Annotated in this window: 58 protein-coding genes (1 of these 58 only partly in view); 37 read left to right on the forward strand and 21 right to left on the reverse strand. The window is 57.7% G+C overall.

Going from position 1 to position 55,749, the window contains the following annotated elements:
- The first annotated feature begins 144 nt into the window (after positions 1–144).
- The 18 genes from ACESMK_RS13940 to brnA all read left to right on the forward strand — a co-directional run bounded on the left by ACESMK_RS13940 (position 145) and on the right by brnA (position 11,249).
- On the forward strand, positions 145–693 hold the full coding sequence (locus ACESMK_RS13940; RefSeq protein ID WP_372999877.1) for a T6SS immunity protein Tdi1 domain-containing protein: 549 nt from the start codon (positions 145–147) through the stop codon (positions 691–693).
- Positions 694–815: 122 nt separating this feature from the next.
- A complete protein-coding gene (locus tag ACESMK_RS13945; RefSeq protein ID WP_272992979.1) occupies positions 816–1,211 on the forward strand; it encodes a DUF2750 domain-containing protein in 396 nt (131 codons plus the stop codon).
- 104 nt (positions 1,212–1,315) lie between these two features.
- Complete coding sequence (locus ACESMK_RS13950; RefSeq protein ID WP_372999881.1) at positions 1,316–2,218, forward strand: hypothetical protein; 903 nt, start codon at positions 1,316–1,318, stop codon at positions 2,216–2,218.
- A gap of 458 nt (positions 2,219–2,676) precedes the next feature.
- Positions 2,677–3,015 (forward strand): hypothetical protein, encoded by a 339-nt coding sequence (locus ACESMK_RS13955; protein ID WP_372999883.1) that lies wholly within the window; start codon positions 2,677–2,679, stop codon positions 3,013–3,015.
- Positions 3,016–3,105: 90 nt separating this feature from the next.
- A complete protein-coding gene (locus ACESMK_RS13960; RefSeq protein WP_372999886.1) occupies positions 3,106–3,522 on the forward strand; it encodes a VOC family protein in 417 nt (138 codons plus the stop codon).
- A 101-nt stretch (positions 3,523–3,623) separates the two neighbouring features.
- Positions 3,624–3,935 carry a type II toxin-antitoxin system RelE/ParE family toxin gene (locus tag ACESMK_RS13965; protein WP_012137896.1) on the forward strand — a complete coding sequence of 104 codons (312 nt, stop codon included), beginning with the start codon at positions 3,624–3,626 and terminating at the stop codon, positions 3,933–3,935.
- Positions 3,928–4,215, forward strand: coding sequence for a helix-turn-helix domain-containing protein (locus ACESMK_RS13970; protein ID WP_372999889.1), 288 nt, complete (start codon positions 3,928–3,930; stop codon positions 4,213–4,215). The genes ACESMK_RS13965 and ACESMK_RS13970 overlap by 8 nt, the downstream gene beginning before the upstream one ends.
- Before the next feature lie 177 nt (positions 4,216–4,392).
- A complete protein-coding gene (locus ACESMK_RS13975) occupies positions 4,393–5,997 on the forward strand; it encodes a phospholipase effector Tle1 domain-containing protein (protein ID WP_372999891.1) in 1,605 nt (534 codons plus the stop codon).
- A complete protein-coding gene (locus tag ACESMK_RS13980; RefSeq protein WP_372999894.1) occupies positions 5,994–6,275 on the forward strand; it encodes a hypothetical protein in 282 nt (93 codons plus the stop codon). The genes ACESMK_RS13975 and ACESMK_RS13980 overlap by 4 nt, the downstream gene beginning before the upstream one ends.
- 12 nt (positions 6,276–6,287) lie before the next feature.
- Positions 6,288–6,905, forward strand: coding sequence for a DUF2931 family protein (locus ACESMK_RS13985; RefSeq protein WP_372999897.1), 618 nt, complete (start codon positions 6,288–6,290; stop codon positions 6,903–6,905).
- An 874-nt stretch (positions 6,906–7,779) separates the two neighbouring features.
- Positions 7,780–8,658 (forward strand): alpha/beta fold hydrolase, encoded by an 879-nt coding sequence (locus ACESMK_RS13990; RefSeq protein ID WP_372999900.1) that lies wholly within the window; start codon positions 7,780–7,782, stop codon positions 8,656–8,658.
- 62 nt (positions 8,659–8,720) lie between these two features.
- Positions 8,721–9,131 carry a VOC family protein gene (locus ACESMK_RS13995; RefSeq protein ID WP_372999903.1) on the forward strand — a complete coding sequence of 137 codons (411 nt, stop codon included), beginning with the start codon at positions 8,721–8,723 and terminating at the stop codon, positions 9,129–9,131.
- Between the two features lie 280 nt (positions 9,132–9,411).
- Positions 9,412–9,654 carry a type II toxin-antitoxin system Phd/YefM family antitoxin gene (locus ACESMK_RS14000; RefSeq protein WP_058092928.1) on the forward strand — a complete coding sequence of 81 codons (243 nt, stop codon included), beginning with the start codon at positions 9,412–9,414 and terminating at the stop codon, positions 9,652–9,654.
- Positions 9,651–9,914 (forward strand): Txe/YoeB family addiction module toxin, encoded by a 264-nt coding sequence (locus ACESMK_RS14005; protein WP_072822502.1) that lies wholly within the window; start codon positions 9,651–9,653, stop codon positions 9,912–9,914. The genes ACESMK_RS14000 and ACESMK_RS14005 overlap by 4 nt, the downstream gene beginning before the upstream one ends.
- Before the next feature lie 118 nt (positions 9,915–10,032).
- The gene (locus ACESMK_RS14010; protein ID WP_372999906.1) at positions 10,033–10,311 is read left to right on the forward strand and encodes a type II toxin-antitoxin system RelE/ParE family toxin; all 279 of its coding nucleotides are present in this window, start codon (positions 10,033–10,035) and stop codon (positions 10,309–10,311) included.
- Positions 10,311–10,604, forward strand: coding sequence for a HigA family addiction module antitoxin (locus ACESMK_RS14015; protein WP_068436756.1), 294 nt, complete (start codon positions 10,311–10,313; stop codon positions 10,602–10,604). The genes ACESMK_RS14010 and ACESMK_RS14015 overlap by 1 nt, the downstream gene beginning before the upstream one ends.
- Before the next feature lie 164 nt (positions 10,605–10,768).
- The gene (locus ACESMK_RS14020) at positions 10,769–10,990 is read left to right on the forward strand and encodes a BrnT family toxin (RefSeq protein WP_373000199.1); all 222 of its coding nucleotides are present in this window, start codon (positions 10,769–10,771) and stop codon (positions 10,988–10,990) included.
- A complete protein-coding gene (brnA, locus tag ACESMK_RS14025) occupies positions 10,980–11,249 on the forward strand; it encodes a type II toxin-antitoxin system BrnA family antitoxin (RefSeq protein ID WP_372999909.1) in 270 nt (89 codons plus the stop codon). The genes ACESMK_RS14020 and brnA overlap by 11 nt, the downstream gene beginning before the upstream one ends.
- A gap of 7 nt (positions 11,250–11,256) precedes the next feature.
- Here brnA and ACESMK_RS14030 read toward each other — a convergent pair whose 3' ends face one another.
- Positions 11,257–11,574: a CcdB family protein gene (locus ACESMK_RS14030; RefSeq protein WP_372999911.1), complete on the reverse strand. Its 318-nt coding sequence runs from the start codon at positions 11,572–11,574 to the stop codon at positions 11,257–11,259.
- The gene (locus ACESMK_RS14035; RefSeq protein ID WP_091853970.1) at positions 11,574–11,819 is read right to left on the reverse strand and encodes a type II toxin-antitoxin system CcdA family antitoxin; all 246 of its coding nucleotides are present in this window, start codon (positions 11,817–11,819) and stop codon (positions 11,574–11,576) included. The genes ACESMK_RS14030 and ACESMK_RS14035 overlap by 1 nt, the downstream gene beginning before the upstream one ends.
- Positions 11,820–12,152: 333 nt before the next feature.
- Here ACESMK_RS14035 and ACESMK_RS14040 point away from each other — a divergent pair, with 333 nt between their 5' ends.
- The 3 genes from ACESMK_RS14040 to ACESMK_RS14050 are packed head-to-tail and all read left to right on the forward strand — an operon-like array spanning position 12,153 to position 14,739.
- Positions 12,153–12,554: a GFA family protein gene (locus ACESMK_RS14040; protein WP_372999914.1), complete on the forward strand. Its 402-nt coding sequence runs from the start codon at positions 12,153–12,155 to the stop codon at positions 12,552–12,554.
- A gap of 44 nt (positions 12,555–12,598) precedes the next feature.
- Positions 12,599–13,813, forward strand: coding sequence for a serine hydrolase domain-containing protein (locus tag ACESMK_RS14045; RefSeq protein WP_372999917.1), 1,215 nt, complete (start codon positions 12,599–12,601; stop codon positions 13,811–13,813).
- Positions 13,810–14,739 (forward strand): M14 family metallocarboxypeptidase, encoded by a 930-nt coding sequence (locus ACESMK_RS14050; RefSeq protein WP_372999920.1) that lies wholly within the window; start codon positions 13,810–13,812, stop codon positions 14,737–14,739. The genes ACESMK_RS14045 and ACESMK_RS14050 overlap by 4 nt, the downstream gene beginning before the upstream one ends.
- On the opposite strand, the gene ACESMK_RS14055 is transcribed toward ACESMK_RS14050, so the two are convergent.
- Positions 14,736–15,812, reverse strand: coding sequence for a TauD/TfdA dioxygenase family protein (locus tag ACESMK_RS14055; RefSeq protein WP_372999923.1), 1,077 nt, complete (start codon positions 15,810–15,812; stop codon positions 14,736–14,738). The two genes, ACESMK_RS14050 and ACESMK_RS14055, sit on opposite strands and share 4 nt — an antisense overlap.
- A gap of 179 nt (positions 15,813–15,991) precedes the next feature.
- On the opposite strand from ACESMK_RS14055, the gene ACESMK_RS14060 reads away from it, so the two are divergent.
- Positions 15,992–17,263 carry an MFS transporter gene (locus tag ACESMK_RS14060; RefSeq protein WP_372999926.1) on the forward strand — a complete coding sequence of 424 codons (1,272 nt, stop codon included), beginning with the start codon at positions 15,992–15,994 and terminating at the stop codon, positions 17,261–17,263.
- A gap of 18 nt (positions 17,264–17,281) precedes the next feature.
- Here ACESMK_RS14060 and ACESMK_RS14065 read toward each other — a convergent pair whose 3' ends face one another.
- From ACESMK_RS14065 to ACESMK_RS14085, 5 genes are all read right to left on the reverse strand, one after another.
- Positions 17,282–19,267, reverse strand: a complete 1,986-nt coding sequence (locus ACESMK_RS14065) for a hypothetical protein (RefSeq protein WP_372999929.1) — start codon at positions 19,265–19,267, stop codon at positions 17,282–17,284.
- Positions 19,268–19,287: 20 nt separating this feature from the next.
- A complete protein-coding gene (locus ACESMK_RS14070; protein WP_372999932.1) occupies positions 19,288–19,905 on the reverse strand; it encodes a TPM domain-containing protein in 618 nt (205 codons plus the stop codon).
- Between the two features lie 60 nt (positions 19,906–19,965).
- Positions 19,966–20,724, reverse strand: a complete 759-nt coding sequence (locus tag ACESMK_RS14075; protein WP_372999935.1) for a TPM domain-containing protein — start codon at positions 20,722–20,724, stop codon at positions 19,966–19,968.
- Entirely contained in the window at positions 20,724–21,284 is a 561-nt protein-coding gene (locus ACESMK_RS14080) for a LemA family protein (RefSeq protein ID WP_373000202.1), read from the reverse strand. The genes ACESMK_RS14075 and ACESMK_RS14080 overlap by 1 nt, the downstream gene beginning before the upstream one ends.
- Positions 21,285–21,455: 171 nt before the next feature.
- Positions 21,456–22,493, reverse strand: a complete 1,038-nt coding sequence (locus ACESMK_RS14085) for a fatty acid desaturase family protein (RefSeq protein WP_372999938.1) — start codon at positions 22,491–22,493, stop codon at positions 21,456–21,458.
- A gap of 816 nt (positions 22,494–23,309) precedes the next feature.
- Between ACESMK_RS14085 and ACESMK_RS14090 the strand changes: the two genes are divergently transcribed.
- From ACESMK_RS14090 to ACESMK_RS14105, 4 genes are all read left to right on the forward strand, one after another.
- Positions 23,310–23,444: a hypothetical protein gene (locus ACESMK_RS14090; protein ID WP_372999941.1), complete on the forward strand. Its 135-nt coding sequence runs from the start codon at positions 23,310–23,312 to the stop codon at positions 23,442–23,444.
- A gap of 122 nt (positions 23,445–23,566) precedes the next feature.
- Complete coding sequence (locus ACESMK_RS14095; protein WP_372999944.1) at positions 23,567–24,397, forward strand: ion transporter; 831 nt, start codon at positions 23,567–23,569, stop codon at positions 24,395–24,397.
- An 87-nt stretch (positions 24,398–24,484) separates the two neighbouring features.
- A complete protein-coding gene (locus ACESMK_RS14100; protein WP_372999947.1) occupies positions 24,485–25,042 on the forward strand; it encodes a DUF305 domain-containing protein in 558 nt (185 codons plus the stop codon).
- On the forward strand, positions 25,043–25,438 hold the full coding sequence (locus tag ACESMK_RS14105) for a hypothetical protein (protein ID WP_372999950.1): 396 nt from the start codon (positions 25,043–25,045) through the stop codon (positions 25,436–25,438).
- Between the two features lie 71 nt (positions 25,439–25,509).
- Here the strand turns inward: ACESMK_RS14105 and ACESMK_RS14110 are convergent, their stop codons facing one another.
- From ACESMK_RS14110 to ACESMK_RS14145, 8 genes are all read right to left on the reverse strand, one after another.
- A complete protein-coding gene (locus tag ACESMK_RS14110; RefSeq protein WP_372999953.1) occupies positions 25,510–27,198 on the reverse strand; it encodes an AMP-binding protein in 1,689 nt (562 codons plus the stop codon).
- A 52-nt stretch (positions 27,199–27,250) separates the two neighbouring features.
- Complete coding sequence (locus ACESMK_RS14115; RefSeq protein WP_372999956.1) at positions 27,251–27,826, reverse strand: peroxidase-related enzyme; 576 nt, start codon at positions 27,824–27,826, stop codon at positions 27,251–27,253.
- Positions 27,827–27,840: 14 nt separating this feature from the next.
- The gene (locus ACESMK_RS14120; protein ID WP_372999959.1) at positions 27,841–28,746 is read right to left on the reverse strand and encodes a hydroxymethylglutaryl-CoA lyase; all 906 of its coding nucleotides are present in this window, start codon (positions 28,744–28,746) and stop codon (positions 27,841–27,843) included.
- Positions 28,746–30,749, reverse strand: coding sequence for an acetyl/propionyl/methylcrotonyl-CoA carboxylase subunit alpha (locus ACESMK_RS14125; protein WP_372999962.1), 2,004 nt, complete (start codon positions 30,747–30,749; stop codon positions 28,746–28,748). The genes ACESMK_RS14120 and ACESMK_RS14125 overlap by 1 nt, the downstream gene beginning before the upstream one ends.
- Positions 30,750–30,754: 5 nt before the next feature.
- Complete coding sequence (locus ACESMK_RS14130; RefSeq protein ID WP_372999965.1) at positions 30,755–31,558, reverse strand: enoyl-CoA hydratase-related protein; 804 nt, start codon at positions 31,556–31,558, stop codon at positions 30,755–30,757.
- A gap of 14 nt (positions 31,559–31,572) precedes the next feature.
- Complete coding sequence (locus ACESMK_RS14135; RefSeq protein ID WP_372999968.1) at positions 31,573–33,180, reverse strand: carboxyl transferase domain-containing protein; 1,608 nt, start codon at positions 33,178–33,180, stop codon at positions 31,573–31,575.
- A 207-nt stretch (positions 33,181–33,387) separates the two neighbouring features.
- Entirely contained in the window at positions 33,388–34,557 is a 1,170-nt protein-coding gene (locus ACESMK_RS14140; RefSeq protein WP_372999972.1) for an isovaleryl-CoA dehydrogenase, read from the reverse strand.
- Between the two features lie 23 nt (positions 34,558–34,580).
- Entirely contained in the window at positions 34,581–35,027 is a 447-nt protein-coding gene (locus ACESMK_RS14145; RefSeq protein WP_372999975.1) for a MerR family transcriptional regulator, read from the reverse strand.
- Between the two features lie 104 nt (positions 35,028–35,131).
- Between ACESMK_RS14145 and ACESMK_RS14150 the strand changes: the two genes are divergently transcribed.
- From ACESMK_RS14150 to ACESMK_RS14165, 4 genes are all read left to right on the forward strand, one after another.
- Complete coding sequence (locus ACESMK_RS14150) at positions 35,132–35,893, forward strand: 3-hydroxyacyl-CoA dehydrogenase (RefSeq protein ID WP_372999978.1); 762 nt, start codon at positions 35,132–35,134, stop codon at positions 35,891–35,893.
- Positions 35,894–35,917: 24 nt separating this feature from the next.
- Positions 35,918–37,069 carry an acyl-CoA dehydrogenase family protein gene (locus ACESMK_RS14155; RefSeq protein WP_372999981.1) on the forward strand — a complete coding sequence of 384 codons (1,152 nt, stop codon included), beginning with the start codon at positions 35,918–35,920 and terminating at the stop codon, positions 37,067–37,069.
- 16 nt (positions 37,070–37,085) lie between these two features.
- Positions 37,086–38,267, forward strand: coding sequence for a thiolase family protein (locus ACESMK_RS14160; RefSeq protein ID WP_372999984.1), 1,182 nt, complete (start codon positions 37,086–37,088; stop codon positions 38,265–38,267).
- 215 nt (positions 38,268–38,482) lie between these two features.
- Positions 38,483–39,820 carry a sodium-dependent transporter gene (locus tag ACESMK_RS14165; protein WP_372999987.1) on the forward strand — a complete coding sequence of 446 codons (1,338 nt, stop codon included), beginning with the start codon at positions 38,483–38,485 and terminating at the stop codon, positions 39,818–39,820.
- On the opposite strand, the gene ACESMK_RS14170 is transcribed toward ACESMK_RS14165, so the two are convergent.
- On the reverse strand, positions 39,807–41,723 hold the full coding sequence (locus ACESMK_RS14170) for a sigma 54-interacting transcriptional regulator (protein WP_372999990.1): 1,917 nt from the start codon (positions 41,721–41,723) through the stop codon (positions 39,807–39,809). The two genes, ACESMK_RS14165 and ACESMK_RS14170, sit on opposite strands and share 14 nt — an antisense overlap.
- A 313-nt stretch (positions 41,724–42,036) precedes the next feature.
- On the opposite strand from ACESMK_RS14170, the gene ACESMK_RS14175 reads away from it, so the two are divergent.
- From ACESMK_RS14175 to cynS, 4 genes are read left to right on the forward strand one after another with little or no spacing between them, the layout of a single operon-like run.
- Positions 42,037–43,458 (forward strand): ABC transporter substrate-binding protein, encoded by a 1,422-nt coding sequence (locus ACESMK_RS14175; protein WP_372999993.1) that lies wholly within the window; start codon positions 42,037–42,039, stop codon positions 43,456–43,458.
- 2 nt (positions 43,459–43,460) lie between these two features.
- Positions 43,461–44,288 (forward strand): nitrate ABC transporter permease, encoded by an 828-nt coding sequence (ntrB, locus tag ACESMK_RS14180; RefSeq protein WP_372999996.1) that lies wholly within the window; start codon positions 43,461–43,463, stop codon positions 44,286–44,288.
- A 55-nt stretch (positions 44,289–44,343) separates the two neighbouring features.
- Entirely contained in the window at positions 44,344–45,258 is a 915-nt protein-coding gene (locus ACESMK_RS14185) for an ABC transporter ATP-binding protein (protein WP_372999999.1), read from the forward strand.
- A gap of 27 nt (positions 45,259–45,285) precedes the next feature.
- A complete protein-coding gene (gene cynS / locus ACESMK_RS14190) occupies positions 45,286–45,729 on the forward strand; it encodes a cyanase (protein WP_239039185.1) in 444 nt (147 codons plus the stop codon).
- Positions 45,730–46,154: 425 nt separating this feature from the next.
- Here the strand turns inward: cynS and ACESMK_RS14195 are convergent, their stop codons facing one another.
- Complete coding sequence (locus ACESMK_RS14195; protein WP_373000003.1) at positions 46,155–46,433, reverse strand: ACT domain-containing protein; 279 nt, start codon at positions 46,431–46,433, stop codon at positions 46,155–46,157.
- Complete coding sequence (ilvG, locus tag ACESMK_RS14200) at positions 46,430–48,130, reverse strand: acetolactate synthase 2 catalytic subunit (protein WP_373000006.1); 1,701 nt, start codon at positions 48,128–48,130, stop codon at positions 46,430–46,432. The genes ACESMK_RS14195 and ilvG overlap by 4 nt, the downstream gene beginning before the upstream one ends.
- Positions 48,131–48,441: 311 nt before the next feature.
- Between ilvG and ACESMK_RS14205 the strand changes: the two genes are divergently transcribed.
- Together ACESMK_RS14205 and ACESMK_RS14210 are read left to right on the forward strand one after the other, a co-directional pair.
- Positions 48,442–49,524 (forward strand): efflux RND transporter periplasmic adaptor subunit, encoded by a 1,083-nt coding sequence (locus ACESMK_RS14205; protein ID WP_373000009.1) that lies wholly within the window; start codon positions 48,442–48,444, stop codon positions 49,522–49,524.
- A gap of 5 nt (positions 49,525–49,529) precedes the next feature.
- Positions 49,530–52,613, forward strand: coding sequence for an efflux RND transporter permease subunit (locus tag ACESMK_RS14210; protein WP_373000011.1), 3,084 nt, complete (start codon positions 49,530–49,532; stop codon positions 52,611–52,613).
- Here the strand turns inward: ACESMK_RS14210 and ACESMK_RS14215 are convergent.
- A complete protein-coding gene (locus tag ACESMK_RS14215; RefSeq protein ID WP_373000014.1) occupies positions 52,610–54,235 on the reverse strand; it encodes a methyl-accepting chemotaxis protein in 1,626 nt (541 codons plus the stop codon). The genes ACESMK_RS14210 and ACESMK_RS14215 overlap by 4 nt on opposite strands.
- Before the next feature lie 155 nt (positions 54,236–54,390).
- Here ACESMK_RS14215 and ACESMK_RS14220 point away from each other — a divergent pair, with 155 nt between their 5' ends.
- Positions 54,391–55,134, forward strand: coding sequence for a pseudouridine synthase (locus ACESMK_RS14220; protein WP_373000017.1), 744 nt, complete (start codon positions 54,391–54,393; stop codon positions 55,132–55,134).
- On the opposite strand, the gene ACESMK_RS14225 is transcribed toward ACESMK_RS14220, so the two are convergent.
- On the reverse strand, positions 55,119–55,749 hold the 3' portion of the coding sequence (locus tag ACESMK_RS14225; RefSeq protein ID WP_373000020.1) for a putative bifunctional diguanylate cyclase/phosphodiesterase. It continues 1,226 nt past the right edge of the window; only the last 631 of its 1,857 coding nucleotides appear in the window; the start codon falls outside the window, past its right edge; its stop codon occupies positions 55,119–55,121. The two genes, ACESMK_RS14220 and ACESMK_RS14225, sit on opposite strands and share 16 nt — an antisense overlap.

Consider the following 55,749-nt stretch of genomic DNA (forward strand, 5'->3'; position numbering starts at 1 on the left):
ACGGGTTGAATCAAGTCACTGAATCGCCGTGGTACGTGATCCGTATGCCCGGTGATGTGGGAGGAGGGGCATCGTGAGGTGCCTCCCTATCCCGATTATTGCGCATGAGACTTTTCTTCGGAGCTGTTTTCTAAAGGAGTAAGAATGAAATTCGAGGAGAAATACAAGCTCACAGATCAGCCCGAATTCTCAGAAGCGGCGTTTGCTAAATTTTCCAAAGATTCTCGCTGGAAAGAACTTGTCGCCGGTGTGTATGACAGCGGTATCTTCACCCTATGCGATGCAAGCTTTGACACCTCATCGTTAGCCAGTTGGGATTGGCTTATCGGTGAAAGAACGATCTTGATAGGCTATCTCGCCTGGGGCGACTTCATCTATATATCGATAGAGCAGCGAGAGATTTTCTTGGTGATTGTCCAAGAGGGGGGAAAGGTCTCTTTGGGGGATAATCTCGAATCGGTTTTCGACTATAACTTGGCCGCAGAACGATTCTACTCAAAGATGATGTTGCCAGATAAGTTCACGAGCATAGAAGCTCGTCTGGGTGCCCTGTCATACGGCCAATGCTTCATACACAGCCCTTGGCCAATGCTCGGTAACCCCGAGAGAGACGAAAATTATAGTAAAGGTAATTTTACTGAGTACGTTGATTTGGTTGGTCAAACTTGGTCTCAGCTCCGTTCTCAAAATTAGGCTTTAGGGCGTATGCGCAATAACCAGTCGGTCAACCGGACGCCAAAAGCGTACCGCTTTTCGTTCCCTCCGCTGGCGCTCCGGCGCCGGTTACCTCAGCGTTATGCTCAAAAAGAAATCACATGCCTTATCGAATGAATCCCCAACAATATGAGTCTGTTTTAGCACTTAGCAGTGCTGATCGAAGCACTCATTTTGTCGGTAAGGTGGCTGATTGGCAGCAGCTATGGGGTGTGAAAAAGGAAGACGGTTGGCTGGTTCCAATTACCCCCGATGATTTGGAATATTTCCCTGTCTGGCCGCATCCGGAATATGCTCAAAAAATCGTAGATGAGCACTTCCCTGGCCACCATGCGGTTGAAATCACGCTAGATGAATTCCTGACTCATTGGCTTCCAACTTTCGAGAGTGACGGCGTAAAGGTGGCAGTGTTTCCAAACAAAGAGTGGGTTTTCTGGGTGATGGAGCCCAAAGATTTGGAGCAATGCCTGCGAGATGAGCTGGCATTGTATGAATAAAGCATAACCAGTAGGTGAAGCCGACCGGTACTCCGCTGCGCTCCGTCCCAGCGGCTTACCCAAGGCGTTAAATATAAAAGTAATGAACAGAGAGGGATCGTGAGGTGACTTCATCAGTAAGCGACTATGATTACGAACTCTACCTAGATTTTCGCAAATCTGAAGGGGATCCCTCACGAGTCTTTCATGCTATGGGTGGGATGATCGATGCGCTGAATAATTTGGATCGCGATCTAGGAAAGTTGATCAGTCCTTATTATGAGCCCCAAGTCATTCTTGAGGATGTGTACACTGGTTCGTTACGGGCTAAACTCGGCGAAATCCTGAAGGAAATTCCCGATGATGCGCTTAAAGACCTTGAGCTAAAGAAAATCCTTGGGCACTTTTTGCTTAAAGCGAAATACCTAATTGTAAAATGGTGCGAGGCCAAGGAAAGTCTTGAGGATATGAATGATATCAAGGAATTGGAGGATCAGATAGAGGAAGCTGCAGAGTCCACGAAGGTGAAGAGAATACCTGCCTACGGCTCAATCAACCGTAAAGATCTTCTGAATCATATAAAGCAAATTCAAAACGTAATGAGCTCTCTTGAGGAATTTGACTATATTGAGTATCGCTCGGTTGTTGGCGACGCTCGTTTTAACGGACAACTCGCCATTTCGTCCCAAGTGATTTCTGATTGGCTTACAAAAGAGGTTCATACGACTCAAGGCGCTAGAATATTAAAAGTCAAAAAACCTGACTATTTGGGTAAATCAAAATGGGCCTTTAGATATAATGGGCATGCTATTGAGGCAAAAGTTTCGGATATACCATGGTTGGTTAGTTTTCAGGCTGGGGATATTCCTGTAAATCCTGGTGACTCCATTCGAGCTGAGCTGAAAGAGGATATCGCTTTTGGTTACGACGGAGAAATAATTCATGTCTGGTACGATATACTTGAGGTCTATGAAGTCATTCCTGGAATGAGAGCTGTCCAAGGCGGATTATTTGATTCTAAGAAGTGATTTAACAAATGCAGGTTGTCGGACAGTGTACTCCGCTGCGCTCCGTACCTGCCGCAACTGCAAGCGTTATAAGTTGCGAGAAGCTTTTGCAGGACTTCGGAAAGAGAGCAGATATTTGCGATCCGATGCGGATAGAGGACAGGAAATTTGGGTAGTCTGAGTAGGTGGTTCAAGGTTCTACAGCTACTGTTACCGATTATCCTGATCTGCATCGGGGTGCTTCATGCAGTGTCGACTCTGATAGCGGCCGGTTTTGACGCTGCTATCAATCAATTTCTATATCCGTTCATCTTTGTCACAAGCGGGCTCGTTCTCGGTGACTTCAACAGGCGCCGCAAGGATCTAAACTGAGGGTCTATGCCACGACTTATAACAAGGCCAGGCACGGCGACGCCTACTACATTGCGGCTTCGCCTCCATTCCGTAGCCGCGCATGCTGGCTGGCGTTATGCAGGATTATGAACTGGTCCGTTGTTAAAAAGTTCTCAGGTGCGGCACTGTCCTTAATTGGTTTGGCGGTGGTTGCAGACGTTATTATCGTTGCACTCTTTGAGCGCGGCGCGGTGACCGCTGAGTATGCTGGCTGCTATCTTACCGATGCAATGGTGGTCGGTTACGAGTGCCAGGGCTTCTGGCCAGCAGACATCATATCAGCGTGGCTCAATCTGCCGTTGTGGTCGGTCTACGGGCTCCTTTTTGCGCCATATAGCCTTAAAGCAGCGCTTCTTGCGGTCTTGGTTTGGTCACCACTAGTGATATATGTCATGGCGTCTCGCAAGGTGGCCCAGCATGCATAACCAGGCCAGTCACGGCGACGGCTACTACATTGCGGCTGCGCCTCCATTTCGTAGCCGCGCGTGCTGAGCGGCGTTATGCAGGGAGCAATCATGAAACCACGAATTAGCATGATCACTTTAGGTGTAAGTGACCTGCCGCCCTCTGTAGTGTTTTACGAGCAGGGCCTCGGGCTTCCGCGAATGGATTCTCCTCCCGAAGTGGCGTTCTTTACGTTGAATGGTACTTGGCTAGGATTATATGGTCGCGAAGCGCTGGCTGAAGATGCGTCAGTCTCTGGGGAATCAAGCGGATTCTCAGGGTTCAGCCTAGCGCACAATGTGGGGTCCGAGCAGGAGGTTGATCAAGTTATGGCTCAAGCTGCATCAGCCGGCGCCGTTGTGACGAAACCAGCTCAGAAAACAGATTGGGGTGGGTACGCAGGATACTTTGCTGATCCGGACGGTTATCTCTGGGAAATCGCGCACAATCCGCTTTTTTGGGTCGGGCCCTCAGATGAGCCTGCATAACAAACCGCATCAGTACGCGGCCGATGGCCGCCGCTTATTTTTGCGTTACACCCTACTGATCCGGCCTTGACGGCTATACGGCAGAGCCGTATATTTTAGCAGTGCTATTTATCGAAACCTCAACGTTCACCAAGCTATTGCCGAACTACCTCACGGATGAGGAATACCGGGGGCTTCAAACTTACCTTCTACAGAAGCCAGATGCAGGGGATCTGATTAAAGGTTCGGGTGGTGTTCGTAAAGTTCGGTGGGCACCAGCGGGTTCGGGAAAGAGCGGTGGTATCAGAGCCATTTACTACTGGAAGAAATCTGACCACGAGATATGGATGCTCACGCTGTACAGTAAATCAGAGCGCGCCAGTATTCCTGGCCACACGCTCAAGCAGATAGCGGAGGCAATCAAAAATGGGTGACAGAAACCTTGGGGCAGAGATTCTTGACGGTATCAATGAAATCAAGCAATTCAAGAAGGGTAAATTGGCCTTGCGAACGCATGAGCTTGCAGAACCTTCGCCGCCCAAAGTGATCAGGCTGAAATTGCACATGTCGCAGTCAGCATTTGCCGGCCTTATGGGTGTGAGTGTGCGAACCCTTCAGGACTGGGAACAGGGTCGGCGCGAGCCGCAAGGCCCTGCGCTTGCGCTTCTGCGTATTGCTGAGCAACACCCGGAAGTTTTTAGTCAGCTTCACTGACCAAAGTGAGGTGTAACCAAGCCATGCACCGGATGCCAAAACCTCCGCTTCGCTCTGGTTTTGTCACCGGTGATGGCGGGCGTTATGTGGTGCCCGCCATGCTACAAACACGATTTTTGAACAATGTTTAATCACGGGTAGCCAGGACGCTACTCAGAAAAGAAAGGAACTCTGACTATGAGTAATCTGATTGCCGCCTGTGTTGGCGACATGCACGTTTGCCCGATCAAAGGGCATGGCTCTTCCCCCATCCTGCCAAACGGCTCCAGCATCCTTGTTGAAGGTAAACCCATTGCCCGGGTGGGCGATGTCACCGGTTGCGGTGCGGTTATTACCCAAGGCTACCCGCTGGCGTTGGCCGATGGTATGCCAGTGGCCTACCTTGGCAGCCCTACCAGTCATGGCGGATCTATTGTCAGCGGTAATCCACGAGTGATTTTGGGTGTCGCCACTACCACAGCACCCGTAGTGGACTTTGCCATGGCTGGCGCACTGGATGACAAAGGCCAGCTTACCCCTGCGGCCAAAGAGTTGCTGGACAAAGATCCACAAGAGTTTGTGCGCAAAGCTGCGCATAAAGGCGCATTGATTGATGAAGGCTTGCCGGACAAGTCACTGGATGACTCGCCCGAAGAAGATAACCGCCCCAAAGTCCGGGTAGAGGCAGGATTCTTTTTTGATGGCACAGGCAATAACCGTGACAATACCCGTGCCTACCAGCAGGAACTTGATAAATGCCTGACCGCCAATGCCGCCGGAGCCATCTCGGAAGACGAGTGCAGTAATGAGCTGTCGCAGGTGATGGAAGGCAGTTACCTCAATGCCGAAACCAACGTCTCGAAGCTGGAGACGCTTTACTTTAAAGACACCATAGAGCAAGACGGTTCACCAACCCACCGGCTGTCCGTTTATGTTTCAGGTGTTGGCACCAAGTTTGGTGAGCCCGACGATGGTTTGAGCATGGGGCTAGGCTTGGGGGAGCAAGGCATCCTCAGGAAGGTTGAGGAAGGTGCAGAGCAAATCACCTTTGAGATTGCCAACCGAGTCAATGATTCCATTGACGAATTGATCATCGATGTATTCGGATTTAGCCGGGGCGCGGCAACGGCACGACATTTCGTAAGCCGTGAGGTTTATGACACAACGGGCTCTTTATACGGTGAGTACAAAGGGGCATTGGTCAGAGCTTTCGAGCGGGAGGGCATTCCATGGCCTGAGAAAGTGACGGTTCGGTTTCTGGGGCTGTTCGATACCGTTGCAGGAGTCGCCGATGTAGGCAATCTGGATTATTCCGCCCACGATGGAAAAACGGGGCGTGTCAACGTCAACATAAAACCGGGGCAGGTCCAGCGGGCCGTCCAATTCGTTGCGAGGGATGAGCGGCGTCACAACTTTTCGTTAAACAGCCTTCGAAGTGATTCGGGTGACCTGCCTGAGAATTTCAGCGAGTGGGTGCTGCCCGGAGTACATTCGGATATTGGCGGCGGGTATCCAGAGCGGTTTCATGAGCGAATTGAAGTTCGCCCTCCAGAAGTCATCACGGGTAAAGACCGACGGAACCCCGAGGCCAGTTTCGAGTTTTCCCGCATGCTGCAGGAGCGAGCCCTGATCAAGGCCGAGGGCTGGATCGGATCGCACAATCCGTTGGCGACCCTCGAGATTGAACAGAAGCGCTTGCCCATGCTGCCCACTCAGCCGAGCCTGAGTGGCAATAATGTCGCTTTCACCTTTGGCTGGACCGGGAGGTTCGCGGCGAATACTCCAGAATTCCCCTGTACTTGATTCACAAACTGGCTGTCGATGCCGGTGTGCCTTTCCAGTCCATCAACCCCGATGTGAAAGGCTTTTCAATACCGCAAGAGCTTGTAGCAGTTGCCAGAAACCTTGCAGCCCACGTCTGGCACGGTCAAGATTTGCTGTTGTCACCCGAGTCAAAAGCCCTGCTTAAGCAACGGTACATCCATCATTCCGATCATTATCTGGAAATGGGACCGTTATACCCTTTCAGGCCGGCAAAGGGTGGTCGCCGGGCTATTCACCTCAACATGACCAGTGAATAAACGGAGACTGCTATGAGTATCAAACGCTGGATGACCTGTCTCTGTATCCTGGTGTTGGTAGGGTGTTCGGAACCAACGGAGTCAGAGGGTCCAAGGCACGGTCCTAACAGTACATACCGCAATATCAATGTCGTCGCTCCAAAACACTACGATGTCTGGGTGGATAAGTTCTTTGTTGAGTCCTTGTCAGAGAACATTGGCTGGCGAGCGCCTATTGGCATTGTGTCATGTTGCTGGGAAAAGCCTCACGGCGCTTCGGCGGAATGGCAAACTATGCCCGAAGTCTTCCTCATCCGCTGGTTCTCTTTCGCGGAGCAGCAATCCTATGAAGCCCTGATCCGGCTGGAAAGCCCGGATGAGATTGAGGAAAAGATGAAGGAAGTCGCTGCATTTGAACGCTTTGGCGAGATGGTGGAGCGACCGCGCTACAATCTTGTTCTTGGCTTGGCACCGGGCGGAACAGTGGTTGCGTGGATTATGAACCGGGGTGTGAATGCTATCGAAGTTGGTCGTTTTAAAGCCAAACCCTACGACGACAAAGAATCAGACTACACTCAATGGGTTAATGAGTATCTCGAGAGAGAAGGCGATTACCTCAAAGAGAACGGGGTGAAGCTGGATGGTTGGTAGGGTTATAGGCCTGAAACCGTGGGAGTTAGCCACCACATAACCATGCCATGCACCGGATGCCAAACCCTCCGCTTCGCTACGGTTTTGTCACCGGTGATGGCGGGCGTTATAAGCACGGGGCAATCAGGCTCCGGCATAAGTAGGTGAGAGTTTTTGGGAGAAATACTCTTTGACGGGTTGTTTAGGGGAGGGATTCGGTTCCTCGCAAGGCTTCTCGGTTGTGAGCAAACCTGTGAAGGCGGCGCAGGACTTCTCTTGTTGGTCCTTTTGCTGATCTTGTTCATATGTGTGGTGGTTCTTGTAGTTGGCCACATTCGGAAACCGGCCAAGAAGAAAGGTCGCTGAAGCCGTGCCTGTTATAACAAGTCAATTAAATTCGTTCCGGCCCGATGGGCCTCCACCGGACGCCCTTGTCAGGGCGCCGTTTATTGCTGGCTACAGAATTCCGAGTTACCCACGAACAGTAGACACCTTCTATAGTTAGGTGGACTTACCCCGGTGCGGACGGTGGCATCGCTGGCCGTCAGTTTAGAACAACAACGAGAAAAGGGCAGATGAGCGAGCACGATGCACGGTTTTGGGATCGGTCGGCCAAAAATGCGCAGCTGTTCTGCGTCTCGTGGGCAAGGCCCCGAGCGTCGTGACCACATGCTCCTCGGGTTCGTTGCTACAAGCGATCGGTGAAGCGGGGTTTGAAATACTTGAGAACGAACGACACGGAACGAAGAAAAGTGACTACCGTCCCTTTATTGTCGCTCGGGCGAGCTGACTCTGCCTGAAGTCAGGCATGCGGGAGTGCGCGCTCCCGTGCCGCTCCGGCTTTAAGGGTGTATCCCCGACGCGAAATCAAAAATGTTCATGAACAGGAAAAAACATGAAAAAACAGCTGCTGGTCTTACTGATACCCTTCCTGCTATTGGCAGGATGTGCGAGTAGCCCGTCTGCTCTCAGACATGATGTCGCCGTGTCGTATGACGCCGAGCGTATCGCCTATGATGTGGCCGGAGAGGGCGAAACGGCGCTGATTTTCGTTCACGGCTGGAGCTGTGACGGGCGCTACTGGCAAGAGCAGGTCCCGGTATTCGCGAAAGCCTATCGGGTGATTACGGTCGACTTGGCAGGGCATGGGCATTCCTCATTGGAGCGATCCGATTATTCAATGCTGTCGTTCGCGCAGGATGTGAAAGCCGTTATGGACAGGGAAAACATTGGTCGCGCTGTTCTGATCGGGCACTCAATGGGAGGTGGCGTGATTGCCGAGGCGGCCAGGCTCATGCCGAAGAGGGTTGTGGGCATTGTCGGGGTCGATACCCTGCAAAACGTTGGGGAACGTACACCTGAGAGTGTCATTGAGGAGATGGTAACGCCATTTGAATCTGATTTCAGAACGGCGACGCAGGGTTTTGTTTCACAAATGTTCCCGGCAGGTACCGATCAAGAGCTGATGAACTGGATAAAGGAAGACATGTCATCAGCGCCCAAGGCGCCGGCCATGAGTGCCTTTCGTAACTACCTGGGTCAGTATGTCAGCGGAGATGCCGCCGCTGTCTTCAAGGATGTCAGCGTTCCTGTGGTCTCAATAAATGCACGACTATGGCCGACCGCATTTGAAGAAAACCAAAAGCATATTAAAGACTATCAGCTTCTCTATATTGAGGAATCAGGCCACTTTCCCATGCTGGAAAGGCCTGACGCCTTTAATGCGCTGTTACAACAGACCATTGAAGCAATTGAAACGCGCAATGGCATCTAGCCTTTGCATCACATGCGTGCCGGTGTCTCCGCTGTTCTGAGACACCCATACCGGAGGGGCCGATGGACATCAAATGCGTCTCGGGATTTGCCACGATAACCCAGGACCCTGCTGCAAGTGCCTCGCTGTATGAAGGACTGCTGGGGCTGCCGCTGGAGAAGATGGACGATTATCGCTTCATGGACAAATTCCCCGGGACGAACCATTTTGGTGTCTGGCCGCTTGCCATGGCCGCCCAGTCCTGTTTTGGGCAGGATGAATGGCCTGAGGGGGTTCCTGTGCCGACTGCCACAATTGAATTTGAGCTGGCGGATGCGGCCGCTGTCGAGGCGGCCGTGGACGAGTTGAAAGCGAAAGGACAAGCATTCGTTCATACCGCCCGTACCGAACCCTGGGGGCAGACCGTCGCCCGGTTCATGAGCCCCGAGGGGATATTGGTGGGGCTGAGTTATGCGCCGTGGCTTCATGAGTGAGTGGTAAGGGGGGGGCAGACCCCTTGAATTATTGGCCAGACGGTTTCAGAGAGTACGTGTAATCATGTGGGGGTGGGCTGTTGTTGCGATACTGGCACATCTTTGGAGTAGAAGTGGGCTTTCAATCTAACCAGTGCAGGCACGGCGACGCCCACTACATTGCGCCTTCGGCTCCATTTCGAGGGCGCGCATGCTGCAAGCGTTATGCAAAGCGTTCGTCTTGACGTACGTACCTGTAGGCGTACACTTGATTAGAAGTTAAACACGCAAGAGGTGCGTCATGACCGGAATCACAGCAACTGAGGCGCGCAGCAACCTTTATCGGTTGATTGACGAAACCGCCGAGTCCCACCAACCAATCGTCATCATGGGTAAGCGGAACAAGGCCGTCCTGGTTTCCGAGGAAGACTGGTCTGCAATTCAGGAAACACTTTACCTGCTCTCCGTACCAGGTATGCGGGAGTCTATTCGTGAGGGGATGGATACCCCCGTGGATGAATGCGATGAGGAGCTGGACTGGTGACATGGAAGTTGGTTTACACCAAGCAAGCCCAGAAAGATGCAAAGAAGTTGGCCTCCAGCGGCCTCAAACCAAAAGCCCAGGAACTGTTAGCGCTGATAGCGGAAGATCCATACCGCAAGCCGCCTCCGTTTGAGAAGCTCATTGGTGATCTTGCGGGGGCCTATTCACGCCGCATCAATATTCAGCATCGTCTGGTCTACCAAGTGCTCGAGGACGAGCGAGTGGTGAAAGTTCTCAGACTCTGGAGCCATTACGAATAATGCATAACCAGCCGCTGTTGCCGGACAATTTTTCCACCGCTTCGCGGCTCCAAAATTGCCGCAAAGCTCCGCGTTAAGCTCCATTGTTGCGTGGTGCGCAACATGCTAAAATTCCCTCATGATTAAATCATTCCGTCACAAAGGACTGAAGCGGTTTTACTCGACCGGCCACACGTCTGGCATACAACCCGACCATGCCAAGCAGCTGCGTATGCAGCTGGCTGCTCTGGATACGGCGACTTCAGTGGAAGACATGGATATCCCTGGTTTTCGGCTTCATCCATTGAAGGGTAAAGACAAAGGCCAGTGGTCGATTTGGGTTAACGGAAATTGGCGCATGACGTTCGAGTTTCAGGACGGCAACGCCTACATTCTTGATTATGAGGATTATCACTAATGACTATGCATAATCCGCCGCATCCTGGTGAATTCATTCGGGAGGTGTACCTGGAGCCTTTTGGTATCAGTTCCCGTCAGCTTGCTTCCAGTCTGGGCGTTTCACCTTCCACTTTGTCCCGGTTGCTCAAAGGGGATAGTGGTATTAGCCCGGAAATGTCTCTTAGGCTGTCCAAGGTTCTCGGGCGCACCCCTGAGAGCTGGTTGGCGATGCAGGATATGTACGATCTGTGGGTGGCCCGCAATACGGTCAATCTGGATGGCATTCATCCCCTGGATTTCGAAGCCGCTTAACCAGAGGTTGTTGTCGGACGCGCCTACGCTGGCGCTCCGGCACTCCGCAAAGCCAGGGCGTTAGCAGCTACGGCTTCCTTCCAAATCTTGCGGGTTGAGTAAAAAAGGAATAATTTGTACTCATGGATGAGTTTGAATTCGACGAAGCCAAAAGCTAGGCCAACCTGGACAAGCACGGTATAGATTTCGTGGCTGCCCAAGGGCTTTGGAAAGATCCATACCTGCTGGAGATCCGTGCAAAATCAGAGGATGAGCAGAGGTTTTTGCTGATAGGCAAGATTGGTGAAAAGCACTGGTCGGCTGTCGTCACATACAGGGATGCTCGTATTCGTCTGATTTCAGTCAGACGTTCCCGTAAGAAGGAGGTTGAGCTCTATGAAGGCTAAAGACTTCGACAAGAAATTTGAGGAAGGCCAGGAAGATATTGTTGATGATCTTGACCTGTCTTCTGCTCGTCGTGTTAATCAGGAACAAAAGCGAATCAACGTTGATTTCCCGGCTTGGGTTGTAGAGTCGTTGGATCGCGAGGCGGCGCGCATTGGCGTTACCCGCCAATCAATCATCAAGGTGTGGCTGGTGGAGCGTCTACAGGCAGAGTCTGCTAACAAGCCGCCCAATGGTGACGCCGCAGGCGGCGCACATTAGCGGAGCGTTAAATGCCAGTAATAGCAAGGTCCAGAGCTCCAACAATCTGGTCTCTGAGATGTGAGAGGGAGCCAATAGGGCTCTTGAGGTGTTTTTCGGGCACGGAGGAAATTTGCGGAGTTAACAGCAACAGCTCCTGATCGGCAAAGCTGATTTCGGGAGTGAGCCCCTGCATGGCTTCGCCACCGAAGGCAGAACGTTTGCCCAAGGGGATAACAATGCGAGTTGCCAAATCGCTCAAGAGGCTGCTTTGGATATCCATCAGGTATGGGTAGTGAGCCTTGCTGACTTTGCTCGGGTTGGGGTACACATCGAACTGTGCCATCAGAACTCCCTGAATTCGTCGCCGAAGCATCCATGTTGTTCGACGAAATCGTTGTAACTTTTTATCGCAGCGCGATTTTCTTCAACCCATTGTGCGGCTTCGCGTTTCGAAAGCTCTTCTTTCAGAGCTCGTTCCAGGGTGGCAGACAAGTTAATGTTCAGTTCCCGGGTTTTACGCAGAAGATCGCTATTGATTGAGAGGTTCGCTGCTTTTTTGGGGGCGGCTGAGTTATAGAGTTCGGCCATGAGGGCCTCCGAGAAGACATAGAATTCAGGTTTTGATCTTATGCGCATAGCTATGCGCATGCAAGTATTTAACCAATGGCTGTTGTCGGACGCACCTGCGCTGGCGTTCTGTCACGCCGCAAAACTAAGGCGTTATGCTGGTACGTCCGTTTATGAGCCCTGAAGGTGTTTTGGTGGGGCTGCGTTATGTGCCGTGGCTTAATGAATGACGCCTGACTATCTCGCCAAATTGTTTTATGGTGCAGCACTCCCATCACGTAAATAGTAGTCGCTGCCGGGCTGCCTGTTCGCGATGTTTCAGGTGTCTCAGTAAGAGGCGATAGAGAAAAACCGATGACTGTTCATTCTGGTTCTTGCCTGTGTGGCACAGTGAAATTTGAGGTACAAGGCAGTTTCGACAGTTTCTATCTGTGTCATTGCCAACACTGCCAAAAAGATACCGGATCTGCTCATGCGGCAAATTTGTTCTCGCAGTCCGCTGAATTGACCTGGTTGTCCGGTGAAGGCGCTGTGACCTCCTTTACGCTCTCTGGCACCCGTCACAACAGGAGCTTTTGTAAGTTGTGCGGGTCAGCATTGCCGAGCAGTCCGCTTAAAGGTGTTCTCGTCGTTCCGGCGGGCTGTTTGGATACCGGAATTTCCATGGTACCCACAGCCCACATTTTTACGGCCAGTAAAGCACCCTGGGATGGCGACTTGGGCGACGTGCCACGGTTCGAGGGCCTGCCAGAATAAGCTGGTCGCATAAATCCGATAACCCGCAAGTAGGTGCCCCCTCCATGACGGAACACACACAGGTTGCTGGCCTGTCTACGGATCATCTTTCAAACATTGAAAGCCACCTTGACCGTTGCTACATCCAGCCCCGGAAGTTACCCGGTGCGCTGACACTGGTCGCCCGGCGAGGGGAGATTGCTTATGTGAAAGCCCAGGGGCTGATGGACGTGGAACGCAACAAGCCGGTCCGCCGGGATACGGTGTTCCGCATCTATTCCATGACCAAACCGATCACATCTATCGCCATGATGCAGCTCTATGAACAGGGGCGGTTTTTACTGGATGATCCCGTACACAAGTTTATTCCTGCCTGGCGAACCCGGCGGATTTATAAAAGCGGTGTTTATCCCAATTTCCTGACCACGTCTGCATCCAGCACCATGACAATTCGCGACCTGTTCACGCATATGTCAGGCCTGACTTACGGATTCATGCAGCGCACCAACGTCGACGCTGCCTACCGCGAGCTTAAGCTGGATGGCAGCCGGAGTATGACGCTGGAAGCCCTGGTCGATCACCTCGCAGAGCTGCCGCTGGAGTTTTCCCCTGGCACAGCCTGGAACTATTCGGTCAGCACGGATGTGCTGGGGCATCTGGTGCAGTTGCTGTCTGGTAAGCCGTTTGATGAGTATCTGCAGGAGCATATTTTTGAGCCTCTGGATATGCCTGACACCGGCTTCCACGTTCGTGACGATCAGCTTGAGCGCTTCGCTGCCTGCTATCAGTACCATCCCGGTGATCAGTTCACGTTGCAGGATGATCCGCAAACCTCTCCCTTCCGGCGCAAACCTCAGTTTTTGTCAGGCGGGGGCGGGCTGGTTTCCACCATTGATGATTATTTCCACTTTGCCCAGGCACTGTGTCAGGGCGGTGAGTTCCGGGGGCGGCGCATTATTGGTCGAAAAACTCTGGAATTCATGCGTCGCAATCACCTGCCTGACAATCAGGATCTACCGGGCCTGTCGGTCGGTGCGTTCAGCGAGACACCGTTTGCCGGGACTGGCTTTGGTCTGGGCTTTTCGGTAAAAACTGACGTCGCCAAATCCCAGACCAACGGATCGGTCGGTGAGTACGGTTGGGGTGGCCTTGCGAGCACCAACTTTTTCGTCGATCCCGTGGAGGACCTGGTGATGATCTTTATGACGCAACTGATTCCCTCATCAACCTACCCCATCCGTCAGGAGTTACGGGCGATCGTTAACGGAGCGCTGCTATGAACACAGTTTCAACACCCTATCCAATCGGCACCCCCGGCACGCCCTGGGGCGATGCGGAACGCGCCGAATGGTTGTCACGGCAGACCCGTCAGCGCAGTTACGAGGCGGAGGTGTTGAGTGTTATCGAGGGCCTGCGCTCGCGCTTTGATATGGAAGAATATGGCGCTCTGGATTACGGCCCGGATTATTATCCGCTGATGGCGATTCGCAGCCGCGACTGGAATAACGATCTTCCGGTGGTGCTGATAACCGGCGGGGTTCACGGCTATGAAACCAGCGGTGTGCATGGTGCGCTGCAGTTCCTGGACAAGCACGCTGCCGAGTATGCCGGCCGCGTGAACTTGCTGGTTGCGCCCTGTGTCAGTCCCTGGGCGTATGAGCGCATTCATCGCTGGAACCCGAACACCATTGATCCGAACCGCTCGTTCCACGAGGGCAGCCCGGCTGAGGAATCAGCCGCACTCATGCGTCTGGTAGCGCCAGTTCGTGATCGTGCGCTGATTCACGTGGACCTTCACGAGACTACCGATACCGATGAAACCGAGTTTGGGCCGGCGCTGGCTGCGCGGGACGGCAAGCCGTTCGAGCCGTCCGGGATTCCCGATGGGTTTTACGTGGTGGGTGACACCGAGAACCCGCAGCCAGAGTTTCAGCAGGCCCTGATCAGGGCGGTGGAGCAGGTGACGCATATTGCGGCGCCCGACGAGAGCGGCGAGATCCTGGGCTCACCGATGGTTGCCCGGGGTGTAATTGAGTATCCGCTCACCAAGTGGGGCCTGTGCGCCGGTATTACTCGCGCTCCTTACCGGACCACCACCGAGGTGTATCCCGATAGTCCCCGTGTAACCCCCGGGCAATGCAATACTGCGCAGGCTGCCGCGGTGTGTGCGGCGATTGACTATGGGCTGGCTGCGCGACACGCCTAGTTCTGCATGCGAATGTCGTCTTTCCAGCGGAACCCCACGCCGCCGGCCTGCCACACGCCGTCTTTATTGAACGGGTGGGGGCCAGCCATGTTGATGTACTGGGGCAGACCAAAGTGGGGTGCCAGGTTTCGCGGGGCCTTTATGGTAACCCGGTCCATGATGCGCAGGCCTTGCTGCTCTGCTGGCAGGTGGGCCTCCGGGGAGGCGCGGTGGGCAACCGCCCAGTTGTCGATAAACAGCAGATCGCCGGTGTCATATTCGTAGCGAATGCCGTAGCCGCACTCGAAGGAATCGTTCAGCAGATCGTTGTAATCGTTGAACAGCTCTTTCATCGCGTTTTCGTCCAGCAGCCGAAAGCTGTCGGCGGGGGCGGGCAGGGTTTTCAGCTGGTCGAGTGTCAGCCCGTCTTCCGGCAGACGTTCGAGCACGGCACCGGTCATGCCCAGATGCAGCCATACGCTTTTGCGGCCGGAAATCGGGTGGGTGTGAACCACCGGGTGGGTCACGCTGGATGCGGAGTTTACCGACACCAGGCGCTCCCAAAGATCCCGCTTTTCCGGCGGCAGAGCATCAAACGCGGCGCCCTGGTGTGCAAAGTGGGTACCGCCGCCGTTTTCCGGGGCGCGGGCCATGTAGTAGGCGCTGTGGGAGAAGGTGGCCGCCTCGAAACTGCCGTCGTTGTGCCACTGGGGGCCGACGCCGAGAATGCCCTGGCGGCCATCGTTGGAGCAGCGGAAGATGTGCCGGTTGCGGCCGGGCGTTGCGGGATGAACACCGTGAGTGGAGTGGATCTCGCGGGCGCCCCACCATTTGCAGGTATCAATCAGTTCTTCGGGCGAGAGGCCGGGCTGATGCTTGAAAACAATGAACCCGCGATTCGCCATTTCCGCTTCCAGGGCCTTTATCGCATGCTCTGGCAGTTGGTTGCGCACGTCTGCGCCATAGATTTCAACGCCGATAGGGTCCAGTGGCTTGAGCGACAGGCCTTCCTGCTCGAGCAGGGCCACATTCTCCGGGTTCAGGGGCGCTACGGTGGAGGTCGGTTCGCGGGTTGTGCCCTGGGTCTGTGCCATTGCGGTCTACTACCATGCTGCTCGTTTTCTAGCCAGCCTAACCCAGTGGGTTTTTGAAATTCAAATCCGATGTCTCGACAAACACCTTGCGAGTCGGTCGCCCAAGGTGCCCCGGTGCTTTAAAAACCTTGCTTTGATGGTTAGGCTGACAGTAGGCACAGCGCAAGGGGCATAACGGAATGAAGTTTCCTTCGAGCACGTCATTTGCACTCCTGGGTGCAGCACTGATTGCGATCAGTTACGGGCTTGCGCGCTTTGCGTTTGGTTTGTTTGTGCCCCCAATCCGGGCTGATCTGGATCTTGGGGCCGATGTGATCGGTATTATCGGTGCGCTGCCGCTGATCAGCTTCGTGCTTGCGACCGGGGTAGCACCGCTTTCTGCGGATCGGCTGGGCGCCCGCAACACTGCGATGGCCTCCGGTGTTTTCGGCGTTGTCGGCCTCGCGTTGATCAGTCAGGCCGTCGGGGCTGTCTCTCTCGGGATTGGCGTGATCGCCTGTGGTATCTGCACAGGGCTGATGATGCCGGCACTCACGGCAGCCATGCAGGCGTTGGTGAAACGGTCGCTGCATGGCCGGGTAAGCTCGGTGATGAATGCCGGCACCAGTATTGGCGTGGTGATTGCTGTACCCACGGTTCTGTTCCTCGCCGGGGCCTGGCGTTATGCCTACGCCTCCTTTGCGGTGCTGGCGGTCATCGGTGTTATTGCTACCTGGTTCTTCATTCCCTCGGTTTCCCGTGTCATGCCCGCGAACGCGGCACCGGCGCCGCCTATCAGCGCGGATCAGTGGTGGCGCCTGTTAAGGCTCTCAATGTTTGCGTTCATGATGGGCTTTGTCTCTGCCGCCTACTGGATCTTTGCGCCGGATCTGGTGGTCAATCTGGGTGACATGCCCTCCGATGCCACCGGTTGGCTCTGGCTTGGGGTTGGCATTGCCGGCCTGGGTGGCGCTGTAGTGGCCGATCTGGCCGATCGCAACAATCCCCCGATCACCCAGGCCCTGATGCTGATGATGCTGGCCGCCAGTCTGGCGTTGATTGCAGCCAGCCCCGACAACCTGATGATTTCGGGGTTCTCGGCGCTGGTGTTTGGCCTCGCTTACATGAGCCTGACGGGGCTCTATCTGATGACCGGTATTCGTTTGTTGCCTGGTCGGTTGTCCATGGGGCCGGTATTGCCCTTTATGGCGGTCTCTCTCGGCCAGGCGGCCGGCTCGCCCATCGTTGGTGCGTTGGTAAATGAAGTCGGCTATGCCGATGCCTTTGCCAGCTTCTGCACCATCGGTATCGTTGTGGCGATGCTCTCGCCGCTTTACCCGCGGTATCTGGAATACGAGCCGGAGGAGGAGACCGAGGAGGATACCGGTCTGCAGGCAGCCTACGATTATCAGTTGCAGAATGAGGAAGGCGAGCCGCTGACCCCGGTAACCGGCAAGTCTGAGAGCTATTAGAGAGTCTGGGGCAGCCCGTTACTCTGGTCTTCCCTCGGTGGGCGCCGCCCAGCTGGTGTAGCCCAGGTCCATTACACGGGCGACCTCCTCATCGGGTATGGCCGAGAGGTCGCCAAGCTCCAGGGTGTCGTAATGGAAGGCGTAGAGGCGGGAAGTGAACTCCGCAATCGGCAGGGAGGCCTCGCCACGAACTTCCCCGTTGCCATAGGTTGAGCAGGTAATGCCCTGGCCCCAGTTCTGGCCGCTGTCGTTATTTGGATTGAAGAAATAGACCCGCATTTCGTTCTTCGGGCTCAGGGCGACCCGCAATATGTTAATGGCGTGGCGGCCCACGAAGCGTGCGGCGCTGTCGGTCACGGCAATGCCTGCTGGCTGGGCATGAATCACCGGGATGTTGCCGTTATAGAAGGGGTGGTAGCTGGCGTAGAAATGCCGGATGAAGCCCTCGTAGTCCTTCACCTCACCAGTTTTTACGTCGGCAACTACCCGGAAGCCATGGCTGACCCACCAGCCATAGAATTCCGGGTTGATCCAGCGGTGCGCGTCGTCCTCGCGGTTTTCACAGCGCCGCCACATCTCGCCGTAGATTCGATCCAGATGGGGGATGAGGATCAGCGATACCGGGTCCACATCCACCGGTGTGCCCGTCACCAGCCCGGGCTCCAGATCTCTTGACGATACTTCCTGGCCTTCGAATCGGGTCAGTACTTCGTTGTCCCGCGCTGCCCAGGCCAGCACCTGTAGCAGGTAATCGGCCTCGTTGGATGCCCACATGGAAAGGCCAATGGCAGATTGGCAGGTGGGGTTATTGCCCTGGCCGACGCCCAGGGGCTGGCCCAGCAGATTGATAACACCGGCAAGCAGGAACACCCGGGGTGGGAGGGCATCACCAAAGGCTTCTTCCAAGGCGCGCGCGGTTTCCGCTGATAGAGGGAGTTTGATCTGTCGCCAGAGGGCCTGGGCAACCGAGGGCGTAAACAGAGAGCCCCGTTCCAGCATCATGGTCAGCCCGTATACCGCCTGGCAGGTTTCCGGGTAGACGGCTTCGTCAATCAGGGCATGCACCAGCTCGGTGTAACAGTAGAGATCGTCCAGGCCGGTCATGGTCAGCCCCAGGGTGTTGGGTATCAGGTCTTCCTGTCCGGTGTCGCGCAGAAAACGGAGCATCACGGCGTGGTAGGGGGAGGCCAGGCCAGTGTCGAACATGCTGCGGGCAAAGTAGGTGGCTTCCGAGGAGAGAGCAATGTCGTCCATGTCCCTCAGGCGTTGTTCATAGACGGCAAGCCCGGGATCTTCGGCACTGGCCGGGGTGGGCGCGAAAAGCGCCTTCACCAGACGGGTAGCGTCGCTATTGCGCCGGGTTTTGATGGCTGGATCGTATAGGCACTTGGCGATCTGACCGATCATCTCGCAGATGCTGTCCACCTGAACCGGTCCCTGGTCCAGCAAGCGCCAGACTTCGGCTACCAGGCTGTCCAGCAGGCTTTCGTATCCCAGGTGGGAGATCAGATACCGGTACAGTTCCTGAACGATGGTTCCGAGCTGCTTGGGGCGTTCCCGGTCGGCTTCTGTCAGCTGGCCAGAGAGCAGGTCCAGGTTGAGGGCCATCACCTGAGTGAGAAAATGGCGTGCCTGCTCCGCTGAGATGCCAGGATGGAAGAAGTCTCCACGGCTGACAGCAAGCATTCGTAATTCGCTGATCGCTTCCACGATGGTGGTAACGGCACCCGCCTCGCGCAGGGAGTGCTTGGCCAGCGCCGGTTGCAGAATCGCTGGCTGGGCCCAGTCGCTGGTGCCGAAAATACCGGCGGATTCCAGGGAGCGAATGCGGCGGTACAGGGCATCGAAGCCGCCGGGTAGGGTCATCAGCATCCTGGCGCGCTCCAGCAATCCAAGGCTGGAGGCCTTGGGGTCGCTTCGACGGGCGCGGGCGAACTCGGCCAGCGCCATATCAAACTGCATCAATGCAGGCTTGAGCGCAGGATCTGTGTCTTGGCGCTCCATTGCGTTGGCTCCCTTTATCGTCAGGGCAGAACCACCAGGTGATTGGGCAGTTCATTACGCTCGTGAGTGGCGGGTACATGCTCTTTCAGCAGCTTGCCACACGCCGCAATACAGTCAAGAAACCCCTCCCGTGTCTTTCCCTGGCGCACTTTTTCGGTGAAGTCCGCAACGATACTTTCCCATACTGAGTTGTCCAGCACATCGGCAATACCCTGATCCACCAGAATCTCCACATAGCGTTCGGCCTCCGAGACGAAGATCAGCATGCCAGTGCCGCCTTGGGTATGGTGCAGGTTCTGCTCAAGGAATTGCCGCCGTGCGAGGTTGGACGCCCGCCAGTAGCGCACCTGCCGGGGAATCAGGCGGGTGTTTATGCCGGGCATCCGGAACAGCAGGCTGAGCAGCACGAACGTGCCCCACTGCACCAGCATCAGCATGTCGGCGCCGAGCCAGCTGCCGAAATAATTGCAAATGCCCGGCACAAGCAGAGCCAGAATGCCGGCCCAGACCAATGGAATATAGTTGTAGTTGTCCGACTGGGCCGTCAGCACGGTGACCAGTTCGGCATCGGTTTCCCGTTCCACCTTATTGATGGCGGCGGTAACGGCTTCCTGATCGCTTTTGCTTAGTAATGTCATGATTCTGTCATTCTCATTGTCAGGTGAGGGGATTCAGCGCGCGAGGATGCCGGTACAGAGCTACCAGCCACCGGAGGCACCACCGCCGCCGAAGCCGCCTCCGCCGCCACCAAAACCACCGCCGCCGAGGCCGCCGCCACGGCCGCCCATGGCACCACCCAGCAGCGCCGCGCCCAGCAGGGCAGCACCCCCGCGGCCACCACGGCCACCCCGACTGCCGATAAAGAACACCACCGCCATCATGATGATGAAGAACAGCGCGACCATGCCCGCTTTGGGCTTCTCCTGCTGGGCAACTGGTTGCTGACCCTGCGGAGCCGCCATGGGCTCGCCGCCGAGCACCTGAATCATGGCGGCGGCGCCGTTAACGATACCGGCCTGAAAATCTCCCTGACGGAACGCCGGGGTGATAATGCGATTGATAATGACCGACGAGTCGGCATCAGTGAGCCGGCCTTCCAGGCCATAGCCCACCTCGATGCGGATTTTGCGTTCTTCCTCGGCCACAATCAGCAGTGCGCCGTTATCCTCGCCTTCCTGACCGATACCCCAATGTCTGCCCAGTTGGTAGCCGAAATCCTCTATCGGAAAACCCTGCAGGTCTGGCAGGGTAACCACCACAACCTGTTCGGTGGTGTCCTGCTCATGGGCCTCGAGCATCTGGCTCAGGCTCGCCTCCGCATCAGGCGTCAGCATTTTCGCCTGGTCTACCACCCGGCCAGTCAACTCGGGAAATTCCGGCGTGGACTGGGCCCAGACGGTGGCCGGCAGCAACAGCAGTAATGCCAGCAACAGGTTTTTGTTCAACTGGAAAACCATCAGAATTCCACCGCGGGCGCTTCATCCGCGTTTTCCGTGGTGGCTTCGAAGTTGGCGCGAGGCTCCAGATCGCTATACAGCAGGCTGTGCCAGATTTTTCCCGGGAAGGTGCGCAGTTCGGTGTTGTACCGTTCCACCGCCTGGATGAAATCCCGTCGCGCGACGGCAATACGGTTCTCCGTACCTTCAAGCTGAGCCTGGAGGGTCAGAAAGTTCTGGTTCGATTTGAGATCGGGGTAACGTTCAGAGACCGCCATCAGACGGCTCAGGGCGCTACTGAGCTCACCCTGGGCCTGCTGGAACTGCTTCAGTTTCTGGGGATTGTTGAGAATGCTCTCGTCCACCTGGATTGATGTCGCTTTCGAGCGCGCTTCAATTACCGCGGTGAGGGTTTCCTGCTCCTGCGCGGCAAACCCCTTGACGGTTTCGACAAGATTGGGAATCAGGTCTGCCCGGCGCTGGTACTGGTTTTCCACCTGGGCCCAGGCTGCGGTCACTCGCTCATCGTAGGTGGGGATGTTATTGATTCCGCAGCCACTGAGAAGAAGAACCAACGCCATCAGCGAGGTCAGCCGCCAGAAATTCCGTTGTTGAAACGGAGTGTGAAGGGTTCCGGTCATAATCATTCCCAGATGTGGTTGCATGAAGAGGGGCGTCCGCCCGGCCCGCGGGCGAAGGCAAGGGATTACTGCGAGAGATGGGGGCAAAGCCCCTGTTTTCAAGGTTAAGGCTCAACCGCCGACCTCCCGATAAGACACCATACGCTGTTTCTCTTCATCCCACAGGGCGTAATGGAAGCAGTCGGCAATGTCGCCGGGCGCAAGGCTTGTTGTCAGCGGCGACTGCAGTTCAGGAATGGCCGCCATCACTTCAGGAAGGCGGTAAAAGGGGATGCGGACGTTGAGGTGATGAATATGGTGATAGCCAATGTTGCCGGTAAACCACTGCATGACTTTGTTCATTCGCATGTAGCTGGAAGACTCCATGGCTCCGCGGTAAAAGGTCCAGGCTTCGGGCGAGGCAATCTGCATGCGCCGGAAACTGTGCTGGGCAAAAAACAGGTAGCACCCCATGGCAGAAGCCAGGCTCATGGGCAGCAGGATGACAAAGAAGACCAGGCTGAACCCGCCCAGTAGCCACATCACGGCGATCAACGCAAAATGACTGGCGAGGGCGATCAGGGAGTCGAGGTGTTTTCCGGGATTCTTCAGCAACGGTAGAAGCGTTATGTTCAGGCCGAACACAACAGGGTAGCTCAGCACCACGACCAGGGGATTTCGCTGGGCGCGATAGGTGAAGCGTTGCCACTGGCTTGAGTCCCGCCACATGCGGGCGGTGATCAGTGGAAAAGCGCCGACGCTGGCTTCTGAAATCTGACCCACGTGGCCGTGGTGGTAATTGTGACTGGCAAGCCAGGAGCGAGTGGGCGTCAGCATCAGCGCACCAAAGGCATGGAACAGCCAGTAGGCAATGCGGGAGTCTTTGAGAATCGCACCGTGAAGGTAGTCATGGAAGGTGATGAAGGCGCGCACCATCAGCAGTGCGCCCAGTACCGAGAACGCCAGACGGAGAGGCCACCAGGGGATCAGCCCGGCGGCCGTCAGTGCGGTGATCATTAACACAAAGGTGGAGCCGACGCGCCACCAGCTTTGGGCAGACGACTCCTCTACGTAGGGTTTTGTGGCCGCGAGTAGCTCCCGGCCCACCCGGATACCTTCGCTGTGTTCCGGCGGCCTGTCGTCCGATTCCTGGACATTCTCCCTGGGCATGGCACGTTCCTCCCTGCTCCCTGCCTGTAAAACTAGATCGTTTGGCCGGTATTTTCCAATGCTTTGAAGGCAAGGGCGCCAGGGTTTAACCGGGCCGATAGGGGGCACCCTGATCTTTTTTGCACTAAGTGCGACAGCGAACAGAACGAAAGACGTGAACCACCTAACCTGATAGCAGATGAGGCAATGGAGCAGCCTGAACAGGACGTTACATCATGCGCCACACGGATGAGGCGCAACCATAATTCGGGCTTTGAAAGGGAAGGACCTGATTGTGAACAATATCATTTATATCGTTGGTGCCGTGGTCATCGTTCTGGTGATTCTTTCCTTCTTGGGTTTTCGGTGAGCTGGGGCCGGTAACGGCCCCTCTTTGGCAGTAAGGCTATGGACCCCCAGAGCCTCCAATTTTACGGCCTCGCGCCCAGCGAGGCCGTTTTTTATGTGGCTTTAACCTGCTGACAACCAGCATTCGCCGTGCCCCCCACCAATTCCCAGGGTGGGTAACCGCACATACTCCGCTGCTACCAAAGGCTAAGCTCTCCTCAACGGTCGACTCTGATATTGGCAGCCAGTGCCTGTCGCTGTCCTCCATATGCAAATCATGGAACATCATCCGGCGACTCAGGAGAAACATCATGGAACCTAACGATCCGAATACACAGCCGAGTAGGGGGGCACATTCCTCACCCCAGGCACAGCCACTCTCCGGTTCAGCTACAACACGGCAGGCGGGCGCAACGGGTAGCCAAGAAACTGCCAGTCACGGTGCTGAGGCGTTGAGCCGCGCCGCGGACCTCTACGGAAGATCGCGTAATGGGAGGACTGAGCGACAAAGGCACTGACATACTCAAGGAGAAAGCAGAGCACAAGCTGAAGGAAGAGCAGGAGAAGGCTTCCCCGGGAATAGGTGGAGATTCTGGCAAGATCCGTCCCGGAACCCATTATTAGCCAAATGCCAGTGTTCTTCTACCGAGACTATCTGCCAATAACCCCCCGGTTTTTACCGGGGGGTTATTGTTAATAACCGGGACGTATCATTTATGCGTTAACGAAGAGCGCGGGAGCATCCGATGAGGGACGAGGGCGCGAACGAAATTCCAGACACGAAATCCACGGATGTGGAGGAGCTGAAACGGGAGCGATACGAGCTGCTAGGGCGCCTGGAGGGCTGGCTGGAAACGCCGATGCTGATTCTCGCGTTCGTTTGGCTGGTGCTGTTGATATTAGAGCTGGTGCGGGGCGAGAGCCTGCTGTTTTATTTTCTGGGCACGGCAATCTGGGTGGTTTTCGTTTTCGACTTTGCTGTGAAGTTGGTCCTGGCCCCGGACAAGCTCGTTTACCTCAAGGGTAACTGGCTGACCGCCATTGCCCTGCTGCTTCCTGCCTTGCGAATCTTCCGCGTTTTCCGTGTGTTTCGGCTGCTCCGCCTGGCCAGGGCAGGGCGAGGGTTGCGGCTGGTCCGCGTTGTCAGTTCGCTGAACCGCGGGATGAAGGCCTTGGGCGCGAGCCTTAGCCGGCGGGGCTTCGGGTATGTGATTGCCCTCACCGTGCTGGTCACGTTCGCCGGCGCGGCCGGGATGTACGCTTTCGAGAACGAGGCACCCGGTGGCCTGGACAGCTACGGCGAGTCGCTGTGGTGGACCGCCATGATCATGGCAACGATGGGCTCGGAGTACTGGCCGCAGACGGTCGAGGGGCGTGTACTGTGCGTCTTCCTGGCGCTGTACGCGTTTGGTGTCTTCGGCTACGTGACTGCGGCACTGGCTACCTTCTTCGTCGGCCGCGACGCGGATAATAACGACGCCGAAGTGGCAGGATCCAAACAACTGGCCGCGGTCCGGCATGAGGTGAGCGCCTTACGCGAGGAGATCCGCGCTCTGTCGCGGCAGCCGCCGGAGTAATGACACGAGTCAAACAGGGATGCTTTTTACAAATGGGGGCGTCGACTTCGACGCCAAGCGGAAAAGAGCCAATCAGGAGGGCTGGGAATGAACCAACAAAAGCAGATGATGGGAATGGGCTGGGGCCGGTTTGCGGCAATGATCGCGACCTCGACTTTTATCATGTTTTTTCTGATGTATCAGCTTGTCTATTCATTCGACCACGCATTGCTCAGCTTAAACCGTCTGATCGCTTCTCTGGTTATGGGGTGCGTCATGACCGTTGTGATGCTGGCGTTCATGTGGTCTATGTACAAAGGGATGGGAACAAAAATCGCCGTTCTTGTTCTGGCTTCACTATTGGGCGTGTTCTTGCTGTTCGCGAATAGAGGCCAGTTGGTAATCGGGGATGTTGATTTCATGAAATCTATGATTCCCCACCACTCGATTGCCATAAACAACTCGCGGAAGGCGAGCATCAGCGACCCACGTGTTCGCAAGCTCGCGGATGAGATCATTGCGGCTCAGGTTCGCGAAATAGCCGAAATGAAACTGCTCCTGAGTGACATTGCACAAAACGGAGAAAGGGGCGAGGCTGAGCTTCCCCCTCGTTCTACCGAGATAACCCCCGAAATGGAGCGCAAGATCGAGCAGGTGGTGCGATGAGTGAGCGGCGTCATCGAGGCAAAGATTGCACAGCGGGTCTTGAGTGATTTGCCTTCTGTCGAGGCGCTCGGCGAGCAGGTGCCATACAACTGTCCGGACTGTGGCGGGGTGCTATGGAAGGTGGCAGACGGGGACCTTCTTAGATATCGCTGTCATACCGGCCATGCGTTTACCTCCTCGGTGTTGCTCGCTCAACAAACAGTAAAGATTGAAGAAACGCTCTGGGTTGCGCTGAGAATGTTTGAGGAGCGCCAGAACCTGCTCGAAACGATGAGTAACAACGAAAGCAGAAAGCCTCCCTCATCGGTCGCCCAGCGGGCCAGGGATTCTCAAGTCCACATTGACCGCATTCGGGCCATGCTGAAAGCTACTGATAGAGAACTCCACGGCCTATAATACCGGAGCGGAAACAACAAACCCCGACAATAAGCCGGGGTCTGAAGGTTTTCACTAAGCAGGGGCAGCGATTACTTCTTCAACCCCATCTCCTCAATAGAAATCTCCCGCATCTTGAATTTCTGGATTTTCCCGGTGACAGTCATCGGGAATTCATCCACGAACTTGTAGTTCTTCGGGATCTTGAAGTGGGCGATCTTGCCCTTGCAGAAGGCCTGCAGGTCCTCGGCCGTGACCGGCGCTGCATCCGGAGCCAGCTTGACCCAGGCAATCAGCTCTTCGCCGTACTTGTCATCGGGAATGCCGGTTACCTGCACCTCTTCGATGGCCGGGTGGGTGTAGAGGAACTCCTCAATTTCTTTCGGGTAGATGTTCTCGCCGCCGCGGATCACCATGTCTTTGATACGGCCAACAATCTGGATGTAGCCCTCTTCGTCCATGGTGGCCAGGTCGCCTGTGTGCATCCAGCCGGCATTGTCGATGGCCTCGCGGGTTTTCTCTTCGTTGTTCCAGTACTTCAGCATCACGCTGTAGCCACGGGTGCAGAGCTCGCCGATTTCGCCACGGGGGACGACATTGCCGTTGGCCGGGTCCACGATCTTGGTTTCCAGATGTGGCTGGGTGCGGCCCACGGTGGTTACCTGTTTCTCGAACGGGTCCAGGGAGCTGGTCTGGGTGGAAACCGGGCTGGTTTCGGTCATGCCGTATGCAATCTGAACCTCTTTCATGTTCATCTTGCCGTTGACCTTTTTCATCACCTCCGCCGGGCAGATGGAGCCAGCCATGATGCCGGTGCGCAGACTGGACAGGTCATAGCTTTCAAACTCGGGCTCGGCCAGTTCGGCGATGAACATGGTGGGCACGCCGTACAGGGCGGTGGCTTTTTCCTGGTGCACCGCCTGCAGTACAGACTTGGGTTCGAAGCCTTCACCCGGGTAAATCATGGTAGAGCCGTGGGTGATGCAACCCAGGTTGCCCATGACCATACCGAAGCAGTGGTAAAGGGGCACCGGAATCACCAGGCGGTCTTTCTCGGTCAGAAGTTGGCTCTCGCCCACAAAGTATCCGTTGTTGAGGATGTTGTGGTGGGTGAGGGTGGCGCCTTTCGGGTTGCCGGTGGTACCGGATGTGAACTGGATGTTGATGGGGTCATCGAACTGCAGTTCGCTCTGGCGCTTGTTCAGATCGTCTTCGGAGATGTCGCTGGCGAAGCCGAGGAATTCTTTCCAGGTCCACATGCCGTCGTGCTTGTCTTCGTGCACGTTGATTACCGCACGCAACTCGGGCACGTGGTCAGCCTTGAGCTTGCCGGGGGCGCTGCGCTTGAGCTCCGGGGCCAGCTCGTAGATCATTTCGCGGTAATTGGAGGCTTTGAAGCTGTCCGCTGTTACCAGGGTGGTGATGCCGGCCAGGTTCAGGGCGTATTGCAGTTCGTGCACGCCGTAGGCCGGGTTGATGTTCACCAGGATGGCGCCGACCTTGGCGGTGGCGAACTGGGTTACGGTCCACTCGTAGCGGTTGGGGGACCAGATGCCCACGCGGTCGCCGCGCTTGACGCCGATGGCCATGAAGGCCCGGGCGGCTTCGTCGACTTTTTCTACGAATTCTCTGTAGGTCCAGCGAATGTCCTGGTGCAGGCACACCAGGGCCTCGTTGTCCGGGTACTTCTCGGCGGTGCGGTCGAGCATTTCGCCAATGGTCATGCCGAGCAGGGGAGCTTCGGCGGTTCCGCTGGTATAGCTTGGTAGAGTCTTGCTCATATCTCTGCCTCCATTGTTTTTGTATTCGAGGGCGAGCAGGGTGGTTTACCTGCTAGCGACTCTGACTGTGATACTCGGGATTAGGTTGCATATCGCTGGCAATCGCCACGCGGTTGGACATGTTGTAGAAACCGATCAGGTTGCTGAGATCCCAAATGCCCCGGTCGCTGAGTCCGGCATCCCGCAGGGCCTGGATGTCCTCTTCGGTGACGGTGGCCGGCGAGCGGGTAAGGTGGGATGCAAAATCCAGCATGGCCCGCTGGCGCTTGTCGAGTTTGGCGCTACGGTAGTTCATCACCATGTGCTCACCCAACTGGGGATCGCCGCTCAGTACACGTACGGCGGCGCCATGGGCCACCAGGCAGTAGAAGCATTTGTTCTCGGAGGAGACCACCACGGCCACCATTTCCCGCTCCAGTTTGGAGAGTTCACCCTCGCCAAGCATGAGCTCGTTGTACAGGCGGGTGAAGCCTTCCAGTTGTTTGAGGTTCTGGCTGTAGGCGGTGAGTACGTTCGGGATCATGCCCAGCTTTTCCTGGCAGATCTGGAAGTACTTCTGGGTGTCTTCCGGCATGTCGCTGATCTCGGGAATTGGCAGATCCAGTGCGACCACATTTTTGTTGCTCATGACTACTCCTGGTTTTAACAGTTACCGCCCATTGCCTGGCCGACTTTGGAACCGTTGTGGCGATTTAGTTGGCTGCATATCCAGTCGCCTGTGGCGACCAGTTTGTCGAGATCGACGCCGGTTTTGATGCCAAGGCCGTTAAGCAGGTATAGCACGTCTTCGGTGGCGACGTTGCCCGAGGCACCCTTGGCGTAGGGGCAGCCGCCGAGGCCGGCGACGGAGGCATCGATGACGCTCACGCCTTCTTCCAGCACCGCATACAGGTTGGCCAGTGCCTGGCCGTAGGTGTCGTGGAAGTGGGCGGCCAGTTTTTCCATGGGCACATGGGCGGCGACGGCTTCGAGCATGCGTTTGGCTTTGATCGGGGTGCCCACGCCGATGGTGTCGCCCAGGGAGATTTCGTGGCAGCCCATGTCGTACAGGGCTTTGGCCACGTGAGCGACCTGTTCCGGGGCGATGTCGCCTTCGTACGGGCAGCCCATGACGGTGGAGACGTAGCCGCGCACGGGGATGCCGTGTTTGCGTGCTTCTTCCACCACCGGGGCGAAGCGTTCGAGGCTTTCGGCGATGGTGCAGTTGATGTTCTTTTTGGTGAAGGATTCGGAGGCCGCGCCGAACACGGCCACTTCGTCGGCCTTCGCTGCCAGAGCCCCTTCAAATCCTTTGAGATTCGGAGTGAGAGCGGAGTAGCGAACGCCAGCCTTGCGGTTGATGCCGGCCATCACTTCGGCGGCATCGCCCATCTGTGGCACCCATTTCGGGGACACGAAGCTGGCGGCTTCGATGTGGCTAAGGCCGCTGTCGGCCAGGCGGTCGATCAGCCCGGTTTTGATGGCGGTGGCGATCACCGGGCCGGGCTCATTCTGGAGTCCGTCCCGGGGGCTCATCTCAACCAGGCGAACCTGTTTGGGAAAGGCCATCAGCCTGCCTCCTCTTCCGCGTCTGCAGTGACTTCAATGGCAATCAGTTCGGCACCTTCGGATACCTGGTCGCCTTCGGTGAAGAAGATCTCGGTGACCACGCCGTCGGCCGGGGCCTTGATGGCGTGCTCCATCTTCATGGCTTCCATGATCACCAGGCTCTGGCCAGCGGTGACCTTGTCGCCGACTTTGGCCTGCACGGCCACGATGGCGCCGTTCATGGGCGCGGCCAGGCTGCCTTCACCGGCCATTTCCTCGAAGCCGTAGCTTTCCTTGTACACGGTGCAGTTGAAGGTGTCGCCCTCGTAGAACAGCACCAGCTGGTCGTTGTGCAGGTTGCCGTGGATGCTGATGCGGTGGCCGTTGATGACGGCCTGCAGGTAATCGTCGTCCAGCCGGGCGGTGAGGTTGTAGACGCTGTCGCCCACGAACACCTGGTAGCGGTCGTCGCGCTCCAGCACCTTGAGGTCGTGAATCTCTTCACCGACCTGCAACTGCAGGGGCTGGGCGTATTCGGAGTTCATGCGCCAGCTGTTCTGGCGGCCAAACGGTGACCAGGGGTCGGTGCTGACCACTTCCCGGGATTTGCGCTGCTCCAGAACAAAACCGGCGGCCAGTACCAGGGCCTTGTGGGTATCCAGCTTGGATTTCGGGAACAGCAGTTCCCGGTGATCCTCGATGAAACCGGTGGTCAGGTCTGCTTCCCGGAATGGCTGGGCGTCGGCCAGGGCGTGCAGGAACCGGATGTTGGTCTTCACGCCGGCAATTCGGTAGTGCTCCAGGGCCTGGACCATGCGGTTGATGGCCTGGTCCCGGGTTTCGTCCCACACGATCAGCTTGGCGATCATGGGGTCGTAGTGGATGCTGATGTCGTCGCCTTCAGTGACGCCGGTATCCACCCGTACATGGGCGCTTTCATCCGGGGTGCTCAGGTAGCGCAGGTTGCCTGTGGCCGGCAGAAAATCCTGGTCCGGGTCTTCGGCGTAGATGCGAGCTTCCAGGGCGTGGCCCCGGGTTTTCACCTGGGATTGGTCCAGGGGCAGGGCATCACCCCAGGCGACTTTCAGCTGCCACTCGACCAGATCCTGGCCGGTGACCATTTCGGTGACCGGGTGCTCGACCTGAAGGCGGGTGTTCATTTCCATGAAGAAGAAGGAACCGTCCACGTCGTACAGGAATTCAACGGTGCCGGCACCCACGTAGTTGATGGCCTGGGCGGCGCGCACGGCGGCCTCACCCATGGCCTTGCGGGTGTCTTCGCTCAGGCCGGGGGCCGGGGCTTCTTCCAGGACTTTCTGGTGGCGGCGCTGCACGGAGCAGTCACGCTCGGCCAGATACACGCCCTTGCCATCCTTGTCGCAGAAGACCTGAATCTCCACATGCCGTGGCTGGGTCAGGTAGCGTTCGATCAGCATGTCCGGGTTGCCGAAGGCGTTCTGGGCTTCCCGCTTGGCGGCCGCCAGGGCATCGTCGAACTCGCCCATGTTATTCACCACGCGCATGCCCTTGCCGCCGCCACCGGCGACGGCTTTGAGCAGCAGCGGGAAGCCGCATTTCTCGGCTTCGGCCCGCAGGGTTTCAACGGACTGGTCGTCGCCATGGTAACCGGGCACCAGGGGTACACCGGCTTTTTCCATGATGGCCTTGGCCGCAGACTTGGAGCCCATGGCGGCAATGGCCGAGGAAGGCGGGCCAATGAAGACAATGTTGTTGGCTTCACAGGCTTCGGCGAAGGCCGTGTTTTCCGAAAGGAAACCATAGCCCGGGTGAACCGCCTGAGCGCCACTCTTTTTGGCAATTTCGATGATTTTTTCGGCCCTGAGGTAGCTCTCGGAGCTGGGGGCGGGACCAATGTGGAAAGCTTCGTCGGCCATGGCAACGTGCCGGGCATTGGCGTCGGCTTCCGAGTATACGGCGACGCAACGGATGCCCATGCGGTGGGCGGTTTGTATGATCCGGCACGCAATTTCGCCCCGGTTGGCAATCAGAATCTTGCTGAACATTGTTGTTATTCCTCCGGAACCCAGTTGGCCTTGCGTTTGTTCAGGAAGGCATTGAGCCCTTCCTGTCCCTCTTCACCCACCCGGATATCCGCAATGCGGTGCGCGGTGTCTTCGATGACGTCCTTATCAATCGGCTTGTGGCTGACGGCATAGACCAGGTCCTTGGCGGCCCTCATGGCTTCGGGGCCGTTTGAAGCCAGTTGCCTCACCATCTCGTTGCAACGGCTTTCCATGGCGTCGACATCCTCACAGACGATGTGCACCAGGCCATAATCCTGTGCCTGCCGGGCCGTAAACACTTCGGCAGACAGGAAGTAGCGACGGGCTTGCCGTTCACCAATGGCGCGCACCACGTAGGGGCTGATAACCGCAGGGATCAGGCCCAGCTTGACTTCGCTCAGGCAGAAGCTGGATTGTTCGGTGGCAATCACGATGTCGCAGCAGGCAGCCAGACCCACGGCTCCGCCATAGGCTGCGCCCTGTACCAGACCAATCACCGGTTTGCGCATGCCGTTGAGCACTTCCATCAGGCGTGCCAACTGGCGCGCGTCGTCCAGATTTTCCTTGTGGCCGTTATCGGCCATCCGGCGCATCCAGCCAAGGTCGGCTCCGGCGGAGAAGTGCTTGCCTTCGGAGCGCAGGATCACCACCTTGGTTTTGGTGTTGGAGCTCACTTCGGTGAGGGTGTTGATCAGTTGTTGAATGATCACGTCGTCGAAGGCATTGCGCTTGTCCGGGCGGTTCAGGACCACCTCGGCAATGCCTTCGGCACGGTGTTTGAGCAGAACTGCGGATTCGGTGTCTGTCATGTCAGTCTCCCCGATTACATCCGGAACACGCCGAAGCGTGTCGGTTTGGCCGGGCGGTTAAGGGTGGCAGACAGGCTAAGGGCAACCACTTCGCGGGTCTGGGCCGGGTCGATGACGCCGTCGTCCCAGAGGCGGGCACTGGCGTAGTATGGGTGGCCCTGGTGCTCGTAGGTGTCGATGATCGGTTTCTTGAATTCAGCCTCTGCCTCGGCGCTCCATTCCTGGCCCTTGCGCTCCATGCCTTCCCGCTTGACCGTTGCCATGACGCCGGCAGCCTGCTCGCCGCCCATCACGGAGATGCGGGCGTTCGGCCACATCCACAGGAAGTCCGGGCTGTAGGCCCGACCGCACATGCCATAGTTGCCCGCGCCGAAAGACCCACCGATGAGTACGGTGATCTTGGGTACGTTGGCGCAGGCTACAGCCATCACCATCTTGGCGCCGTGTTTGGCGATGCCTTCGGATTCGTATTTCTGGCCGACCATGAAGCCGGTGATGTTCTGCAGGAACAGCAGCGGAATATTGCGCTGGCAGCAGAGTTCAACAAAGTGTGCGCCTTTCTGGGCAGACTCGCCGAACAGGATGCCGTTGTTGGCAATAATGCCCACGGGGTAGCCGTGGATATGGGCGAAACCGGTGACCAGGGTCTGGCCGTAGTAGCGTTTGAATTCATCAAATTCGGAGCCGTCGACGATGCGGGCGATCACGTCGCGTACGTCGAACTGCTTGCGCAGGTCGGTGCCGACGATGCCGTAGATTTCTTCGGCGTCGTACAGGGGGGCCTTGGGCTTGCGGATTTCCACATCCGTTGGTTTGCGCCGGTTCAGGTTAGAGACACTGCGCCGGGCGATTTCCAGGGCGTGGGCGTCGTTCTCGGCGTAATGGTCGGCCACACCGGAGATTTTGCAGTGTACGTCGGCACCGCCCAGATCTTCGGCGCTGACTACCTCGCCGGTGGCGGCTTTGACCAGTGGCGGTCCGGCCAGGAAGATGGTGCCCTGGTTGCGGACGATGATGGATTCGTCGGCCATGGCGGGTACGTAGGCGCCACCGGCGGTGCACAGGCCCATAACGACGGCGATCTGGGGGATGTCGTCGGCAGACATTCTGGCCTGGTTGTAGAAGATGCGGCCGAAGTGGTCGCGATCCGGGAAGACTTCGTCCTGTCTTGGCAGGTTGGCGCCGCCGGAATCTACGAGGTAGATGCAGGGCAGGCGGTTGTGCAGGGCGATTTCCTGGGCGCGCAGGTGTTTTTTCACCGTCAGCGGGTAGTAGCTGCCGCCTTTCACGGTGGCGTCGTTGGCGATGATCATGCATTCGGTGCCGGAGACGCGACCCACTCCGGCAATCACGCCTGCCGCGGGGACTTCTTCGTCGTAGACGTTATAGGCAGCGAACTGGCCGATTTCCAGGAAGGGGGAGCCGTCGTCCAGGAGGCGGTTGATGCGCTCCCGTGGCAGGAGTTTGCCGCGGGCGATGTGGCGTTCCTGGTAGGACGGGCCGCCGCCTTGCTGGATGGTGGAAACTTTGTCGCGCAGGTCGGCTACGGCCTGGGCCATGGATTCCTGATTGGCCTGGAACTCTTCGGACCTGGGGTTAATCTTGCTTTGAAGTATTGTCATTTTTTCGGGCCTCGAGGTTCGGGGCGGCGGGACTGGCAGGGTGTCTTTCCGGGAACCGCTACTAGCACATCCCTGTGCGCTTGGCGTCGGCCATCCATGGCCGCCGACATTCCCGGAAAGACACCCTGCCAGTCCCTCGTCGTACTTTGGGTGCAAGCCGTCCCCGGATTTTCCGGCTGCGGACGGCTTCTGGCTTCAAGCTGCGTTTTATTTGTTCAGGTACAGCTCGCGACCGATCAGCATCCGACGAATCTCGGACGTTCCGGCACCGATCTCATACAGCTTGGCGTCGCGCAGCAGGCGACCTGTCGGGTACTCGTTGATGTAACCGTTACCGCCGAGCAGCTGGATGGCGTCCAGGGCGATTTTGGTGGCCATTTCGGCGGAGTAGAGGATCGCGCCGGCGGCGTCTTTACGGGTGGTTTCCGCGCCGCGGTCGGCGGACATGGCAACCATGTAGACGTAGGACTTGGCGGTGTTCATCCAGGTGTACATGTCGGCGACTTTGCCCTGTACCAGTTCGAATTCACCGATGGCCTGGCCGAACTGTTTGCGCTCGCGGATGTAGGGAACCACCACGTCCATGGCGGCCTGCATGATGCCCAGCGGGCCGCCGGAGAGGACGAGGCGTTCGTAGTCGAGGCCGCTCATCAGGACTTTGGCGCCGTTGCCAACACCGCCCAGGACGTTTTCCTTGGGTACTTTGCAGTCTTCGAACACCAGCTCGCAGGTGTTGGAGCCGCGCATGCCGAGTTTGTCGAGTTTCTGGTGACGGCTGAAGCCCGGAGCGTCGCGCTCAACGATGAAGGCTGTAACGCCTTTGGAGCCGGCCTGGGTGTCGGTTTTGGCGTAGATGACGTAAGTGTTTGCATCCGGGCCGTTGGTGATCCACATTTTGTTGCCGTTGAGGATGTAGTGATCACCGGCGTCTTTGGCGCTGAGTTTCATGGAGATGACGTCAGAGCCGGCGTTGGGCTCGGACATGGCCAGGGCGCCGATGTGTTCGCCGCTGACGAGCTTCGGCAGGTATTTCTGTTTCTGTTCTTCGGTGCCGTTGCGGTGAATCTGGTTTACACACAGGTTGGAGTGGGCTCCGTAGGAGAGGCCAACGGAGGCGGACGCACGGCTGATTTCTTCCATGGCGATCACATGCGCCAGGTAGCCCATGTCGGAGCCGCCGTATTCTTCGCTCACAGTGATACCCAGCAGGCCCATGTCGCCCATTTTCCGCCACAGGTCCATGGGAAACTCGTTGTTGCGGTCGATTTCCTCGGCGCGGGGTGCGATTTCGGAAGCGGCGAAGCCGTTGACCTGCTCACGGAGCATGTCGAGGGTTTCACCAAGACCGAAGTTGAGCTCTGAGTACTGTGATTTCATTGTTGGCTACCTTTGATTTTCTGTCATTTGTGTTCAGCGGTCTGCCTGGCTTCGTCGTTGGCCGGGGCCTGCTGTTTCTTTTTTTTCTGCAGCTCGGCGAGGGCTTCCCGGCACCGGGCTTCGGCTGTATCCATTTCCATTTCTGCCTGGGCAATGTCGTTTTTCTGTTGTTCCAGCTGTGCCCGTTTGTTGTCCAGAATGGTCAGCATCTTGAGCAGCTGTTTTTCGTTGCCACTTAGGGTCTCGTCCCAAAGGTCAAACAGCTCTTTGGTTTCCGCCAGAGAGAAGCCCATGCGTTTGCCTCGCAGTATGAGCTTCAGACGCACGCGATCCTTTGAGCTGAAGATCCGCGTCTGCCCGCGCCGCGTGGGCTTGAGCAGCTCCTGATCTTCGTAGAAACGAATGCTCCGGGTTGTTACGTCGAACTCTTTGGCGAGCTCACTGATGCTGTATGTCTTTTTAATGTCCATTGGGATTTCCTTTTTAGACTTAGGTTAGATAAAGTTTACGTAAACGTAAAGTAGTTTTAGGGTCCGATTTTTAACAAACAGAATCCTGAAAAGGGGAGTGAACGATGGAATTCAAAAATGTGGCAGCCATTGTAACAGGCGGTGCCTCCGGGCTGGGCGAGGGTGCCGCGCGCGCACTGGCAGCTTCCGGCTGCAAGGTCGCTATTCTTGATCTTCAACAGGAGCAGGGTGAGAAAGTGGCCGCGGAGATTGGCGGTATCTTCCTGAAATGCGATGTCAGTTCCCCGGACAGCGCCGAAGCCGCCATCAACGCCGCCCGTGAAGCGCATGGTCCCTGCGGTATCGCGGTGAACTGTGCCGGTATTGCCACCGCCTCGAAGATTCTGGGCCGCGAGGGCGTGATGCCTCTGGAGAACTTCAGCAAGGTTATTCAGGTCAACCTTATTGGTACCTTTAATATTCTGCGCCTGGCGGCAGCAGACATGGCCCAGCGGGAACCCAACGCAGACGGTGAGAGGGGTGTGATCATCAATACCGCTTCGGTGGCCGCCTACGAGGGCCAGATTGGCCAGGCCGCCTACAGTGCCTCCAAGGGCGGCGTGGTATCGCTAACCCTGCAGTCGGCCCGTGAGCTGGCTCGCGAGGGCATCCGTGTAAATACGATTGCACCGGGCCTGTTCATGACGCCCATGATGGCGGGTATGCCCGAGGAAGTTCAGGAAAGCCTGGCAGCCACCCTGCCGTTCCCGAAGCGTCTCGGCAAACCGGAAGAGTTTGGCATGATGGTGGACCAGATGGTGCGCAACCCGATTCTCAATGGCGAAGTGATTCGTCTGGACTGCGCGCTTCGCATGGCGCCCAAGTGAAGCATTCAATTGCAGGAGACATACATGACCGTGTCTGTTGATAAAGAAGAACTGGCGATGTTCCGGGATTCCGTGATCAAGGTCCTGGAAAAGGAAGTCACGCCGCACTACGAAGCCTGGGAAAAATCCGGGCTGGTGCCCCGCGAGCTCTGGAACACCCTGGGCGACGCCGGGATGTTGTGTGTGGATGTGCCTGAAGAATGGGGCGGGATCGGTGCGCCTTTCCAGTTCTCGGTGGTGGTGGGTGAAGAACTCGCCCGAATGGGATTCGGCGCGCTGTCCACCAACGTGATGGTGCACTCGGACATTGTGGCGCCTTACCTGAGCCACATGGGCAACGAAGAGCAACGGCAACAGTGGCTGCCCAGGCTGGTCTCCGGTGAAGCCGTCGGCGCCATCGCCATGACCGAACCCGGCGCCGGCAGTGACCTGCAGGCGATCCGCACCAGCGCGGTGAAAGATGGTGATGAGTACATCCTTAATGGTTCCAAGACGTTCATCACCAACGGCCAGCACGCCGACATGGTCATCGTCGCTGCAAAAACCGACCCGAAAGCCGGCGCACGCGGCATCAGCCTGTTCCTGGTGGACACCTCATTGCCGGGCTACAGCAAAGGCCGGAACCTCGACAAGATTGGCCAGCACTCCGGTGATACCTCCGAACTGTTCTTCTCCGACATGCGTATCCCGGCGTCCGCACTCCTCGGCGAAGAAGGGCAGGGCTTTGTGTACCTGATGAAGGAACTGCCCCGGGAGCGACTGGTGATCGGTGCACTGGGCGTGGCGGCGGCCCGTGGCTCCCTGGACCTGACCATCGCCTACGCCCAGGAACGGGAACTGTTCGGCCAGAAGCTGGCCCAACTGCAGAACACCCGTTTTGAAATCGCGCGCATGGAAACTGACTACCGGGTAAACAAGGCATTCGTGGACCAGTGCATCGACCAGTACGACCTGGGTGAACTGGATGCACCGACCGCCTCCATGGCCAAGTACAGCGCCACCGAAATGCAGTGCCGGGTGGCCGATGGCTGCCTGCAGCTGTTTGGCGGTTACGGTTACACCACCGAATACCCGATTTCCCGGGCCTTTATTGACGCGCGGGTGCAGCGAATCTATGGCGGCACCTCGGAAGTCATGAAAGAAATCATTGCCCGTTCCGTGCTAGGCAAAGCCTGATTAAGTGAGGAAAACCATGAGCAACAACGACGTAGTCATCGCAGGATCAGCGCGTACTCCCATGGGCGGCATGATGGGCTCCCTCAGCTCCGTGCGCTCCCCGGAGCTGGGCGCCATCTCCATCAAGGCCGCCATTGAACGCTCTGGCCTTCAGCCGGCGGATATCCAGGAAGTGATCATGGGCTGCGTGTTGCCCGCCGGCCTGGGCCAGGCCCCGGCTCGCCAGGCCTCCCGTGCCTCCGGCATTCCCGACAGCTCCGGTTGCACCACCATCAACAAGATGTGCGGCTCCGGCATGCAGGCTGTGATCATGGCCCATGACCAGATCAAGGCAGGCACCAACAACTTCATGATTGCTGGCGGCATGGAAAACATGAGCCAGGCGCCGTACCTGCTGCCCAAGGCCCGCGCCGGCATGCGCATGGGCCACGGCCAGGTAATGGACAGTATGTTCCTGGACGGCCTGGAAGACGCCTACGAAGGCGGCCTTATGGGTGTCTTCGCCCAGCGTACCGCTGATAAATACGACATCAGCCGTCAGGCCATGGACGAATTCGCCATCGGCTCCCTGCAGAAATCCCTGGCCGCCATCGAAAACGGCTGGTTCCGTGACGAGATTGTTCCGGTCACCGTATCCGGCCGTGGTGGCGACACCGAAGTCGACACCGACGAACAGCCGGGCAACGCCAAGCCGGAAAAAATCCCACACCTGAAACCGGCCTTCGCCAAAGATGGTTCTGTGACCGCGGCCAACTCCAGCTCCATCAGCGACGGCGCCTCTGCCCTGGTGCTGGCCTCCGCCGCCGAAGCTGACGCTCGCGGCCTGACACCCCAGGCCCGCATCGTGGCCCATGCCACCCACGCCCGCCTGCCGGCCGAGTTCACCCTGGCGCCCATCGGCTCCATCGAGAAGGTGCTCAAGAAAGCCGGCTGGACCGTGGACGACGTGGATCTCTTCGAGATCAACGAAGCCTTTGCCGTGGTCACCCTGGCGGCCATGAACGAGCTGAAGCTCCCCGCTGAAAAGGTCAACGTCCACGGCGGCGCCTGTGCTCTGGGGCATCCGATCGGCTCTTCAGGTTCGCGGATCATCATCACCCTGATCAATGCCCTCAAGCAGCGTGGTTTAAAGCGTGGTGTGGCTTCGCTGTGTATTGGTGGTGGCGAGGGGACTGCGGTTGCTATTGAGTTGATCTGATTTGGTGCAATGGTTCCCTGTAACCTTGTAGGTTGGATTAGCCGCAGGCGTAATCCAACAGCTTTTGTCGGATTACGCTTCGCTAATCCGACCTACGGGCTAATCCGACCTACCGCTTCCCAGAAAGCCTGACTTGATATCAGTCATGCGGCCAAGCCCATGATTTGCTAGCCTTCAATGCATTGAACTTCCCCGGCATTGGAGAAAGAACCCCCGTGCGAAAGCGCCACGAGTTTATTGAGGAATCGAGAAAACAGTGGAGTTCTGAGCCTGCGTTTGTGGCCTCCATGGCCGCAGCGGCTGTGGGGTTGGGGAACCTGTGGCGGTTCCCGTACATGGTGGGGGAGAACGGCGGTGGCGCCTTTGTGGTGGCTTACCTGCTGGCTCTGATTGTGGTGGTGTTGCCCATCATGATCCTGGAAGTTTCTGCCGGCCGGCTTTCCAAGGGCAGCACGGTTCAGACCTACCGGCAGGTGAACCGCTTCGGAGTGGTGTACGGGTGGTTTGTGGTGCTCATCACCATGGCTATTACCAGCTATTACCTGGTGATTACCGGCTGGACCCTGGGATATGCCGTGGATGCGGTCACAGACGACCTTCGGGTGTTTGGCGAGTTTTCTGCAGGGTACAACTCGCTCTGGTATTTCTTCGTGGTTACCGTGCTTGGAGCGATTATCCTGGCCAAGGATGTTACGGCCATTGAGCTGATGTCGAAGATCCTGATGCCGGTGTTGATCATTGTGATGATCGGTCTGGTGATCTTCGCCAGCCGCACGCCCGGTTGGGAGCAAACCAAGGATTTCTTTTTTCAGGTCGACTGGAGCCGGATGGCTGACGGCAAGCTCTGGGCGTTTGCGTTCGGGCAGGCCTTCTACACCCTGGCGATTGGCCAGGGCTATCTGGTGACCTATGGCAGTTTTATTCCCCGGCAGACTCACGTGCCGCGGGCCTGTCTGATTGTAGCGGGAACGGAGACCAGTGTGGCGCTGCTGGCGGGATGGATGATCTTTCCGTTTGTCTTCAGCCTTGGCATGGAACCCACGGAAGGCAGTCAACTGGCGTTTGTGACCATGCCCCGGGTGTTTGAGGATATGGCCGGTGGCTATTGGGTAGGCACGCTGTTTTTTGGTCTGTTTTTCATGGCGGCGTTCAGTTCCAGCCTGGCCGGGCTGAAGGTGATGATTGCCGCGGTGGCGGAGGAGTTCCGATTGAGCAACGGTCGGGCGGTCAGTCTTGTTACCCTGGTAATGCTGGTGCTGGGAACGGCCTCGGCGTTGAGTTTCACGCCGCTGGAATGGACCATTGCCGGGGATCCGGTGCTGGATGTCATTGACCGGGTGGCCGGTGGCAATGTGATTATCTTCTCCGGGGTCCTGGGCGCAGCTCTTTTCTGTTGGTTTATTCCGCCAGCGAGAATCCGCACCGTGTTGGGTACCGAGAGCCGCTGGTGGGAGTGGCGTATGTATCTGGTTGGCCGTTACCTGCCATTGGTGATGCTGCTCTGGATCGTAGTCACCTACGCCCTGAATCAGCTGGGGCTTACCCCGGCCTGACCTGGAACTGTCGGGGGTCGATTTTCAGTTTTTTCAGGCGTGAGGTGAGGGTGGTCGGTTTGATGCCCAGCATTGCGGCTGCGCCGTCGTCTCCGAAGACCTGGCCGCCACTCATTTCCAGCGCTCGGGTAAGGTTCTGTTTCTCCAGCTCCCTGAGCTCGTGCTCTGTCATCAGTTCGCCATTGAAGTGTCGGGCTGGCGGTGTTTGTGCTGCGCCAGGCCGGACAGTGGCGTCTTGCCCGGGCAGGTCCAGGTCCAGCCGGCCGTCGGCGGTGATGACCTGTCGCTCAATCACGTTCTCCAGTTCCCGTACGTTGCCGGGCCAATGGTAGGCCTTCAGCGTCTCCACGTCTCGTTCCCTTAACACCAGTTGGGGGCGGTTGAACTTCTGGCAGGCCCGGTTCAGGAATTCCTGGGCAAGAATGGGAATGTCCTCCAGGCGTCGGCGCAGGGGAACGGATTCGATTGGGAAAACATTCAGGCGGAAGTAGAGGTCTTCCCGGAAGGTTTTCTGCTGGACTTCTGATTTCAGGTCCCGGTTGGTGGCGGCGATGACCCGGACATCCACCGCCCGGGTGCGGTTCTCTCCTACACGTTCGAACTGTTGGTCCTGCAGAACCCTGAGCAGTTTTCCCTGAAGCTCAAGTGGGATTTCACCCACCTCGTCCAGGAACAGCGTGCCGCCATCGGCCAGCTCGAATCGGCCCACCCGGTCACTGACCGCTCCGGTGAAGGCGCCCCTGATGTGGCCAAAAAACTCACTCTCGAACAGGTCCTTGGGGATGGCCGCACAATTCACCCGGATCAGCGGCCGATCCCGCCGGCTGCTGGACTGATGGATAGCGCGGGCAATCAGTTCCTTCCCGGTGCCGGATTCCCCTGTGACCAGTACGTTGGCATCGGTGGGTGCCACCATGCCGATGCGGCGCACAATGGCTTTGATCGCCTCGCTCTGGCCAAAGATTTCGTGAAAGTGGTATTCCGCACTGAGCTCCTCCTGCAGGTAAGCGTTTTCAATTTCCAGGCGGTGTTTCAGGGTTTCCACCTCTTCCAGCGCTTTCTGCAGTTCTTTCTGGGCCTCCAGTCGGGCTGAGATGTCCCGGAATACCACCACGGCGCCTACCGGATGCCCGTTATCCAGAATCGGTGTACTGGTGTATTCCACGGGAAACCCGCTGCCGTCCTTGCGCCAGAACCAGTCCTCGCCCACACGTTTCACGCTGGCATCGCGGAAGGCCGCGTAGATCGGGCAATCCTTGAGGGGGTAAAGGCTGCCATCGGCGTGAGAGTGATGCACGACGCGGTGAAGAACCCGGCCCATCAGTTCGTCAATTCGCCACCCCAGCATTCGTTCGGCGGCTGGATTGGCGAAGGTGCCCCGCCCCTCCGCATCCACGCCGTAGATGCCTTCTCCAACCGCATGCAGGATCAGCTGATTCTCCCGTTCCATGTCCTTGAACAGCTCCTCGACCCGTCGCCACTCCAGCAGTCCGCCGCGGTGGTAATGGTTGGCATCGTGGCGCTCCCGAAGGGTGCGAAGCTGCCGTCGGTCGCGGAGCAACAACAGCACATTCTGGGATTCCGCTTCGCCGACCCGGGAAGAGGAGATTTCCAGCTCGACGGTATGACCGTCCCGGTGCTGGAGGAAGAAATCCCGGCTCCAGCCGTGACTGCGAAATAGGGTTTCCTCGGTGAACGCAATCAGTTGGGGCCGCTGGTCTGTGAACAGGTGGGTGCATGGCGTTCCGACGAGAGATTGCCGGTCGGTGCCTATCATCCGGCCCATGGCGCTGTTGGCCGCCAGAATCAAATCCCGGGCAGCGTCCACCAGCAGGGCCGCTTCTGGCAGGTGGTCAATCCAGTTACCAGTGATTTCAGGGTGGATGATGGCTTCGGTATTCATGGCGATTTCCTGAGTCAGTCCCCGAAGGAAGAAACAACCCCTGTGCCAACTACGAAAAATCGCAGTCCTGGCTACGAAAAATCGTGAATTACGAAATGTCGTAGCTCTCCTGTTTTCAGGTTCCTCATTTCTAATTCATTAAAAACAATGGGTTAAAAAAATAGCCGGACTTGGCACAAACCCTGCGATACCTCTCTCAGAACGCGGAGCCGACCCGACCATTTTCAGCATCGGGCCCGAGCCGCACCTTTGTTGCACCGTGAGAGTGCAGAAATAACCCGTTACTTAGGTCCCAAACCCAGGAGAGTGCGCCATGACCACGAAAAGCCTTGGAAATCCGTTTGACGGTGACAAGTCCCTGATTCACGCAAAGACCTGCGGCTGCCCGGAGTGCAAACCCGGCGATAGCTCCCCGTCCATTTCCCTCGATCTCAAGCCCTCTGCCGGCCAGCAAGCCGTAGCCGATGAGCACCTGGATTCTGAAGCGATGATGGATCGTGCCATCGAAGGCGCGGTGGTGCGCTCGGTGTTTGGCCACAACGAACACAGCCGACGCGCATTCATGAAAATGATGGGCGCTGGCACCGCAGCGGCGGTTCTGGGCAGTGTGTTTCCCATGGAAAAGGCCAAAGCCGCGGTCAAGGAATCCCTGGGCAAACTGGAGAAGACCAAACTGAACGTCGGCTTTGTACCGATCACCTGTGCCACTCCCATCATCATGGCGCACCCCATGGGTTTCTATGAGCGCTACGGTCTGGATGTCACGGTGACCAAAACCGCTGGTTGGGCGGTGGCCCGCGACAAGTCCCTGGCTGGCGAATATGACGCATCCCACATGCTCACGCCCATGCCCCTTGCGATGACCATGGGCGCTGGTTCAACGCCGGAGCCGTTCATCATGCCGGCCGTGGAGAACATCAACGGCCAGGCCATCGTTCTGCACGTTGACCACAAGGACAAGCGGGACCCGAAGCAGTGGAAGGGCTTCAAGTTCGGCGTACCGTTCGAGTACTCCATGCACAACTTCCTGCTGCGCTACTACCTGGCCGAGAACGGCATCGATCCGGACAAGGATGTGCAGATCCGTGTGGTTCCACCACCCGAGATGGTTGCCAACCTGCGCGCCGGTAACCTCGATGGCTACCTGTCTCCGGATCCGTTCAACCAGCGCGCCGTGTGGGAGAAAGTGGGCTTCATTCACATGCTGACGAAGGACATCTGGGAAGGCCATCCGTGCTGCGCCTTTGCCTGCAGTCAGCAGTTCGCCACCGAGAACCCGAATACCTACGGCGCTCTGCTGCGGGCCATCATTGACGCGACCCAGTACTCCAACAACCCGGACAATCGCAAGGAAATCTCCGAAGCCATCGCGCCGAAGAACTATCTGAACCAGCCGGTGCCGGTGATCCAGCAGGTATTGACCGGCCGATACGCTGACGGCCTGGGGGAAGTCAAGAATGTGCCGGACCGCATCGATTTCGATCCGTTCCCCTGGCACTCCATGGGTGTCTGGATCCTTACCCAGATGAAGCGCTGGGGTTATATCGAAGGTGATGTGGACTACAAGGGCATTGCCGAACAGGTCTACCTGGCAGGTGAGACCGGCAAGATCATGGAGGAGCTGGGCTATACCGTGCCGAAGGAGACCTACAAGACCCACACCATCATGGGCAAGACCTTCGATTCTGATCGTGCGGAAGAGTATGCACGCAGCTTCGATATCGGGAGGGTGTAACCATGGCTTCTCTGAACGTTCGGGCAGCACTGCTGTCGGTGTCGTTCCTGATCCTGGCCCTGGGGCTTTGGGAAATGGCAACCCAACCCCCGGCGGCCCAGAGCGGAATGACCGAATACGAATTGCTCATGGGCGGTGCGGATCAGGAATCCCGGGTGCCACCACCTTCCAAGGTCCTGGAGCGGGCGTGGATGGAGTTATCCAACCCGTTCTATGACGCAGGAGCCAACGACAAGGGGATTGGCACCCAACTGGCCTATTCCGTGTACCGGGTGCTGACCGGCTACCTGGCCGCAATGGCCATTGCACTGCCGCTGGGTTTCCTGATCGGTATGTCACCGTTGATGTACAAGGCCCTGAACCCCTACATCCAGGTGTTGAGGCCCATCTCGCCACTGGCGTGGATGCCATTGGCCCTGTTCATCATCCAGGATTCGGATGCCTCCGCCATCTTCGTGATCTTTATCTGCTCAATCTGGCCCATGTTGCTGAACACCGCCTTTGGCGTTGCCAATGTCCGGCAGGATTGGGTGAACGTGGCCCGCACCCATGAACTGGGGCCGTTGCGCACCGCCATCACGGTGATCCTGCCGGCCGCAGCGCCCACCATCCTGACCGGCATGCGCATCTCCATCGGTATTGCCTGGCTGGTCATTGTGGCCGCGGAGATGCTGGTGGGCGGCACCGGCATTGGGTACTACGTGTGGAACGAGTGGAACAACCTGGACCTGGCCAGTGTGATTTTCTCCATCCTGATGATCGGGGTGGTGGGCATGCTGCTCGACCTTGCCCTGGGCAAGGCCCAGAAGCTGGTGGAATACAAAGAATGAGCGGTCCGGCACCGGCAACCGGTGCCGGCCTCAACCCTCCGAATGGAGACCTGTTATGAGTAAAGCATTCCTGGAAGTAGATGGCTTGTCCAAAGTGTACCCGGACGGCCAGGGCGGCGAGCTGACCGTCTTCGAGGATATTCGTTTTGCCCTGGAGAAAGGCGAGTTTGTCTGCATTATCGGCCACTCCGGTTGCGGTAAATCCACGATCCTTAACGTACTGGCGGGTCTGGACGAAGCCAGTTCCGGCAACGTGGTGATGAATGGCAAGGAAATCAAAGGGCCGGGCCTTGAGCGCGGCGTGGTGTTCCAGAACTACAGCCTGCTGCCCTGGAAAACCACGCTGAACAACATCGTCTTCGCCGTGCGCGCCCGCTGGCCCGGCTGGTCCAAGGAGAAGGTGAAAGAGCACAGCGAACGCTACCTGAAAATGGTGGGACTGGATCATGCCCTGAACCGCAAACCATCACAGCTCTCCGGCGGCATGCGCCAGCGGGTGAGTATCGCCCGGGCTTTCGCCACCCAACCGGAGCTTCTGTTGCTGGACGAACCCTTTGGCGCACTGGATGCGCTGACCCGGGGCGTGATCCAGGACGAACTGGTCAAGATCTGGGAAGAAACCCGCCAGACCGTGTTCATGATCACCCACGATGTGGACGAGGCCATTCTGCTCTCCGACCGCATCTTCCTGATGTCTAACGGCCCCAACGCCCGCATCGCTGAAAGCGTGAAAGTGGACATCCCGCACCCGCGGGCCAGGGCCACCATCTTCCAGAACCCCGCTTACCACAAGACCCGGGATTACCTGGTGGACTTCCTGGTCAATCGAAGCGGCTCGGCCCTGCCGGATAAAGACGGAACCCCGAAAGTTGTCGAGCCTGGCAAAGGCGTTGCCCAGTCATCGCAGGCGCCTGCCGACTCTGAAACTGAAGCCGAATCTGAAACTGCCGCTCGCGCGGTGAATGCCTGACGTTAAAACCTGAAAGAGGAAACAGCCATGATGAACAAAGAATTGATGACCGCGAAAATCCTGGAAGCCAAAGTCTCCAAAGGCATGACCTGGGAAGCCATAGCCGAGGCTATCGGCATGTCCCCGGTGTTCACCACCTCGGCAGCACTGGGTATGAACAGCCTGACAGAAGACAAAGCCTTTGCTCTGTGCGAAACCCTCGGTCTCGACAAACCGGTAGCCGAAGCCCTGCAGGTCTGTCCGAAAAAAGCCTGGGACGGCGCCGTTCCCCAGGATCCGCTGATCTACCGTTTGTACGAAGTGGTGGGTGTGTACGGCGACACCATGAAAGAGCTCATCCATGAGAAGTTTGGTGACGGCATCATGAGTGCCATTGATTTCACCATGGACATCGAGAAGGAAGAGAATCCGAAGGGCGACCGTGTCGTGGTTACCATGAACGGGAAGTTCCTGCCTTATAAAGCCTGGTAATTGGGGTGTGCCCGCCTTTGTAGCCTTTTGGTTGAGGGGCGGGCCTGCGGGGTGGCAGGTGGAGTTTTTCTTGGAAAAAGAACTCGCTTCGCTCAGACACCTTTTTCCGGCGAAAAATCCACCTACCACCCCGCGCCGACGTGCAACAGGGGTTCACTAAGTTAAAGACTTTTTGCTCTTGTAGGTTGGATTAGCCGCAGGCGTAATCCAACAGGTATTGTCGGATTACGCTTCGCTAATCCGACCTACGAAATATTCCCTTCGGAAATATCGTTTCTGCACGTCGGCAGGGGGTGGGGGTACCTTTTCTGACAGGGAAAAGATGTCTGAGCGCAGCGAGTTGCTTTTCCCCGAAGAAAAGATACCCCCACCCCCGTACCTGCCCGCCAAATCTCAGGCTACTGAAGGACAATACCCCAAAGGCCTCAGGCAGAACGAGACCGGGCCGCAGAGGTCGATCCCAGGGCAACCTCGGCAACCGTATGAAGCTTCTCCAGTTGCGACTGCAACATGGCTATCGGCCGTGTTCCTTCCAAAGTCAGCGCGATATCCAGATGCTCACCGGCGGTTTCCACGGCCATGGTGGCGATCCGGAACCCGCGGATGCGGACCACCTGGCAGAGCCGCTCCAGGGCGGCGGCTTCCTGGGTCATTCGGCAGTTGATGGTGTAGCTGGGTGTTTGTGGCTGGCTTTGCGGGTTCATGCAACTTGCTCCTTGCTGGCTTTGGCGGTGCGGGCGGTTTCGTCAATCATTTCCCGGTTGCTGGCGCCGGGTTTGACGATGGGCCATACGTTTTCTTCACGGCTGATGGCCACGTGCAGCAGCATGGGGCCGTTGTAGGCCAGGATGGTTTCAATGCCCCGGCGGATCTGGTCGGTGCGTTCGATGTGCAGGGCCGGGATATCGAAGGCCCGGGCCATGGCAACGAAGTCGGGGTTGTCGTCCAGGTTTATCTGGCTTTCCCGGTTGTTGTAGAAAAGCTCCTGCTGCTGGCGGACCATGCCCAGACACTGGTTGTCCATGACGATCAGTTTAACCGGCAGGTTGTAGCGGCGGATGGTGGCCAGTTCCTGGGCGTTCATCATGAAGGAGCCATCGCCGGTTACATTGATGACGGTGCTGTTGCGATCCGCAAACTGGGCACCGATGGCGGCAGGCAGGCCGAAGCCCATGGTGCCGAGGCCGCCACTGGTGAGGTGGTGGCGCGGGTGGTCAAAATCGTAGTGCTGGGCGACCCACATCTGGTGTTGGCCCACGTCACAGGCGATCACGGTGTCGTCCGGGGCAATCCGGGAGAGCTGGCGGATGAAGGACGGGCCGGTGATGGGCGCCATCGGGTCATCGTTATCAGCCGTGTGGAAGCCGCCGGTGGTGTGCCAGGTTCGGCATTGTTTCTGCCAGCCACTGATGGCCAGCGGCTTGTCCTTTAATGCGCTGCCCAAAGCCTCAAGAATCTCATTCAGATCCCCCCGGATGGCCAGATCGGCGGAGCGAAGCTTGTTGATTTCGGCGGCGTCAGCATCGATGTGGATCATCTTTGCATTCGGTGCGAAGCCATCCAGTTTGCCGGTAGCCCGGTCGTCCAGGCGGGCGCCGATGACCAGCAGCAGGTCGCACTCGTCTACGGCTTTGTTGGCAGCCCGGGAGCCGTGCATGCCCAGCATGCCGAGATTGTAGGGGTTGTGTTTGCCCGGATTTCCGATGCCTTTCAGGGTGACAACCGCTGGCAAAGCGGAAGTTTCGGCAAAGACCCTGAAACTGTCCTCGGCGTGCGCCAGGCTGATGCCACCGCCACTGTAGAGCAGCGGCTTGCGGGCTGCGCGCAGCATTGCCAGGGCGTCTGTCAGGTCGGTTGAAGCCGTTTTACGGCATTCCGATTGGGAGAGGGGCGCATCGGCCACTTCGCTCAGCAACAGGTCTTTGGGAATATCAATCCAGACCGGCCCGGGGCGACCGCTTTGGGCCAGTTCAATAGCCTCTTCCATGATGGCAGGCAGGCTGTTCGCATCGTCGATCAGGTAGCTGTGTTTAACGATCCCTAGCGTCATGCCCAGGACGTCTGTCTCCTGGAAGGCGTCGGTGCCGATCAGGCCCGAGGGCACCTGCCCGGTGATCACCAGCATGGGAATAGAATCCCGGTGGGCGTTGGCAACGCCGGTGATCAGGTTGGTGGCACCGGGGCCGGAGGTGGCAATACACACGCCGAGTTTGCCGCTGGCCCGGGCGTAGCCGTCTGCTGCCAGGGCGCAGCCCTGTTCATGGCGGCACAGCACGTGTTCCACGCCCATATCGTCCACCAGCGCGTCATATAGCGGCATGATGCAGCCGCCCGGATAACCGAAAACCGTGCTGATATTGTGGCGGTGGAACGCTTCAAGAATGTGCTGTGCGCCGTTCATGGTCGTTTTTCCCTTTTCTTTTGCCGTAAAAAAAGAAACCCCCGGGACCTTTCGGTGCCGGGGGTTTCTGGTGTCTTGTCAGGTTTGTCGCTATCTCACCCGCTTGTCCACGCAAAAGCCCCCGGACGGTACCACGACCACCAGGACGAGCTTCACAAGGACAATCACTGCGTTGAGAATCATAAAATCGACAGTCTGCTCTGAATTCGTAAAAAGATTCTGTGTAGAATCTACCCCACGTTTTTATCCGGATGCAACCGTTAATTGCCGGTTTTTCTGCCAACCTTCGATTCAGGAACAGTGAGCATTCAATGACGAAAGCAAAATGGGGTTCCCTCGGACTGTCACTTCTGATTGTGATCGCACTGGTGATCTGGATGGCGACCGGTGAGATGAAGGTGGCCAATGACGAGGCTCCGGAGCGGCAAGACGATGTCGATGCACAGCCGACAAGTGTCCAGGTGGAAACGCTGACGGCGAGGCTTCACGAGCCGGGGCTTATGCTGCAGGGCCAACTGGAGCCCTGGAGCTCGGTGATGCTGAGTGCTCAGGTCTCCGGCCGGGTCGAATCCCTGGAGGCAGGGCTAGGCGAGCAGGTTCGGAAAGGACAGAAGCTGCTGACGATATCCGATGAAGGTCGGAGTTCTGCCGTTTTGCGCTGGCAGTCCCGGGTACGGAAACTGGAAGCGGACCTTTCAGCCGCCCGCCGGCTACGCGCCGACAACCTGGCGGCGGAGTCCGAAGTGCTGACCCTGGAAAGCGAACTCGCCGCTGCAAGTGCGGAACTGACCAGCGCCCGGCAGGCCATCAGCCACCTCACCCCCGAGGCGCCTTTTGATGGCACCATCAACAGCAAATCGGTGGATACGGGCGATCTGGTGCAGGTGGGATCACCCCTGTTTCAGCTGGTAAGAGTGGATCGCCTGAAGGCGACCGCGCAAATCCCCCAGCAATCGGTGGGTGATGTGGCACCCGGCCAGGCCGTTCGTGTGGATTTGCTGGATGGCAGCCGTCTTTCCGGGGTGGTGACCTTTGTGGCCAGCGCCGCCTCGCCGGAAACCCGGAGTTTTGCGGTGGAAATTGCGGTGGAGAATCCGGATCGCAAACGGGTGGCCGGCGGCAGTGCCAGCCTGCGGGTTGCATTACCGGAGGTGAAGGCAATGTTTATCTCACCCGCGTACCTGTCCCTGGGGGATGACGGTCGCCCTGGTGTGAAGTACGTGAACGGTGAGAACCGTGTCGAGTTCGGTAAAGTGAAACTGCTGAGTGTCTCCACCGAGGGTGCGTGGGTTACCGGCTTGCCGGATGAAATCCGCCTGATTACCCGGGGCGGTGGTTTCGTGAGCACCGGTGAACAGGTTGTGCCGGTCGACGCCGCCGAAGACAGGGGCTAGACCGCATGCGCGCACTGATCTTTGCAGCCATTGATCGCAGCCGAACCACGCTGCTGACGCTGTTGTTCCTGATCCTCGGCGGTATTGCTGCGTTTCAGACTATCCCGAAAGAAGCCAACCCCGACGTTACCATCCCGATGATCTATGTCTCCATGACCCTGGACGGCATCAGCCCCGAGGACGCGGAGCGTCTGTTGGTGCGGCCCATGGAGCAGGAATTGCGTTCGCTTGAGGGTATCAAGGAAATGCGGGGTACGGCCTCGGAAGGGCATGCCTCGGTGATGCTGGAGTTCGATGCCGGATTCGACCCGGACAAGGCTCTCCAGGATGTTCGGGAGAAGGTGGATACCGCCCGTACCAAGTTACCCCAGGAAGCCGATGAGCCGAGGGTGAACGAGATTAATGTCTCCCTGTTTCCGGTCCTGTCGGTTGGGCTCTCGGGCCCCTTGTCGGAGCGGGAACTGATCACCATCGCCAGGCGGTTCCAGGATGCCATTGAATCCATTCCGGAAGTTCTGGAAGTGGACATTGGCGGCGACCGTGAGGACCTGCTGGAAGTGGTGGTGGATCCCCAGGTTCTGGAGAGCTACGGCATCGACTTTGATCAACTGGCTTCCCTGGTAACCCGGAACAACCAGTTGGTGGCTGCCGGCTCCCTGGATACCGGCAACGGCCGCATGGCGCTGAAGGTCCCCGGAGTGATCGAGACGGTTGAGGATGTGATGTCCATGCCGATCAAAGTCGATGGTGACACCGTCGTCACGTTTGGCGATGTGGCCATGCTCCAGCGCACCTTCAAGGATCCCACCGGTTTTGCACGTATCAATGGCGAGCCGGCCCTGGTGCTGGAGGTGTCTAAACGCTCGGGTGCCAATATCATCGAAACCATTGCCCAGGTCCGGGAACTGATCGAACAGGCCCGGCCAGAGCTGCCGGAATCGCTGGAAATCCGCTACATCATGGACCAGTCCGAGGAAGTGCGGGACATCCTCAGTGATCTGCTGAACAACGTCCTAACTGCCATTGTGCTGGTTCTGATTGTGGTGATCGCCGCCATGGGGCCGCGCTCTGCGGTGATGGTGGGGCTGACCATTCCGGGCGCTTTTCTCACTGGTATTCTGGTGATCTGGAGTATGGGGCTTACCCTCAATATCGTGGTGCTGTTCAGCTTGATTCTGGTGGCGGGCATGCTCGTGGATGGCGCCATTGTGGTGTCTGAACTGGCGGACCGGAATCTCTCGGAGGGGCAGACAGTCAAGCACGCCTGGGCCGAGGCCGCCAGTCGCATGGCGTGGCCCATTATTGCTTCCACAGCGACCACCCTGGCGGTGTTTGTGCCTCTGCTGTTCTGGCCGGGGGTGGTCGGCGAGTTCATGAAGTTCCTGCCCCTGACGGTCATCATCTGCCTGGTTGCTTCCCTGGCCATGGCGCTGGTGTTCCTGCCGGTGCTGGGCAGCGCCAGTGGCGGCCGCCGGGCCCGGCAGGACCACGGGGCAGGGCGCCTGATGCAGGGGTATCGGCGGGTTCTGGCCCTACTGCTCAAGTCTCCCGGGCTGACCCTGGTGGGTGTACTCTGTGTGATTGCGGTTATCTATGCGGCATACGCCCGCTTTAACCACGGCGTGGAATTTTTCCCCAGCGTGGAACCGGATTCGGCCCAGGTGCAGGTGAGAGCCAGAGGCGACCTTTCTGTGTGGGAAAGAGACGCCGTTGTTCGTGAGGTGGAACAACGCCTGCGGGGTATGCCGGAGGTGAAGGCCCTGTATGCCCGGTCGATGGTCAGTGCCGGCTCGCAGCTGGCGCCGGATGTGATTGGTGTCCTTCAATTCCAGTTTACCGACTGGTACACCCGGCGTCCCGCCAGTGCCATTCTTGAGGAGTTCCGGGGGCTGACGTCTGATATTCCCGGGGTTGAGCTTGAATTCCGTAAGCAGGAGGGCGGGCCTGCGGAAGGTAAACCCATTGAGTTGCAGGTGAGTAGCCGGGAGGCGAACAACCTCAACGGCTACGTGGACGAAATCAAAGACCGCATGCGGGAACTGGGTGGCTTCGTTGACATTGAAGATGACCGGAGCCTGCCGGGCATCGAGTGGCGGCTGCAAGTCGACCGGGAGGCTGCAGCCCGCTTTGGCACCGACGTGTTGGGCATTGGCAGTGCTGTCCGTCTGGTCACCAATGGCCTCATTCTGGCCACCTACCGCCCGGAGGACGTTCGGGACGAAGTCGATATTGTGGTGCGGGTCCCCAACAACTGGCGGGAACTGGACCATCTGCAACGGCAGACCATCCACACCTCACGGGGCCAGGTACCGCTTTCGGAATTTGTTGATCTGCGACCCGGTGACAAGACCAACAGTATTGTCAGGGTGGATGGTCAGCGGACGGTGACGATCAAGTCTGACCTGGCCCAGGGCCGCCGTGTCGATGAATTGTTGCGGGCCCTTCAATCGGAAATGCCGGAGCCTCCGGACGGTATTTCAGTGACGTTTGCCGGCGAGAATGAGGATCAGCAGCAGGCCTCGAATTTCCTGGCGACGGCTTTCCTGGTGGCGATTGGTTTGATGCTGCTGATATTGGTGACGCAGTTCAATTCGCTGTACCAGACCTTCCTGATCCTGTCTGCGATTGTGCTGTCGACGGCTGGCGTATTGCTGGGGCTGCTGGTCAACGGCCAGTCCTTTGGCATTGTGATGGTGGGTATGGGCACCATTGCTCTGGCGGGCATTGTAGTGAACAACAACATCATTCTGATAGACACCTACAACCAGATGCGCAAGGACGGCGTTGAGTCCTACCAGGCCGCCCTGGAAACCGGGTGCCTGCGTCTGCGGCCTGTGCTGCTTACCGCCATAACAACCGTTCTGGGCCTGATGCCCATGGTTTTGGGGGTGAACGTGGACCTGCTGACACCCTCCCTCGGCCTTGGGGCACCATCAACACAGTGGTGGACCCAGCTGTCCAGCGCGATCGCCGGGGGCCTGGCCTTTGCCACCATACTGACGCTGTTGCTCACGCCCGCATTGCTGGTTTTGGGAAATCGGGCCGGTCAGGCCTTCGGAAGGCTGACCGACCGGTTCCGCAGTGCTTAGTGCCTGATGCGGTTAGCCAGTTCCTTTGCCCGGGTTGCCATGGCCTCAAGCTCGGGTACGGTGCGCAGGTTGTTCTCGGCCGCCTGATGCATGGCTTCTGAGGTCTCGGCCACATCGGTGACGTTTCGGTTGATGTCTTCACAGACGCTGGTCTGTTCTTCGGCGGCCGTGGCTACCTGCGTTGTTGCATCACTGATACTGCCCATACGTCGGTTGATTTCCGCCAGGGTGGTGCGGACCGCTTCGACTGCCTCGCTGCTTTCCTGGGCAACAACACCCGAGGCCTGCATGAACTCCGTGGCATCCCGTGAGGCACCGCCGATCGCACCGATAATCTGGTCAATCTCCACGGTCGCTTCCTGGGTTTTGGCGGCCAGATTGCGTACCTCATCGGCAACCACGGCAAAACCGCGACCGGCGTCGCCTGCCCGGGCTGCCTCGATGGCCGCGTTCAGGGCCAGCAGGTTGGTCTGGTCCGCAATCTCCCGGATAACCTGCATGACGTCACCCACCTTTTTGCCATCGTTGGCGAGCTGATTGACGGTTTCGGCTGAGCTCCGGATCTGGTCGGTCAGCCGCTGCATACTGTCCACCGCCTTGTTGATCTGTGAGTCGGCGGTGGCGGTTTCTTCGGATGTCTGGGTGACCTCGGTGGCCACCGACGCCGCGTGACTGGCAACGTCCTCGGCGGTCGCCGACATCTCGTTCATGGCGGTGGCAATTTGCTCTATGCGCTGGTGAGCCATGTCGGACTGGCTGACAACGCTGTTGGCGTTCTGGCGAATCAGTTCACCGGTGTCGTTCAATTGCCTGGCATTCTCGCTCAACTGGGTGCCGGTATCGCTGAGGAATCGGTGCAGGCTACGGGCGGCATCCGCCAACTGCCCCAATTCATCGGCGCGCTTCATGGTGACCGGATCGGAGAGGTCTCCGTCGCCCAGACGAGAAATTTGTGACGTGAGTTGCTGTGCGGGCCGGACCACACCCGACAGCAGGATCATGATCAGAACCACGGTGCCAAGAATGATTGCGGCGATCAGAAGCCCCGCCACCAGCCAGCTCCGTTCGGTGACAACGGTGTTCAGTGTCCCGGCCCTGGCAAGGCTGTCTTCCCGAACCGCGGCGGCCGCATCTTCAATCAGTCTGGCGGGTTCCCGGTCGATCCCCTGGACGGCCACATCGCCTGCGTTCGGATCAAAACCGGAGCGGGTGAAGGACTGGAATCCCTCACGATAGGCCCGGCCCATTGTCCGGTGTGCCTGTTTGAAATCGGACATCAGGCCCTTCGCCCCGGGCTCCTGAATACGGGGAATCAGTTCGTCAAGCTGGCTCTGGATGGACGCCTCCTGCTCCTGGAAGCGGTTCCAGTATTTCTCCAGTTGGCCGGGGTCTGATCCCCGAATCAGGACATTCTTCCATTCCTGCACCTGGGTTTTGAAATCCGAAAGCACATCCTGGGACTCGAGCGCCGTGACCATTCGGTTGCTGACGAGGTCGTTGAAATCGTCTTTGACTTTCAGGGAAAAATTCAGGTAAATCACCGCCACGGCAGCGACGATCAGGTTTGCCGTCAAGACGACCAGGAGAACCCGGTTGAGAATGCTTTTGGAGTACCAGCTCATTGATAGGTCCTGAGTGTAATCGGGCGAAAGGGTATGTATTCAGTGTATACGTGAATTTACATGATTAGGTTATCTACTTTTGGTATCGGCCGTTCTGAAGCGGTCTTGACTGCAACTGCCCCTTTTAAATGTGAAGCTTTTATGACAGTTGTCTCATGAGCAATCCACTAACCGTTCTCTATCGGGACGAACATTTGCTAGTCGTGCACAAGCCGGCAGGATTGCTGGTGCACCGTAGCCCGATCGACAAACATGAAACCGAGTTTGCCCTGCAATATGCCCGTGCACTCAATGATGGCCAGCATGTTTTCCCCGTGCACCGCCTGGACCGGCCCACATCCGGTATTCTTGTGTTTGCCAGGGACAGCGATACCGCCCGGGTACTGGGTTTGGCGATGATGGCTGGCGAGGTGACCAAAACCTATCTGGCTATGGTCCGTGGCTGGCCACCGGAGCGCGGAGACATTGATCACCCCCTGCGGGAGGAGCCGGACGATCGGCGTCTGAAGGGGGTGGAGCAGCCGGTACGGGACGCAGTCACTCAGTACCGGACACTGGCAACCACCGAGCTACCGGTCGAGATCGAGAAATACCCGACCAGTCGCTATGCGGTGGTGGAGCTGCGCCCGAAAACGGGCCGAAAGCATCAGCTGCGACGGCACATGAAGCATATTAACCACCCGATCATCGGCGATGCCAATCACGGTCGGGGCCGGCACAACCGCTATTTCGCCGAGCGGTTTGGTCAGGGTCGGTTAATGCTGGCGGCCACGGGAATGGCCTTTCAGCACCCGGGCTCGGGTGAGCCGATGTCGATCACTGCGTCGCCGGAGGCAAGTTTCCTGGAGGTGTTATCGGTATTTCCGGGGTTTGATGTGCCGGATCAGCCTGAAAAGTAGCGGCTTATGAATTCCGGGTAGGGAAGCGGTCTACTGTAGCGGTAACCCTGGAGGTAGTCGCAGCCTTTTTCGAACAGCCAGGCTTCATGGGCCTCGCTTTCCACCCCTTCCGCGACGACAGAAAGCCCGAGCCCCCTGGCAAGTCCGATGATCGACAGGGTAATGGCGCAATCGTTTTCATCGTCAGGCAGGTTGTTGATGAAGGAGCGATCAATCTTGATCCGGGAGAAAGGCAGGCTCTTGAGCCGGGACAGCGATGAATAGCCGGTGCCGAAATCGTCGATGGCAAGCTCGGCGCCAGCCTCTACCAGCTTTTCGAGAACCCGGCCGATCACGTTGAAATCCCCCTGGATCGAATCTTCAGTGACTTCGAACTGCAGGGCACTGACGGGCATATCGTGCTGGTTGCAGATTTCCTGTACCAGCTCCGGTAACTCGGGAACCAGAACCTGCTCGGCCGAAAGGTTGACGGAAAGGGTGGGCAAGGGGATGTTCCGGTCACTCGCGTCACGCCAGTGCGCGCAGACGGTTTTAAGTACACAGGCGCCCAGTTCGTACATCAGGCCCGCGCTCCTTGCCACATCCAGAAACTCGATTGGGGATAGCCAGCCACGC

This window comes from Marinobacter sp. (genome assembly GCF_041687235.1).
GTDB lineage: Bacteria > Pseudomonadota > Gammaproteobacteria > Pseudomonadales > Oleiphilaceae > Marinobacter.

Excerpts from the sequence above, each read along its gene's own strand:
- ACESMK_RS13960 (WP_372999886.1), top strand. The coding sequence starts at position 3,106 with ATGAAACCACGAATTAGCATGATCACTTTAGGTGTAAGTGACCTGCCG.
- ACESMK_RS13970 (WP_372999889.1), top strand. The coding sequence starts at position 3,928 with ATGGGTGACAGAAACCTTGGGGCAGAGATTCTTGACGGTATCAATGAA.
- ACESMK_RS14195 (WP_373000003.1), bottom strand. The coding sequence starts at position 46,433 with ATGAACCCGCAAAGCCAGCCACAAACACCCAGCTACACCATCAACTGC.
- ACESMK_RS14210 (WP_373000011.1), top strand. The coding sequence starts at position 49,530 with ATGCGCGCACTGATCTTTGCAGCCATTGATCGCAGCCGAACCACGCTG.
- ACESMK_RS14100 (WP_372999947.1), top strand. The coding sequence starts at position 24,485 with ATGAACCAACAAAAGCAGATGATGGGAATGGGCTGGGGCCGGTTTGCG.
- cynS (WP_239039185.1), top strand. The coding sequence starts at position 45,286 with ATGATGAACAAAGAATTGATGACCGCGAAAATCCTGGAAGCCAAAGTC.
- ACESMK_RS14055 (WP_372999923.1), bottom strand. The coding sequence starts at position 15,812 with ATGGCACAGACCCAGGGCACAACCCGCGAACCGACCTCCACCGTAGCG.
- ACESMK_RS14095 (WP_372999944.1), top strand. The coding sequence starts at position 23,567 with ATGAGGGACGAGGGCGCGAACGAAATTCCAGACACGAAATCCACGGAT.
- ACESMK_RS14145 (WP_372999975.1), bottom strand. The coding sequence starts at position 35,027 with ATGGACATTAAAAAGACATACAGCATCAGTGAGCTCGCCAAAGAGTTC.
- ACESMK_RS14070 (WP_372999932.1), bottom strand. The coding sequence starts at position 19,905 with ATGACATTACTAAGCAAAAGCGATCAGGAAGCCGTTACCGCCGCCATC.
- ACESMK_RS14060 (WP_372999926.1), top strand. The coding sequence starts at position 15,992 with ATGAAGTTTCCTTCGAGCACGTCATTTGCACTCCTGGGTGCAGCACTG.
- ACESMK_RS13990 (WP_372999900.1), top strand. The coding sequence starts at position 7,780 with ATGAAAAAACAGCTGCTGGTCTTACTGATACCCTTCCTGCTATTGGCA.
- ACESMK_RS14130 (WP_372999965.1), bottom strand. The coding sequence starts at position 31,558 with ATGACAGACACCGAATCCGCAGTTCTGCTCAAACACCGTGCCGAAGGC.
- ACESMK_RS14150 (WP_372999978.1), top strand. The coding sequence starts at position 35,132 with ATGGAATTCAAAAATGTGGCAGCCATTGTAACAGGCGGTGCCTCCGGG.
- ACESMK_RS13985 (WP_372999897.1), top strand. The coding sequence starts at position 6,288 with ATGAGTATCAAACGCTGGATGACCTGTCTCTGTATCCTGGTGTTGGTA.
- ntrB (WP_372999996.1), top strand. The coding sequence starts at position 43,461 with ATGGCTTCTCTGAACGTTCGGGCAGCACTGCTGTCGGTGTCGTTCCTG.
- ACESMK_RS14140 (WP_372999972.1), bottom strand. The coding sequence starts at position 34,557 with ATGAAATCACAGTACTCAGAGCTCAACTTCGGTCTTGGTGAAACCCTC.
- ACESMK_RS14080 (WP_373000202.1), bottom strand. The coding sequence starts at position 21,284 with ATGGCGTTGGTTCTTCTTCTCAGTGGCTGCGGAATCAATAACATCCCC.
- ACESMK_RS14000 (WP_058092928.1), top strand. The coding sequence starts at position 9,412 with ATGACCGGAATCACAGCAACTGAGGCGCGCAGCAACCTTTATCGGTTG.
- ACESMK_RS14160 (WP_372999984.1), top strand. The coding sequence starts at position 37,086 with ATGAGCAACAACGACGTAGTCATCGCAGGATCAGCGCGTACTCCCATG.
- ACESMK_RS14110 (WP_372999953.1), bottom strand. The coding sequence starts at position 27,198 with ATGAGCAAGACTCTACCAAGCTATACCAGCGGAACCGCCGAAGCTCCC.
- ACESMK_RS14205 (WP_373000009.1), top strand. The coding sequence starts at position 48,442 with ATGACGAAAGCAAAATGGGGTTCCCTCGGACTGTCACTTCTGATTGTG.
- ACESMK_RS14155 (WP_372999981.1), top strand. The coding sequence starts at position 35,918 with ATGACCGTGTCTGTTGATAAAGAAGAACTGGCGATGTTCCGGGATTCC.
- ACESMK_RS14085 (WP_372999938.1), bottom strand. The coding sequence starts at position 22,493 with ATGCCCAGGGAGAATGTCCAGGAATCGGACGACAGGCCGCCGGAACAC.
- ACESMK_RS14135 (WP_372999968.1), bottom strand. The coding sequence starts at position 33,180 with ATGACAATACTTCAAAGCAAGATTAACCCCAGGTCCGAAGAGTTCCAG.
- ACESMK_RS13945 (WP_272992979.1), top strand. The coding sequence starts at position 816 with ATGCCTTATCGAATGAATCCCCAACAATATGAGTCTGTTTTAGCACTT.
- ACESMK_RS14220 (WP_373000017.1), top strand. The coding sequence starts at position 54,391 with ATGAGCAATCCACTAACCGTTCTCTATCGGGACGAACATTTGCTAGTC.
- ACESMK_RS14185 (WP_372999999.1), top strand. The coding sequence starts at position 44,344 with ATGAGTAAAGCATTCCTGGAAGTAGATGGCTTGTCCAAAGTGTACCCG.
- ACESMK_RS14075 (WP_372999935.1), bottom strand. The coding sequence starts at position 20,724 with ATGGTTTTCCAGTTGAACAAAAACCTGTTGCTGGCATTACTGCTGTTG.
- ilvG (WP_373000006.1), bottom strand. The coding sequence starts at position 48,130 with ATGAACGGCGCACAGCACATTCTTGAAGCGTTCCACCGCCACAATATC.
- ACESMK_RS14065 (WP_372999929.1), bottom strand. The coding sequence starts at position 19,267 with ATGGAGCGCCAAGACACAGATCCTGCGCTCAAGCCTGCATTGATGCAG.
- ACESMK_RS14040 (WP_372999914.1), top strand. The coding sequence starts at position 12,153 with ATGACTGTTCATTCTGGTTCTTGCCTGTGTGGCACAGTGAAATTTGAG.
- ACESMK_RS14045 (WP_372999917.1), top strand. The coding sequence starts at position 12,599 with ATGACGGAACACACACAGGTTGCTGGCCTGTCTACGGATCATCTTTCA.
- ACESMK_RS14120 (WP_372999959.1), bottom strand. The coding sequence starts at position 28,746 with ATGGCCTTTCCCAAACAGGTTCGCCTGGTTGAGATGAGCCCCCGGGAC.
- ACESMK_RS13995 (WP_372999903.1), top strand. The coding sequence starts at position 8,721 with ATGGACATCAAATGCGTCTCGGGATTTGCCACGATAACCCAGGACCCT.
- ACESMK_RS13975 (WP_372999891.1), top strand. The coding sequence starts at position 4,393 with ATGAGTAATCTGATTGCCGCCTGTGTTGGCGACATGCACGTTTGCCCG.
- brnA (WP_372999909.1), top strand. The coding sequence starts at position 10,980 with ATGAAGGCTAAAGACTTCGACAAGAAATTTGAGGAAGGCCAGGAAGAT.
- ACESMK_RS14050 (WP_372999920.1), top strand. The coding sequence starts at position 13,810 with ATGAACACAGTTTCAACACCCTATCCAATCGGCACCCCCGGCACGCCC.
- ACESMK_RS14170 (WP_372999990.1), bottom strand. The coding sequence starts at position 41,723 with ATGAATACCGAAGCCATCATCCACCCTGAAATCACTGGTAACTGGATT.
- ACESMK_RS14090 (WP_372999941.1), top strand. The coding sequence starts at position 23,310 with ATGGGAGGACTGAGCGACAAAGGCACTGACATACTCAAGGAGAAAGCA.
- ACESMK_RS14035 (WP_091853970.1), bottom strand. The coding sequence starts at position 11,819 with ATGGCCGAACTCTATAACTCAGCCGCCCCCAAAAAAGCAGCGAACCTC.
- ACESMK_RS14015 (WP_068436756.1), top strand. The coding sequence starts at position 10,311 with ATGACTATGCATAATCCGCCGCATCCTGGTGAATTCATTCGGGAGGTG.
- ACESMK_RS14010 (WP_372999906.1), top strand. The coding sequence starts at position 10,033 with ATGATTAAATCATTCCGTCACAAAGGACTGAAGCGGTTTTACTCGACC.
- ACESMK_RS14215 (WP_373000014.1), bottom strand. The coding sequence starts at position 54,235 with ATGAGCTGGTACTCCAAAAGCATTCTCAACCGGGTTCTCCTGGTCGTC.
- ACESMK_RS14125 (WP_372999962.1), bottom strand. The coding sequence starts at position 30,749 with ATGTTCAGCAAGATTCTGATTGCCAACCGGGGCGAAATTGCGTGCCGG.
- ACESMK_RS14115 (WP_372999956.1), bottom strand. The coding sequence starts at position 27,826 with ATGAGCAACAAAAATGTGGTCGCACTGGATCTGCCAATTCCCGAGATC.
- ACESMK_RS13940 (WP_372999877.1), top strand. The coding sequence starts at position 145 with ATGAAATTCGAGGAGAAATACAAGCTCACAGATCAGCCCGAATTCTCA.
- ACESMK_RS13955 (WP_372999883.1), top strand. The coding sequence starts at position 2,677 with ATGAACTGGTCCGTTGTTAAAAAGTTCTCAGGTGCGGCACTGTCCTTA.
- ACESMK_RS14175 (WP_372999993.1), top strand. The coding sequence starts at position 42,037 with ATGACCACGAAAAGCCTTGGAAATCCGTTTGACGGTGACAAGTCCCTG.
- ACESMK_RS14030 (WP_372999911.1), bottom strand. The coding sequence starts at position 11,574 with ATGGCACAGTTCGATGTGTACCCCAACCCGAGCAAAGTCAGCAAGGCT.